The organism is Candidatus Melainabacteria bacterium (assembly GCA_003963305.1).
Lineage (GTDB): Bacteria > Cyanobacteriota > Vampirovibrionia > Obscuribacterales > Obscuribacteraceae > PALSA-1081.
Map to the genome: position 1 here is coordinate 57672 of RXJR01000034.1, position 41418 is coordinate 99089.

General features: G+C 49.2%; 42 protein-coding genes and 2 tRNA genes (1 of these 44 cut by a window edge). 21 read left to right on the top strand and 23 right to left on the bottom strand.

Features of this window, described 5'->3' with window-relative positions; all coding sequences use genetic code 11:
- From EKK48_29940 to EKK48_29955, 4 genes are all read right to left on the bottom strand, one after another.
- Nucleotides 1-340 carry the beginning of a hypothetical protein gene (locus EKK48_29940; GenBank protein ID RTL35115.1) on the bottom strand. It extends 527 nt beyond the left edge of the window, so 340 of the gene's 867 nt are visible here — the first part of the coding sequence; the start codon lies at nucleotides 338-340; the stop codon falls past the left edge of the window.
- A gap of 153 nt (nucleotides 341-493) precedes the next feature.
- On the bottom strand, nucleotides 494-1399 hold the full coding sequence (locus tag EKK48_29945) for a hypothetical protein (GenBank protein ID RTL35116.1): 906 nt from the start codon (nucleotides 1397-1399) through the stop codon (nucleotides 494-496).
- A gap of 64 nt (nucleotides 1400-1463) precedes the next feature.
- The gene (locus EKK48_29950) at nucleotides 1464-1853 is read right to left on the bottom strand and encodes a hypothetical protein (protein RTL35117.1); all 390 of its coding nucleotides are present in this window, start codon (nucleotides 1851-1853) and stop codon (nucleotides 1464-1466) included.
- Nucleotides 1850-3040, bottom strand: coding sequence for a hypothetical protein (locus EKK48_29955; protein RTL35118.1), 1191 nt, complete (start codon nucleotides 3038-3040; stop codon nucleotides 1850-1852). The genes EKK48_29950 and EKK48_29955 overlap by 4 nt, the downstream gene beginning before the upstream one ends.
- 397 nt (nucleotides 3041-3437) lie before the next feature.
- On the opposite strand from EKK48_29955, the gene EKK48_29960 reads away from it, so the two are divergent.
- Together EKK48_29960 and EKK48_29965 are read left to right on the top strand one after the other, a co-directional pair.
- The gene (locus tag EKK48_29960; protein ID RTL35119.1) at nucleotides 3438-3941 is read left to right on the top strand and encodes a DUF4065 domain-containing protein; all 504 of its coding nucleotides are present in this window, start codon (nucleotides 3438-3440) and stop codon (nucleotides 3939-3941) included.
- Nucleotides 3862-4569 carry a hypothetical protein gene (locus EKK48_29965; protein ID RTL35120.1) on the top strand — a complete coding sequence of 236 codons (708 nt, stop codon included), beginning with the start codon at nucleotides 3862-3864 and terminating at the stop codon, nucleotides 4567-4569. The genes EKK48_29960 and EKK48_29965 overlap by 80 nt, the downstream gene beginning before the upstream one ends.
- A 149-nt stretch (nucleotides 4570-4718) precedes the next feature.
- On the opposite strand, the gene EKK48_29970 is transcribed toward EKK48_29965, so the two are convergent.
- Nucleotides 4719-4904 (bottom strand): hypothetical protein, encoded by a 186-nt coding sequence (locus EKK48_29970; protein ID RTL35121.1) that lies wholly within the window; start codon nucleotides 4902-4904, stop codon nucleotides 4719-4721.
- Between the two features lie 415 nt (nucleotides 4905-5319).
- On the opposite strand from EKK48_29970, the gene EKK48_29975 reads away from it, so the two are divergent.
- From EKK48_29975 to EKK48_29995, 5 genes are read left to right on the top strand one after another with little or no spacing between them, the layout of a single operon-like run.
- Complete coding sequence (locus EKK48_29975; GenBank protein ID RTL35122.1) at nucleotides 5320-5541, top strand: hypothetical protein; 222 nt, start codon at nucleotides 5320-5322, stop codon at nucleotides 5539-5541.
- The gene (locus EKK48_29980) at nucleotides 5542-6132 is read left to right on the top strand and encodes a hypothetical protein (GenBank protein ID RTL35123.1); all 591 of its coding nucleotides are present in this window, start codon (nucleotides 5542-5544) and stop codon (nucleotides 6130-6132) included.
- A complete protein-coding gene (locus EKK48_29985) occupies nucleotides 6054-6986 on the top strand; it encodes a hypothetical protein (GenBank protein ID RTL35124.1) in 933 nt (310 codons plus the stop codon). Before EKK48_29980 ends, EKK48_29985 begins: the two co-directional genes overlap by 79 nt.
- A 19-nt stretch (nucleotides 6987-7005) precedes the next feature.
- A complete protein-coding gene (locus tag EKK48_29990) occupies nucleotides 7006-8289 on the top strand; it encodes a hypothetical protein (GenBank protein RTL35125.1) in 1284 nt (427 codons plus the stop codon).
- Nucleotides 8286-8945, top strand: a complete 660-nt coding sequence (locus EKK48_29995; GenBank protein RTL35126.1) for a hypothetical protein — start codon at nucleotides 8286-8288, stop codon at nucleotides 8943-8945. The genes EKK48_29990 and EKK48_29995 overlap by 4 nt, the downstream gene beginning before the upstream one ends.
- Before the next feature lie 14 nt (nucleotides 8946-8959).
- On the opposite strand, the gene EKK48_30000 is transcribed toward EKK48_29995, so the two are convergent.
- From EKK48_30000 to EKK48_30025, 6 genes are all read right to left on the bottom strand, one after another.
- Complete coding sequence (locus EKK48_30000; GenBank protein ID RTL35127.1) at nucleotides 8960-10168, bottom strand: ATP-binding protein; 1209 nt, start codon at nucleotides 10166-10168, stop codon at nucleotides 8960-8962.
- Nucleotides 10169-10284: 116 nt separating this feature from the next.
- Nucleotides 10285-11607 carry a hypothetical protein gene (locus EKK48_30005; protein ID RTL35128.1) on the bottom strand — a complete coding sequence of 441 codons (1323 nt, stop codon included), beginning with the start codon at nucleotides 11605-11607 and terminating at the stop codon, nucleotides 10285-10287.
- Nucleotides 11604-11996 (bottom strand): hypothetical protein, encoded by a 393-nt coding sequence (locus EKK48_30010; GenBank protein RTL35129.1) that lies wholly within the window; start codon nucleotides 11994-11996, stop codon nucleotides 11604-11606. The genes EKK48_30005 and EKK48_30010 overlap by 4 nt, the downstream gene beginning before the upstream one ends.
- A gap of 190 nt (nucleotides 11997-12186) precedes the next feature.
- Nucleotides 12187-12258 (bottom strand) — tRNA-Lys (locus EKK48_30015).
- 26 nt (nucleotides 12259-12284) lie between these two features.
- Nucleotides 12285-12357 (bottom strand) — tRNA-Arg (locus EKK48_30020).
- A gap of 91 nt (nucleotides 12358-12448) precedes the next feature.
- Nucleotides 12449-13315 (bottom strand): DUF429 domain-containing protein, encoded by an 867-nt coding sequence (locus tag EKK48_30025; GenBank protein ID RTL35130.1) that lies wholly within the window; start codon nucleotides 13313-13315, stop codon nucleotides 12449-12451.
- A gap of 91 nt (nucleotides 13316-13406) precedes the next feature.
- Here EKK48_30025 and EKK48_30030 point away from each other — a divergent pair, with 91 nt between their 5' ends.
- Complete coding sequence (locus EKK48_30030; protein ID RTL35131.1) at nucleotides 13407-15914, top strand: DUF4388 domain-containing protein; 2508 nt, start codon at nucleotides 13407-13409, stop codon at nucleotides 15912-15914.
- A gap of 15 nt (nucleotides 15915-15929) precedes the next feature.
- Nucleotides 15930-16826: a DUF4384 domain-containing protein gene (locus tag EKK48_30035; protein ID RTL35132.1), complete on the top strand. Its 897-nt coding sequence runs from the start codon at nucleotides 15930-15932 to the stop codon at nucleotides 16824-16826.
- Between the two features lie 813 nt (nucleotides 16827-17639).
- Here the strand turns inward: EKK48_30035 and EKK48_30040 are convergent.
- Entirely contained in the window at nucleotides 17640-18083 is a 444-nt protein-coding gene (locus EKK48_30040; protein ID RTL35133.1) for a hypothetical protein, read from the bottom strand.
- 204 nt (nucleotides 18084-18287) lie between these two features.
- Between EKK48_30040 and EKK48_30045 the strand changes: the two genes are divergently transcribed.
- From EKK48_30045 to EKK48_30065, 5 genes are all read left to right on the top strand, one after another.
- On the top strand, nucleotides 18288-19469 hold the full coding sequence (locus EKK48_30045; protein RTL35134.1) for an aminotransferase class V-fold PLP-dependent enzyme: 1182 nt from the start codon (nucleotides 18288-18290) through the stop codon (nucleotides 19467-19469).
- A 163-nt stretch (nucleotides 19470-19632) separates the two neighbouring features.
- The gene (locus tag EKK48_30050; GenBank protein RTL35135.1) at nucleotides 19633-20634 is read left to right on the top strand and encodes an alpha/beta fold hydrolase; all 1002 of its coding nucleotides are present in this window, start codon (nucleotides 19633-19635) and stop codon (nucleotides 20632-20634) included.
- A gap of 189 nt (nucleotides 20635-20823) precedes the next feature.
- Complete coding sequence (locus tag EKK48_30055) at nucleotides 20824-21267, top strand: STAS/SEC14 domain-containing protein (protein RTL35136.1); 444 nt, start codon at nucleotides 20824-20826, stop codon at nucleotides 21265-21267.
- A gap of 214 nt (nucleotides 21268-21481) precedes the next feature.
- Nucleotides 21482-21886, top strand: a complete 405-nt coding sequence (locus EKK48_30060) for a hypothetical protein (protein RTL35137.1) — start codon at nucleotides 21482-21484, stop codon at nucleotides 21884-21886.
- Between the two features lie 87 nt (nucleotides 21887-21973).
- Nucleotides 21974-22246, top strand: a complete 273-nt coding sequence (locus EKK48_30065; protein RTL35138.1) for a hypothetical protein — start codon at nucleotides 21974-21976, stop codon at nucleotides 22244-22246.
- A 26-nt stretch (nucleotides 22247-22272) separates the two neighbouring features.
- Here the strand turns inward: EKK48_30065 and EKK48_30070 are convergent, their stop codons facing one another.
- On the bottom strand, nucleotides 22273-22920 hold the full coding sequence (locus tag EKK48_30070; GenBank protein ID RTL35139.1) for a GntR family transcriptional regulator: 648 nt from the start codon (nucleotides 22918-22920) through the stop codon (nucleotides 22273-22275).
- A gap of 149 nt (nucleotides 22921-23069) precedes the next feature.
- On the opposite strand from EKK48_30070, the gene EKK48_30075 reads away from it, so the two are divergent.
- From EKK48_30075 to EKK48_30085, 3 genes are all read left to right on the top strand, one after another.
- Entirely contained in the window at nucleotides 23070-23690 is a 621-nt protein-coding gene (locus EKK48_30075; GenBank protein RTL35140.1) for a hypothetical protein, read from the top strand.
- A 209-nt stretch (nucleotides 23691-23899) separates the two neighbouring features.
- A complete protein-coding gene (locus EKK48_30080; protein ID RTL35141.1) occupies nucleotides 23900-25084 on the top strand; it encodes an FAD-binding oxidoreductase in 1185 nt (394 codons plus the stop codon).
- A gap of 52 nt (nucleotides 25085-25136) precedes the next feature.
- The gene (locus EKK48_30085; GenBank protein RTL35142.1) at nucleotides 25137-26507 is read left to right on the top strand and encodes a putrescine aminotransferase; all 1371 of its coding nucleotides are present in this window, start codon (nucleotides 25137-25139) and stop codon (nucleotides 26505-26507) included.
- A gap of 49 nt (nucleotides 26508-26556) precedes the next feature.
- On the opposite strand, the gene EKK48_30090 is transcribed toward EKK48_30085, so the two are convergent.
- Nucleotides 26557-28176, bottom strand: a complete 1620-nt coding sequence (locus EKK48_30090; protein ID RTL35143.1) for a trehalose-6-phosphate synthase — start codon at nucleotides 28174-28176, stop codon at nucleotides 26557-26559.
- A 222-nt stretch (nucleotides 28177-28398) separates the two neighbouring features.
- A complete protein-coding gene (locus EKK48_30095; GenBank protein ID RTL35144.1) occupies nucleotides 28399-29559 on the bottom strand; it encodes a hypothetical protein in 1161 nt (386 codons plus the stop codon).
- 258 nt (nucleotides 29560-29817) lie between these two features.
- On the opposite strand from EKK48_30095, the gene EKK48_30100 reads away from it, so the two are divergent.
- Complete coding sequence (locus EKK48_30100; GenBank protein ID RTL35145.1) at nucleotides 29818-30018, top strand: hypothetical protein; 201 nt, start codon at nucleotides 29818-29820, stop codon at nucleotides 30016-30018.
- A 111-nt stretch (nucleotides 30019-30129) separates the two neighbouring features.
- Here EKK48_30100 and EKK48_30105 read toward each other — a convergent pair whose 3' ends face one another.
- The 7 genes from EKK48_30105 to EKK48_30135 form a co-directional block, all read right to left on the bottom strand.
- A complete protein-coding gene (locus EKK48_30105; protein RTL35146.1) occupies nucleotides 30130-30759 on the bottom strand; it encodes a hypothetical protein in 630 nt (209 codons plus the stop codon).
- A 223-nt stretch (nucleotides 30760-30982) separates the two neighbouring features.
- Entirely contained in the window at nucleotides 30983-31609 is a 627-nt protein-coding gene (locus tag EKK48_30110) for a hypothetical protein (protein ID RTL35147.1), read from the bottom strand.
- Nucleotides 31610-31817: 208 nt separating this feature from the next.
- Nucleotides 31818-32444, bottom strand: a complete 627-nt coding sequence (locus EKK48_30115) for a hypothetical protein (GenBank protein RTL35148.1) — start codon at nucleotides 32442-32444, stop codon at nucleotides 31818-31820.
- A 295-nt stretch (nucleotides 32445-32739) separates the two neighbouring features.
- The gene (locus EKK48_30120) at nucleotides 32740-33366 is read right to left on the bottom strand and encodes a hypothetical protein (GenBank protein ID RTL35149.1); all 627 of its coding nucleotides are present in this window, start codon (nucleotides 33364-33366) and stop codon (nucleotides 32740-32742) included.
- Between the two features lie 216 nt (nucleotides 33367-33582).
- A complete protein-coding gene (locus EKK48_30125) occupies nucleotides 33583-34029 on the bottom strand; it encodes a hypothetical protein (GenBank protein ID RTL35150.1) in 447 nt (148 codons plus the stop codon).
- Nucleotides 34030-34042: 13 nt separating this feature from the next.
- The gene (locus EKK48_30130; GenBank protein RTL35151.1) at nucleotides 34043-34366 is read right to left on the bottom strand and encodes a hypothetical protein; all 324 of its coding nucleotides are present in this window, start codon (nucleotides 34364-34366) and stop codon (nucleotides 34043-34045) included.
- A 186-nt stretch (nucleotides 34367-34552) separates the two neighbouring features.
- Nucleotides 34553-35638, bottom strand: coding sequence for a glycosyltransferase family 4 protein (locus tag EKK48_30135; GenBank protein ID RTL35152.1), 1086 nt, complete (start codon nucleotides 35636-35638; stop codon nucleotides 34553-34555).
- 289 nt (nucleotides 35639-35927) lie between these two features.
- Between EKK48_30135 and EKK48_30140 the strand changes: the two genes are divergently transcribed.
- Nucleotides 35928-36398, top strand: coding sequence for a hypothetical protein (locus tag EKK48_30140; protein RTL35153.1), 471 nt, complete (start codon nucleotides 35928-35930; stop codon nucleotides 36396-36398).
- 259 nt (nucleotides 36399-36657) lie between these two features.
- On the top strand, nucleotides 36658-38004 hold the full coding sequence (locus tag EKK48_30145) for an MFS transporter (protein ID RTL35154.1): 1347 nt from the start codon (nucleotides 36658-36660) through the stop codon (nucleotides 38002-38004).
- 81 nt (nucleotides 38005-38085) lie between these two features.
- Here the strand turns inward: EKK48_30145 and EKK48_30150 are convergent, their stop codons facing one another.
- Nucleotides 38086-40206, bottom strand: coding sequence for a serine/threonine protein kinase (locus tag EKK48_30150; GenBank protein ID RTL35155.1), 2121 nt, complete (start codon nucleotides 40204-40206; stop codon nucleotides 38086-38088).
- Between the two features lie 117 nt (nucleotides 40207-40323).
- Between EKK48_30150 and EKK48_30155 the strand changes: the two genes are divergently transcribed.
- A complete protein-coding gene (locus EKK48_30155) occupies nucleotides 40324-41190 on the top strand; it encodes a hypothetical protein (protein RTL35156.1) in 867 nt (288 codons plus the stop codon).
- Nucleotides 41191-41418: the final 228 nt, after the last annotated feature.

Sequence of the window (41418 nt, forward strand, 5' to 3'; positions counted from 1 at the left end):
AGATTCGTTTCGCGTTCAGTTCTTGAGTTGGATCGTTCCAGGCTGCCTTGCAAGCATCGAAAAGCCGAGCATTCCGAACCCAAGCTTCCTTCCGCGGTGCGTCGTCTTCGAGCAACATCGATCCAACTGTTATAGCGAGCGCGGGCAGAACAACTTCAGGAGCAGCCGTACACACTGCGGCTGTTGCTGTAGTCATCAGCATGTCTTTGGCCACAGTCCCGGCAAGACTGGCTGGATCTTGGGCACGTCGCCAGATTTCATTAAATACACCTTCTCCTGTGCCATTACATACGATGCTAACTTCACGTCCTACTTTATCTACGAATGTGTCCTGACTCACTTGGTTTACCTCGTGTTTGTCTGTACGCGGCAATGGCGCTCGACAGACATCAATTCCTGTGCAATGCAGAGACTCTACAGGCTAGATTTGGCAAAATCCGGGCATCAGACCACTGCCTTTTGAGCTAAGCAATCACGCCAATCCGTGTCATGATCATTGCCGCCAACGCCAATCGTAAAGCATGGCCTCAAGGGCTCGCTCCACGTCTTCAGGTTGTTTTTCTCGAAGTAGTTTTTCAAAGGACTCATTGACTTTAGTTTGCTGCTTTGCAGAAAGAGGTAATGAGAACGCTTCTTCAGCTCTTTTAATAGTCCATGGTCCCCAAACAGGATCTTGAACGTGTTGACCCACTTTGAAGCAGCCTTTTTCAAAAACGTGACTGCCCTTCGGCCAACCAGTTGCAATTGGAGGACTAATAGGTGACCAGATACAAATACCAGCCAAGAGAGAATAAACATAGACTTTGTGTCCGCTGTACACCAACGTTCCATCAACAGATCGGAGTAAATAACTGTGATATCTAGATGGAAGTTTTAAATCATTTGGTTTGTCAGTCAGACTAGTGAAAAAGAACAATTGGTGATGATACGGTCTAATTCGGTTTGAGATTCCCAGCAGGTATAAACGCCACTCCTCAAATGCATTGGCTACCGGCACATAAGCTGTAGGTTCTCGCTCCTCTAAGCCATCGATTGTGGCAGCTAGAACCCTCCAAGAAATAGAAATCACAAAATTGGCAAACCAATTGCTGTAGTCAAATTTGAGAAAGCTACTTTTATCTTCTTGGAATGGTCTAAATACTCGTTCAGCAAATTTCGATTCCCAGCCACTGAAAAGTGATTCGCAGTCACTGCAAAGCATCGGCAATCTCGTCGTGTCTTCCTCACGGCGGTTTGGAGTAGTAGCTGCTCGAAAGTATGCTGTTCCAGTGTCTTTTAGCCACCGTCCGACAAACTTTGGAAACAGATGGCTGTTCTTAATCGGAGGTTTCTTCTGACAGAGCATACAAATCGAGCCCAATTTGGGAATTTCAATTTGCGTATTTCGCTCAGTTCGCATAATCACCGAAGTTCCAACCAGCCAAAAACGGATTCAAATGACAGCGAACCCTTTTTGTGAACAACTATGCATCAACCCAGTTTACTGATGGACTATTTTTGCCAGTGGTCAGAAAATGACTTGCAATCGTTTCAAACAGATCGAATGGAAGACAGGCTTTACCGTCAATCTCAGTTGCCTCGCCGCTCACAATAAAGTCATGCGTTTCTTCTACGGTAGGTTTCTCTGCCTGCGCGACTAAATATGGCGGCTCGCCGTCCGTGCTGCTGTACTGAGCGAACGCGAGTGAACCATCGATCCCGAATGTCAATTTAAAGCCGTTTTCACCAACTAGTTCACCGGAAGCTGGCTCGGCTTTTTGAAGTTGATGGAGAAATGCAATCAACTCGCTGCTCGTTTGGAAATGACGTTCAGAATGTGGCGAACGAGAGAAATCAACAAATTGAACTTTCATCGTGGCTCTCCAACAAAATTTCTAACAGCGCCGCTTGGCATGTGGACTTCTAGCTTACTTCCGGGAGGAAGCATTCTAGGTATTAGTTTTTCACATGAACTGCAAATCTCGTTGTTATTTATGTAAATCTTCGCTTCCTTAATGCCGTGCTGAATCATGTGCGCAATCGCATGCCCCTCTGCATGTGTTTTCGTAATCAAATCGAACCCCCGGCTTTGCGCAGGCATTGATTGAGCCGGCCCTTTTCTGCCACTCAGAACATCTAGCTCTTGCCCATCAGCTACGAGTATGCCAGCGGTTTTATCGCTGTCACGCATTCGTTGCGGAAGTCTCTCGAAATACGAACGGTCAACGGAATTGCAGCTTTCCGAGATTTTATCAGCGGGTCGGCTTAAGCCGTCTTGGTCACCAGCTTTCGACAAGCGAATATAGTCTGAGGACTGCACTTTCTTTCCACTGGCAATACAATGTTCTAGCTGAGTACCAAAAGCTTGCTTGGTTTCTTCCATCTTTGAAAACAATGCATCAAATTTGGCAGCTATCTCCTCCAATCTGCAAGAACCTGAGGCTAGAGCCGCCGCTTTACCAAGTGCGGCTGCTACTGCAATTTGAGTTCCCTGATCGAATATGTCTTTTACTTGTTCTGCCGGTGTTTGACCAGTGAACTTATCGATTGCTTTTACGATGCTTTGAGCCGGGTCTGTGACAAGGCGAGCATAAGCCGCGCTGTCATTGTTCGATTGGGCGCCTATGTCATTCAGGTCATGCTGCACGCCCTCATAACCCTGTTTAACCGACTGCGTAAGCGGCTCATACTTCGTCTGCAATTCGCGAAGCTTATGGGCGAGCCTATCGCTGTTTCCTTCAGCCAAAGACGGATATGTAATCGCCTCGTAGCCGATTTGAAGATCTGCGACTACTACCGATGCGACATCAGCGGCTACTCCGACTCCAACTTCACCAATTGCGGATAACTTTTTGAGCCCTTCGCCAATTCCAGCAATAGCGCATTGAGGCAGCCCGTCATATTGAGTCGACAGCGATTGGTTGAATGTGTCATTGCAGACGGCTCCGAGCCTGAAATAATTGGAGCCAGGCGCCCAAGCGCTTTGCGCCGCTTGAGACATACCGCTTTCCGCCTGTGCTGGTGGTGCTGGCTGGCTCTTTTCAGTAACTTCTGCTGGCATGTCTGAATCCAATCCCTGGAGCTTGAATCAGACATTACGCATTTGATTTGGCATGCTGTTGGCAGAACTCGACGAGCCGAAGGAGTTAATCTAGGACCGATTAAGGTTGAACCTGTCTTCCACTACCATTTATCGTTAGGCGCTATTTCAATCATCAGCGCTGAGCTAAGTGCGACGGGGACTGGGAACTCTGGGAACTTATAGACACTATGAATGTCCCGTCATTACAATTGAGCGTCCGATATTGAATCTAATCTGTGTAAATTAACCATTCTTGTGGCTAATTTTGGCTGATTCTTATCCACCAAGGCTAGAATTCCTATCATAAATCTCATAAAATGCAAGGGTAGCCGCGATATTTTAATTCTCTGTTCCAATCTGTTTAGGCCGACTTGCCATGCAAAGAGCGATTGACATAGCTAATGCCATCATTCTTCTGGGCGTGAAGAATCAGCTTCCCGTTTCACAGACGAAACTTCAGAAGCTTCTCTACTATGCTCAAGGGTACTACCTTGCCTTTGAGGACGAGCCCTTACTTGACGGTGAGTTTAAAAAATGGCCTTTTGGTCCTGTCCACATTCCTGTTTATGAACAATTCAAACTGTATCCCGGCAGTTGTTTGACACAACCTAGCCCTAAAGGTGGATTGTGTGTTGATGATACAATAAGCCAGTTTCTCCAGGCAATTTGGAAGAAATATGGCAGCTTTAGCGCTTCTAGATTGTCGGATATGTCTCATCGTGAGGCGCCGTGGATTGAAGCTCAAATGTATGATGTGATTCCAAACACGTCTATTCATAACTACTTTAAGTGGGTTGTTAGTGAAGGACAAAGAAGAAAAAGTCAGCAAAGTGGACGGCAACTCGCTGAAAAAGCAGTTGCCGGCGGAACCACAGGCTAGGAGTCAACGAAAAGCGGAGTTGATTGAAGATGCCGCTGATGGTAACGCAGCGGATGATACATCTTCGTCGGGAGATGAAAAAGTAGGTTTAGCGCCGGCTCCAAAGACGTACGATCCTGATCTGCAGCGTTATGAATACTTAGATGTTCACATCTCTGCTTTGCGAGAAGACACTCAAACAAGAAAAGATCTGTTGAGGCAATTATCAACTTTGCTCAAAGTCTGGCTTTGTTTCGTGGCAGTTATCGTGATACTGGATGGGTGCAATGCAAGCACAGCAAACTGGAATTGGGCTGGCAAAATTCTTGATCAATCGTTCAACTGGCATTTTGTGTGGGGCGGCTTTAAACTCTCTGATAACAAACTCATTGCGGTTTGTGGTACGACCACGCTTGCTGTGGTAGCGATCATGCATACGGTTGCAAAATATTTCTTTGCTGTTCATCAAAAGCAGCCAGGAGCAGGTATCGATAGTGTTCTTATCGGTGCAAAGAAGAAAAAGGAAAAAGAAGAAACAAAGGATAAGAAAGAGGATACTGATACTGATTCACCAGAATTAGTAAAGTTTGGAAAGATCATCGCAAACGAAATTCTTGATGCTATACAGGAAAAGAACTCCGGCAAATAAGCATAAGCAGGTGAAAGCACAACTCGTGCCGTCTCATCTTCTCGCTTACAGCCGAAATTTTCGATGCAGCGTGTTCGTAGACATTTGCAGCCTTGCCGAGTAACTCTGAATCTTTTGCTATAGTCCCGATGTTTGATGGGCGGATGCGGCTAAGGCAACGCTTTCGCCCGCAAGTTCGGCGCCGCGACTGCGACAATTGCGCCCGGCAACACATCATGTCCGACAAACTTGCCTAGGTCATGCGCATCCATTCTGCTTCCATGATCAATTCCGGCAGTAAGAATGTGCTCGATATCGTGGCTCGTCTTCTGCGCGTCACGAACGACGCCGCTCATATCGCCGCGCGCGGCATGGTCGCCTATGTATTCACCAGCGGCTTCTGTCGCTGACAGAACACTTTTGACGGTTCTGCCGGTCTCATCTACAGCCCTATGGAGAGTCTCGCCGGGACTCGATACAGCCTGAGCAACGGCTTTTGCGCCTTCATTGACCGCATTGCCAAATCCCTCGCCGACTCCAGCGGTGAAATCCTGAGCGTGCTTGATGAATGCAGACGGTGGACCTCAGATCCCGTGAAGTTCGGCATGGAGGCGAGGCTGATTGACTGATGAGCTATGTTCTGGTCTGACTGGCTCGACTGCCCGCATATCGCGTTCCTCTGGGATATGCAGTCAATTTAGCCTTCAAATTTGGCAGAGTCTGGGCAAATCAGGGGGTGTAAAATAGCTGGACTTATCGAGGGAGTTCGCCATGAAAAATTTACTGCTGCTGTTCGTGATTTTAGCTGTCACCACCGGTAGTGCTTTCGCCAAAGAAGTGAAAGTCAGCGGCTATACCAAAAAGGACGGCACAAAAGTCGAAGGCTACACCAAAACCGTCAAAGATAAGGACGCTGACACGGTCGAGGTAAAGGGATACACAAAGAAGGATGGAACAGACGTAAAAGGGTATACGCGAAAAAAGGTGAAGTAATTGGCGGTCGATTCATTAGGAATTCCTGTTCTCGGTTGGTTATGGGGATGGCTTAAGAGTTACTGGCCAAGCCCAGTAGACATTATTTGTCGCGAGAGGCTCGAACAGGATGGTATTCAGCTAAACTTCGCTCTAAAGAATCTGGGCAACGTACCCATAAAAGACTACGCATTGACTGTCACCATACCCGAGGAAATGTATCAACTTTACCGCTCGAAGAATAGGCGAGGTGAGACAAGCAGCGGGTATGTATCCGTGTCATTTGCGGGACCGTATGCTTCACCATGGCTCGTCGGCGGCGAACAAAAACCTTCAACCTCTGAAGATAAACCGTTATTGCCTGCGGGTCCGTCCATTGTGGTCGCAGCTATGGAGTTTCACACAAGAATAAAGTCGAGAGGCGACGTAGTCGAAGTTCTGTGCAAGCATCCGATTAAGCTTGAGTTTTGGGGCGGATTTGGACGAAGGCAAACAACCACCTTTTTCTTTAGACAAACTGATAATGGCCTCAAATGCTTGCAATCATCGAAGCCCTTTACCTACGAACAGAAGCAGATCACACTGAAGCCCAAAGAACCAAAGGGGGGTTAGACATGCGTTCCAATTTAAGTCTGCTTGTGGTAATCATTTGTATAGGGTCCTTTACTGGCATACCGGCTCTTTCTTGGTACGACTTCGGTCACGAGGCGGTTGCAACTATTGCATGGAACAAGCTGAATCCAACAACCAAAGAGCGAGTGATGACGCTTCTTTCGAAAAATCCGTACTACTTGAAGTGGGTCGCTGCGGTTCCGGCAGGAACACCAGAATCAGAGAAAAATCTTTTGATCTTTGCGCAATCTGCGACATGGGCTGATGCGATCAAGAAAGACCCAGCCTATCATGCGGACGGAGCTGAAGGCGGTAACAAGCCTGACGGACCAGCCTGTGCTGAAAACATCGGGTATTCCGACAAACGAATGCACAAGTACTGGCACTACGATGACACGCCATTTTCGCCGGACCATACTCCGCTGCCACCACATGCAACACCTAATGCGCAAACGCAGATCGCTGAATTCAGAAGAGTGCTCGCCTCGGATGCTCCAGATGAACTGAAATCATATGATCTGGTTTGGCTAATCCATTTGATCGGCGACGTACATCAACCGCTGCATTGTGTCACTCGTGTCATTCATGATGATCCGCACGGCGACAAAGGCGGCAACGACTGCAAACTAGTCGGCAAGCCCGATAACATCCATTCCGTTTGGGATGGAATTGTGGGTGATGCGCGTGAGCTTCAACCCGCCGTCGAGTTCGGAAAGAGCCTTCCAGATGCGCCTAACAATGGTCCCTTCGGGATGACCGAAAAGTACAAGCAGCAAGCTCGAAAAATCGGCGAAGAAAGAGTTGAGCTTGCTGGCACAAGATTGGCTAGTCTGTTGAACACGGAACTAAGATAATTTCAATTCTCCTACTGGAATGCAAGAGACGATGCAAAATATGCAACCAACGAAACTAAAATCATTGAAGCTGGAGCAATGGCGTCAGTTCGAAAACATAGAATTGGAATTCTCTGACAGAGTTACCATCATCACTGGCAAAAATGGAAGCGGTAAAACATCGATTGGATCTGTGCTTGCAAAAACGTTTTCGCTAGAATGGCCACTTAAATTTGTATCTTCTCCGGAACTGAATCAGGATGGCGGAGTTATTTACAAGACATCTGCTAACAGCTCAGTAGAAGAGATCAGTAACTCGCGCTCGTACATAGGAGAATTGGCTTATATCGGTGGATTCACTCGCCGGATCACAACGGACATCAAGGTTGATGGAGAATATTCGATTCTAATTGAGCATGCTTCTCCTATACACGGGTTATACGTTCCCGCTCACCGTCCGCAGTTTAGGTACATGAAGATAGGCACCACGCGTCTTGGACTTCAACTACCTGAAGGCATCTATGCGAACTATCAGAATTCATACAGAGCAGAGTATATTCCGACCAACACACCTAAAGTACCGTCGAATTCAATCATCAAGGAGACGCTGTTGTCGTGGGCGATCTTCGGCTACGGCAATAAGGTGATGCGTCCTAATGTACAACTTTCTGAATTGTACGAAGGTTTCGAAGCTGTTTTACGGCACCTTCTTCCAGAGCATTTAAGATTCGAAAAATTGGAGATTAGGTCTCCTGAAGTAGTTTTAAAAACAGAGTTTGGCGAATTTTCGCTCGATGCTGTTTCTGGAGGGATCGGAAGTACCATTGAACTTGGCTGGCAGATATTTATAAACAGATTTTTTGATAAAGTCTCTGTTGTTGTTATCGATGAGCCAGAAAATCATTTGCATCCAGAGATGCAGCAGCAGTTGTTGCCAAAACTTTTGCAAGCTTTTCCTGAAATACAGTTTGTGATAGCAACACATAGTCCATTAATAGTTACTTCTATCGAAGGTGCGCGGATCTATGTGCTTGACTTTGGTTTCAACGGAAGAGTGAGAAGCAAACTTGTGGACAGTAGTAATGCTGGAACGGTAAACGAGACACTTCGCGATATTCTCGGACTGCCCTTTACGATGCCGATCTGGGCTGCAGCGAAAATCCAAGCAATTGTAGATAGAAGGAGCACCGAAGGATTTTCCGAGGAAATATTTGAATCTTTGAGGAACGAATTAGTTGAAGTAGGACTTGAGGAATATGCTCCAACAGCTATTTCAGACCTTCTTGAAGAATTCCACAAATCTCGGTCGTCGGGTGACAAGTGATCAAAATTATAAAAATTCAAGAGCCTGAGATCTTAGTGAGGCACAAGGCAAGATGGACCGAGCAGGTTGTAAGAGCCACCAATAACAAAGCAGCTCGGCGATATGTGACCTCGATTTTTACTCGACACTCTGAAATTAAGGAAGCTATTGTCGCCGAAGCTTTCAAAAAGTGCGTATATTGCGAAATTAAAATGAGAGGGGCGCATCGGGGGGAGATTGACCATATAGTGCCTCTGAGCGTCAACAGAGAATTGGCGTTTGAGTGGACCAATTTGGTTCTTGCTTGCACCTTTTGTAATGGCAATAAAGGCTCTACCGTGTCGCCTCTTCTCATCAATCCCACAGTGGATGACCCGCCTGACCACCTTGCTTTCGACGGGCATTATATCCGTCCACGGTTTGGCAGTTTAAAAGGCGAATTTACTCGGAATGAGCTGGACCTGAATAGAACCGATCTAATCGAGAAACGTCAAGAAAGGTTAGATTCTATAATTCAGACATGCCTCAAAATATCCAAGGAAACAGAGCAAGATCTTCGCAACTCTGGTCTGAAATGCCTGAGGAGAGAAGTTGAGAGACACCAAGAATATTGTCTGATGACCACGCAATTCATGGACCGGCTCTGGACAGAGCTGACACGTCAATCCGTTCCTTAAACAGAAACGGCTATTTAGTCTTGGCAGTATATCCAATCTTTCGGAACACGTTCATTGCCTTCGTAGCTAGCCGCTGTTGACCAGCCGCAGGAGTTCCAAATCCCTTCAATTAGCGGTTTGACGAATTTCGCGATTGGTTCAGTTTCCTGCCAATCCCGAATAAGTATTTCAGGAAGTTGCAATATCTGCCTGTCGATGTATTTGTCCAATTTGTCTTCAATTACGGTATTCGATCGGAAGTGCAGTGAATAGCCCTGCGCATTTATAATAGTGGCTGATAATAGTACTGGTAGCTGTACGTTCTGCTTCTTCAGCAAATTGACGTAATCGTCCAGAGACCTGATCAAGCCTTCTTCTAGTGGGTCTATCCGCCAAAATCTCTCATTATGAGGGTTGCGAAAGATATACGTACTTACTGCTTCTATGACGCCGGAACGTCCGAGGTGAAGATATCCAAGCGAAGTATAATCACGCTTTTTGAACGTCATAATTCCGTCGACTGTGTACCGATGGTCGACACCTGTAAGTCCTGGTGGGCCTGCTAATTCTAGATATTCGGACCACTCAGTTAAACTTCGGTTGCGCTCAGGATTATCAAAGCCGATTGGTATTAAATGCAGTGCTAGAATCGGCCCTTGATGTAAGATTTGGTAACCGGAGTTGTTAGCCAAAGTGCTCACTCTCTCATCTCTTAGTTGTCTAGCACGTTTCAGATTTGCATCTGCAAACAACAGCGCAGTTTGTATTTCTAGATAAGTCATTACGTGCCTACTTGCTTGAACCCTCTTGTAGAATCGGTAGTCATCAAATGCAACAACTTGGTGGGCTCCGTAAATGCTTTGAGGCAATCTTAATACGAGAGCGACTCTACCGCAGGTTAGCTCAATCGTCCGGCAATCCCATCCGTGAATTCGAGGTTCAATACCATTATCAATTAATTGTTTCCAGTGTCTGCTCTCGCTGTCCCAATTTTTTAATTCAATTCCAAAAACGCTCGTCGGCTTGCCGCTTTTTCGATCTTCACCGATTCCGTATACAATGTCACCGCCACCGCCATTCACCATTGCACAAATGTCTTTCAAAAATTCGTGCTTTGCGTCGTTATGTTTTTCTGGAAGCTGCTGCTTGTATTCGATTTTTGAATTTTCTGAGATACTCAGAGATATGAGCAGTTGCAAATCTGCTTCAGACAATGTTTGTAATGATTTTCCTACTAAATCCATTGTCCGATGCCTTTAACTGCAGTTCTCTGAGTTCAATTGTCTATTTTGATTTGAGTGGAGTCAATTTCCTGTCTATCGGCGGCACCAGCATAACTAAGACATCATTTGTTAGCGATTTACTCCTCTTCGTCATCTGGTTCGTCTTCTTCGCTTTCGTAGGGCTCCGGCGGGGGTTCTAACTCATTTAAGAGAGGAGTGTCCAGGGTATGCTGCTCGAAGATACGATCGTCAAAAGCGCTCATAATCCATAGTCCGTTGTCCGTTGTCACCAAAATGATGTTCCTGTATTGATGTGACTGCGGGAACGTGCGTATTGAGATCGCAGGCTCTCGAAGTAAATTCACAATGCCTTGTGGGGTGAGCACATCAACGGCATCGAAAGTCTGAATGGTCAATGCTTCAAGCGTGGGTAGCGGTTGACTGCTAACGATATCCTGAAAATCGTTAAAGTCGTTGCTTTCTTTTGCAACTTTGCTAACTCTCATGATTTCTGGTCGGCCGATAATCGGCTTCGGGTCAGATCCCTTCGTATAACTGACCCTTGTTCGTGTAATTTCGCCATTATCCATCACGCCGTAAAACAGCTGACCTGCGTTGAAAGAGTATCTTAAACGTGCGGTATCAACCTTCGGCACGGTAATATTTTTTTCGAGCTTCCGTTGAAGATCCCATATTGAGCCAACATAAGGGTTGTCTTGAATCTCGGCCATTACGGTTGTCTCGCGTTCAATCGATAGTTTCTTTGGTGTTCCTTTTACGCCTCTGAACATATTTGGCTGTTCGAAACTTTCGTAATTAACCAAATCGAATTTGCACCAAGTCGTCGCATAGGATTTGCTCACGTTAGGATGTTGCCTGAATGCCTTTCTAGTAGCGGAGTCGAAGTCTTCGTAGGCTGTGTGTAAGCCATCACTACCGCAGGACAGGTTGACCGTAGCATACTGAGCGCTGGTGTGTATTATTTTAAGGTCGTGCCGTTTCTTCGATGATGAGAACTCGATTGTTTTGCCTTTCCAGCTTCCACGCGCATGGAATAGCCCTTTATCAGTTCCCACATAGATCTCACCATTGTAGACGGCGCAATCCAGCATTGCGTTAAATGTATTGTTTCGCAATGACACAATCAATTCTGGTGTTAGGGATTCAAGTTCAAATTCAATCGGCGTATCGCTGCAGTCTCCGATTGCCGTTTTCATCAAGGCGTTGTATCCCTCATTCCACAGCAGTGATCGCGTTTGTTTGTTTGCAAGCCAATCTGAGCGAATGAATAACCACTCGTAAAACGGAATTCTATTTTTAAATCGAGAGCGTAGATTTTTTGATATTTGGCTCAAGTTGATGAAACGAATTTGTTTGTTTTGCTCAAAGATGATTAATCGGCCCATATACATGTAAGCCTGTTCAAATTCACCTTTGATGAACAACTTCGCTATTTTCATATTCGTTCTTTGACGATTTTGTGGTAGAACGACCTTGCGATTCGATTTACCCACTTGTCGGTTACATCAGACGGAGGCATAGCGGCTCTCGATTTTATCGGAAATCCATGCCACGGATCGGCGCTGTTGGACGGCTTCTGAAAACAAGCTAAACGCTCTTTATTGGTGCCTAAAACGTGTTTGCCTTCTATGTCGTCACCAAAGCTCCAAAGATAGCCATTAGAACAATACCAACTGTTGCTCTCGGCTTTCTGAAATATGCCGAACTCAGCTTCCAAAGACACATCTTTATGCCAGAGTGTTTTGTTTGGAATGATCGCACGCCGATGATAATTCATCGAGTCGTAAGTATATTTGTTCCGTCTGTTCTGCGGGCTTGGAGTCGGCACGAATCTAACTCGATCTTGCAGATTTTGACGTCGAAAAGCTGGTTGACCTTGTGTCACTAGATGTGGTGCCGCCTGAGAATTAACGTTTTACAAAAGGTGCTTACTTTTTGCTTACTTTAACTGGGCTGCCTGCCCCACTAATTTAGGTGCTTGGGGGCTGAAACGCACTCTGTGACTTGGTCTTAAAACTTGGGCCATGGTGGACTCGAACCACCAACCAATTGCTTAAGAGGCAACTGCTCTGCCATTGAGCTAATGACCCATAAATGGCTTGTTCAAAAATTATATCGCGCCCGGTTGGATTCGAACCAACGGCCGTCCGCTTAGAAGGCGGATGCTCTATCCACTGAGCTACGGGCGCCCATATTTGGCGCAATCGAGGCGCCGTCTTGTGTTTACAAATTTTCAGGGTTCAACAGCAAATTCGCTCCTGTCAGGAGCGCGGATTGAAATTATAGTACCTTGGGAGAATAAATCCAGCCTTCCGTCAAAACCTCGACGTGGTCAAGGTCGAGCGGGTCATCAAAAAGTTGCTTGGCTGTGTGCCACATGGCAATCGTGTAGCAAGCCACGAGCGCGTCCAGCGCGTGGTCTGAATCCATTGCCGCGCTGCGCGCAGCGGGTCCGATTGACAAGCGCGGGCAGTCTTTATGCGAAATGCCTTTGCGCTCTCTAATCTGCACAAGATTCTCAACAATCGAACGCCGAACCGCATGGGCAGCGTCTTTATCCTTCTTGTCTTTGCTCTTGTAGCCGGAATCAGGCAGCCCGAGCGACGTCAGCGTCTGTCTGGGATAAACTTCCAGAATCGCCGTACCGTTTTTGACCCGGTCTTGAAAAGGTAAAACAGCGCACCGTTTCGGGTCAAGAGTGGCGAGCAGGCGAATTCCCTGATATGTCATCTGCACCATCGACGGGTTGCCGCGATGCAGCGGGCTCTGCGCCGCTTTCGAAATCGCTTTGTCGCAAACGCGCTTGGGCTCTTTCTTGAATTCGACGACCAGCTCCAGAAACTGCTCGAAGCTCATGAAAACCAGCTGCTCAGCGACTTCTTGCCACGATTGAAACTCAGGTTTGCCCAATTTTTCGGACATGAACGCCAGGAACTCTGAAGGCAAAGAAAAAGGCACGTCGATGCCGACCGCGCTATAACAGATATCGGGCTTGGTCAATTCCGCTGCCACTTTGTGCGAGCCGACTTTGCGAATCTCGTCGACCTCCAGCCCCATATTTGTCAGGCTGCCCGCCGCGATCCAGGTGTCATTGGGCACAGTCTTGGCGCCGCTGAAATCGATTCCCGCAACTAGCACTCCGGACATGGCGACATATCTCCTAAAATACACAGAAGTTTCTGTGATTGCTCAATGGACACTTATACTTGAGAGAACCCAGATTTGTTGAGACTTGACAATGACCTCTTCTGAGCTCAAAAACGATTTAGCGACCAGGGCTGGCGCCATTGGTCTGCTCATCGATCGTTCGGGCGACGAAGAGCAGATTCTCGGAAGCGTCTGGCTCATCGATTCGAACAAAGTCGCCACTTGCGCCCACTTGATTACCCTGTACGGCGACAAGTTGAATGCGCTCAAGGTTTTCTTTCCTGCCGTAAATCAGAGTCACGGAATTTCGCAGGCGCTTTTCCATCCAAAATTCAATCGCAAATATTCTGCCAAGCTCGCCTCGGATGGGCTGTGGGATTCACTTTCCAACATGCATCTGCAAAATTTCAATGCAGTGGTGCTGACTTTGACCCCCCAACTGGCTCCGCTTTCTGACCGCGAAAAGCAACTCGCTAATCAGAGTTTGACCGTTGCCGCGCCTCAAATTGAGCAGGGCTTGGGCGGAAATCTCGCAGACATCGATTTTTATCTGGTGCTGCAAACCATTACCAACGCCAGAAAAGAGGGTGTTGTAATCATCTCGGATACGCGCAATCGCCCTGTGGCACGCTTGTTCTGTCAGAACGGGCGCATCGCCCATGCCATATTCAAGAATTTGAACAACGAGCTTGCCGTATATCAGATGGTGCAGTCGCATCTCAAGGGCAACTTCTTCTTCCAGGTGAAGAGCGAGCCTGATTGGCCGGTTGAGCGACCGATTGCGCGTCCGCCCGAAATGTTGTTGCTGGAAGCGCACCGTCGCATGGATGAAATGGAAAGATTCCTCGGCGCGCTGGGCGGACCTGACTCGTTCTATGTGCGCGCTGTGCCATGGATGAACGACGGAATTCTTCCGGCCGAAGTGGCGGAAACGGCGCGAAATCTCTGGCCGCATCTGGACGGCACTTTGCCGATTGCTTCTTTGTGGCAGGTCGTGAACGTCGATAACTATGCTGTCTACAATGCTCTGATTGAATTGTTCAAGACGCGTCAGATTGAAAACGTTGATGATACGACCGAATTCAGCCCTCCATCGCCTGGACCGCTGAAAGTTGAGCCACTGGATCTGGTGCCCCAGATCGAGCTGATTCCCGGAGATCCAATCGAGAACCTCAGCGTCGATCACAGGCGCGGTCATCCGCGTATTCGCTCAGGATTCTTGTTGGGAAGCCTGCTTTCAGATGATCCATATCATCTTTTGCATAACATTCCTTTGTTGCCGGAATCATGCGGCAGCCCGATGTTCAAAAAGGGTGTCGTGATAGGTCTGCACTGCGGGGCTCTTCCTCCTGCGCCTGAACTGGACGAAAACGAAGGCGCCATGCAGCAGATGCTCTGGTCTGAATTGATTATCGAGTGCCTGGAAGATGGCGGCGAAGTGGAACTGGCAAAACGCTTGAGTTCGACGGGTGTAGAGATCGCCAAAAACCTTTCTTTGTCTGGCGTCTATGTTTCAGGCGGCTATTCACTGGAAACCGGCGAGCGAATTAGTGACGGAAAAGACTCCAAAACTCTTCTTGGCTTTGGTGCCAGTGTAACGGGCGACTTCGATAGCGCTGATGCTGGTGCTACGACAGACATTCCCTCGCTCACAGCTTCGAGTGCTTCAACAGGCGCGACTGCGGCGACCGGCACCGCTGCTGTTCACCGTCCGACCCAAGCGGGATGCCGCGAAGTGGCTCGCGTGCACTGTTCAAAGTGCGGCAAGACCAGTCTTGATGCTGCCCGTTTCTGCAAGTCTTGTGGTCAGCGCTTGTTCCAGGACGTTCAATACAAGCCGCCCAAACGTGTCTTCACTCAGGCACCACTTGTGGTGACGACGATGTGTTTCTTTGCAGCGGTAATCATCGCTTTGATTTTGATTTCTCCTGTGAAGCCGCAATATATCACCACTCATCTCTCCTATATTCCAGATGAGCCGTGGGTGCGCGTGAATATCTTTGGCGTCAACAAATTGGCGCACGAGGCGCCGCAGTGGCGTCCTATTCCTGACGGTGCTGAGCTGAACGATAACGTGCAGGTTTATCTCGACATGAAAGCGAATCAGGACTGTTATATGTATGTCCTCAGCGATTTGCCGAAAGGCAAAGCCGGCGGCGATCAGGCTAAAGGCGATCAGGCTAACGCACAGGCTAATGCACCGGATGCACAGGCTAACGCTGCCATTGAGTTTCCGGAGCCTAAAACCCCCGAAAAAATGCTGAAGAAGGGCGAGCATTTTACTGTTCCGAAAGAGACCATTAAAGAAGGAATGTTCAACGGGGTCAAAGGTCTCTTCCTGAACGGGCTAACAACCGGCGCAGGTGATACAACTATACTTATCGCCAGCAGCAAACCCTTGCCGCTGCCGGGCAACCAGGAGAACGCCAACGTGTTCTTCGAAAACGCCAACCGGATTTTGAGCCTGGACCGGTTCTCCCGTGGCATCGAGGTACCAATTTCCCAGGTCGCTCCTAATTTGTTTCCGCCTGATGTAAACGATAGACCGGGAGATCTGATTTATTTGAAACGGTTGATGGAAAAGATCCCGACGGATTAATGAGAGGTAAAGGACATGACAGGTCGTCGTCACATAGTTGCATCGATGGTTGCTTTGCTGAGTTTGGCTGCGCCACTTTGCGTTTGCGCTGCAGATGATGCCGCTAAGTCCGATTCTGACAAGTGGCAGTTTGCAAAAGGTTTGTTCCGTAAGCAGCTCGATCAGCCTAAAGAGGCGCTCAATATCGGCTTGAATTACTGGGTGGAATTGACCCGCAAGGGCGGTTCGCAGCGCGTTTCCAACAAACATGCGTTCCGCAGCGGCGACCAGATTCAGTTCCACATTCGCCCGAACATCGACGGTTACGCCTATGTCGTGTTGCGCAGTGGCAGCCGCGGCGAAAGCTCTGTGCTTTTCCCTGACCCTGCTCATGGCGACGACAATCGCGTAGAGCACGGTGTTGACTACGCTTTGCCGTCAGGCAGCGAGTCGTTCGAATTCGACCAGAACCCGGGCACGGAAAAAATTACTCTGCTCCTTTCCCGCCACCCAATAAACGCTCAGGCTTATCTGTCGAAACCAGCCGATTCTCCGACCGTCATTGCATCTGCCGCGACGGGTTCGAAAGACTTAGTTCCGTCTCAGGTTTTCGTTGCTTATGCTACTCCGCATGATGCTGCGCCACCGCCTTCAACGCCGCGCACGCCGGAGAAGAAGAAGGTCGAGAAGAAGCCGGTTATTGCTTCCAGCACACCAGCGACGCCGGATGATTCCAGCGAAAGCAAAGCAGCTAAGAAGCACAAGCCGACCACGCCTGCGAATCACACAGGTTCGACTTCTTCAACAAGCACGACCAAGCAATCGACTCGCTTAACATCAAATGTGAATGATGATGCCGGCGTGACAAGCGTTATCAAGAAGACTCCAGACGGCGTGTTGTACGTCAATATCGACCTCGACCACCGTAGCTAACGACTTCAATCTGTGGATTTGCGGTCTTTGATCGGCTCGCTGCGTCCAGTCCTGTCCGTTATGGCCCGTTATGACCTGATTTCCGCAGTTAACGTTAAATCGTTTAGTTATAGTCGAGTTCTTAACCACTCCTTAAACACCGGGGTACGAACATTATGCGTCGTACCCCGGTGTCTATTTTAGGAAGAGGTTATGGTCGTATTACTGTCACTCATACTTTGCTGCTTGCTTGGCATAGGTATTTTGTTTGTGATTAATCCGAGTCTTTTTCCCCATTTCATTATCAAGCGTTGGGAGCAGCACTTTCACTATTTCCGTTAGTCAGCTCTGCAGTGCAGGCTAGCCACTGAGCCATTCCGGCTTTGAGAGTGGTGGCAAAATTCAAAAGTTAGTTGCGGTTTATCGGACGTCAGTCGAAAAACCGCATGGGCTGCTAGTTAACACACAACTAATCGTTACAAAGCGGAAGGTTTTCACCGCTTCTTAACCTATCGCGCCTATAATTTGCTCACATTGTCAATAGAGCAAATTCCCATGCCCGCAGCCGCAGCCGGTCTTTTTATAATCGATTTCGTCTTCCGTCCCTTCGCGAAGATTCTCGAGAAGTGGCCGATGGTGATGTTGTTGCTTGTACTGTTGTTGTACACAATCATTGGCTATATCGTTGTGAAGTCGGTCTACTTCACACCGGATCAGCAAAAGCCGTACTAGTCTCAGCCGCCGCCGCGATCTTTCCTACCGCCGAAGCGCTCGTTAGAATCCCGCGGTCATCGTCCCTTCCCGAATGCCTATTCCCGCCAGCCGATGCGCTGGTTAGTGTCCGCCGCCACCGCCGCCGCCTGAATCGGCTTTAACGGACAACAGGCGCGTACTCAACTTGTCGCTGTGCAGGTTGACGAGTCCCACGTACAGCTCTGGAAAGTTCTTCACCGACAACGCCGGCACCGAGCCCTCGATCGTGTAGGTGCCCTGGTCGAGCGGGGTTCCGTCATAATCGTATGTGTTGTACTGAAACGTTATGTCTTTGATGGCTACGTTGTTGAAGTTCTTGATGCGTACCCACGCGACCGGGCAGTTGATTACCCAGAAGCCGGAAATATGCCAGTCAACGAGCTCGAAGTAGGTTTGACTTGTCAGCTGTGCGTCAGAGCCCGCGCCCTCGCCGCAGCCGGCCAGGAAAAACATGGCAAAAAGGCACACGGCAAAAACGCCTGTGCATGTCAGTCTTGCATTGGCTAATTTCCCAGTGGCTGCCATTTAGTTCAAACCGGAAACCACCCGAAGTACCCAGCTAATATTCCCAGAAAAACTAAAAGGGCGAATCCCGCTAAGATTCCGAAAAATACCGGTTCTCCTTCAGCCATAATTAGCTCACATCCCGGCGAAACCGCATACACAGACAATTATATAGAAGATCCTATAACATGAACGTGACATTGTGCTGAACTTGAACGGAGAGCTATGGACGCAGCAATCGATGCTTCCTATGTCGAATTGAACGTGGAGCGAATTAAGAAAGAGTTTCCGATTCAAGAGGGATGTTTGTATCTCAACACCGGAAGCTGCGGACGCAAGCCCCAGTCGGTGTTACAGGCATTGTCGCAGGGATGGCAGGAACTCAACGTCAACCCCACCATCACCACGTTTTGGGATGAAAGCGCCTTAGGCGATGCTAAGGAAGCGGCGGCGCGCTTGTTCGATGTGCCCGGTGAAAATCTGTTGCTGGTTCAAAACACCACGCAGGGTTTGCATTTTTTGATGCATAACTTCTTGCTCGAGGCCGGCGATGAATTCATCACTACAACAAGCGAACACGGTTCGGTCGGAGCAATTGCCAGGTATCTTGCAGAAACGCGCGGAATCAAGATTCACCGAGTGGAGATAAATCCACACGACGGCAATGAAGTCTTCACCCAGCGGATGTCTGAGAAATTGTCGAGCCGCACCAGGCTGGTGTTGGTCAGCGAAATCAGTAGCTATACGGCCTGGCGCCCTGATTTGTCTGAACTGGAAAGAATCACCAGAGATCGAAACATTCCCTTGCTTGTCGATGGTGCGCATTGCGGCGGGCAAATCATTTGTCGCCCCGGGCAGTATCGGCTCTGGGTGGGTTCGGGGCACAAGTGGTTGGGTGGACCAAATGGCACCGGGTTTGTCTATGTGGCACCAGATTTAGTGCCGCGATTGCAGCCGTTGTGGTTGGGCGATGAATATTTCAAACTCGTAGAATCTCACGGAAATTCTCTGGCGCGCTTCGAATCGCAGGGTACTACCGATGTGGTTCGCTGGCGTGGATTGACCGCGGCAATCAACTTGCAATTGCAGATTGGACCGGACAAAATTTATCGCCGTGAATTGGAGCTGGCAAAATATTTGCGTAACGCGGTGCGCAAGTTGAATCCAAACTTCAGAACACCTGAGGGCGAGCGGAACTGCGCACTGCTCGTTATGTACTGGGATGCGGATCAGGTACCGGTGCCGCATCTCCGCGATCACCTCTGGAAAAATTACAAAATTTGGGTGCAACCAGACTTCATGAACGAGAACCCGGGGCTGGGCGTGCGTGTATCCTGTCACTATTCCAATTCTGAAAGTGATATAGATCGCTTTGTAGAAGCGCTGGCGGAGACTCTTCGGAAGTGATTGGTTGTTTTTCATGGAGCGCACCCGTCCCGGGTGCACGCGATTGTTTTCTATGGAGCGCACCCGTCCCGGGTGCACGCGAGACGCGTGCGCTCCATGGCCTTTATAAATGGCAAACGAATCTACGCTGGCAACCTGAATTAGATAATAAGCGACCCCAACAATGAACAACGGCAGCTCTACACCATTTACACCGCTACCGCTCCTGAAGAACGGACATCTTATGACGATTGTTCCGGCGCTCTGGAATCGTCGCTTGCCACCAATCAAGACACCATCTGTTGACCGCCTTTTCAAGGTTAAACCGCACGTACAGGTGCTCGCCAATTGTCATTTTGCCGAGGATGCAAAGGCTCGCCCGACTCTGATTATTCTTCACGGGCTGGAAGGTTCGAGTAACACACCGTATGTGCTGGGACTGACGCATAAAGCCCTGGAATACGGCATGAACGTCGTGCGCTTGAATCTGCGCAATTGCGGCAATACGCTTCACCTCACACCTACGCTCTACAATGCCGGACTCAGTGCGGATCTGATTGCTGTCGCAACCGAGTTGATAGAAGTCGATGGACTGAAAAACCTGTTCGCAGCTGGCTATTCGCTCGGTGGAAATATCGTGTTGAAAGCCGCAGCTGAGTTAGGCGCTGAAGGTCCAAGCATGTTCAAGGGCATTTGCGCGATTTCGCCCGCGCTCGACCTCGCTGCATGTGTAGACTCAATGGAGAAGGGCGTGAATCGCTTCTATGAGCAGCGTTTTCTGATCGGATTGAAAGACAAAATACGAATAAAGCATCGACTTTTCCCATCGCTGTACGATGTTTCGAAACTGAAATATGTAAAAACGCTGCGCGGATTTGATGACGTTTTTACCGCTCCTGATGCGGGTTGCAGTAATGCTGCTGAGTACTACCAGAAGAACAGCGCCATCAGAATTATCGAAAACGCTCAGATCCCAATTTTGATTATTACTGCCAAGGACGATCCGATTGTTCCCTTTCAATCGTTTGCCTCGCCCAAGTTGCAGGCTCCGAATATAACGATGCTGACTCCGCAGTATGGCGGGCACAGCGGCTTCCTAGCGCACGCCGCGGAGGACGCCAGGCGCGATCGCTTTTGGGCGGAGAATCGAATTATTGAGTTTTGCGTTTCACAGTTGGCTCAGTGATGCGCTCGTAGTTTGGTCAACGATTGGTCAGTAAATTGATGGACGATTTAACCAGGAATTGACGACGATTAGCCCGCAATTGCAGGCTGTGAACCGAACCTTATTCCGGCACAGCATGTGATTAATCTTCGAGTAAAACAATACACAACAAACGCAAGGATTAATCCTCAATACGCTAAATAAGTGGGCATGATAAAAGTATCGGCACCATCAAGGATTCAACATCAAATGCAAACTGCAGGGCTAACAATTATTCCAACTAACAAACCAGATGTGATGGCATTCGAAATCAACGGCGTCATCACAGAAAAGGAATTACCGGCAGAATTGGAAAAATTCGAGGCGTTTTTGAATGAGCGGGACACGGTGCGAATGCTCGCCCGCTTCAAGCACTTCGGCGGATTCGAACCGGCCGTCTTCACGCACAGCATGGAACTTATTTCGGTGAAGTTGGCGGCGGTGAAAAAACTTGAACGTTACGCGGCCGTAGGTGCGCCTGAATGGATGAATAAATTAATCGGTCTGGTTGGCGGACTATTTCCGACAATGGAAATACGGATGTATCCGCTTGAAGATGAAGCACAAGCTTGGGAATGGCTTGAAGCCAGAGAAGCCAAGACTGCCGCAAGGTAATCACTGATTGTAGTTATGCATTTTGTCAAGCGAAGTTGTGAGATCGACTCGTGCAATTTGGCTTGGCGATTCTCTGTGATGCTGATAATTTTTGACCGCCTTGTCAAGTTGATTGACGCATGTAAACCCTGTCTGTGACAGCGTCGGACTACTTATATGCGAAGTGATTTGTTGGGCTATACTTTGTTGAGCGCAGTCCCGTGGGAGGTACGTTGTGAAGAGTTCGAAAATAGCATTGGCTCTATCCGCCTTGTTGGCGATGGGCTCCTTGGCACCAGCATTTGCCGGTGATGATTCCGGCGTAGACAAAGCTGCAAACGCTTCGTTGATCGTTACTAGAATTGGTGGTTTGGGCGCTGGCATGGTTATCGGCGCACCAATTGCGGTTACTCGTGAAACAATCCGCAGCTACCGCGGTTTGACCGAAAGCGCCGCTGACAAAATTGGCGGAAAAGACTTTGGACCGTCTTGCCTGTTGGTGAGCCTTGTCACTTTGCCTGCCAGCCTTGTTGTGGGCGGAGCTAAGGGCACTTACATCGGCAGCCGTAACGCCTTCAAACATGGATTCAACGACCCGTTCAACTCTGAGTCATTCAGTGTTGGCAAATTGGAAGAGTAAATCCAAATAATCTACTTCGATAGCGCGGCTTCCTCAGGGGAGCCGCGTTATCATTTATGCGAGTGCGTTGAGTCTAAGTAGAAAAACATGTCATCTGCAGCAGCATCTTCATCAATCGACTTAAGTTCCTGGATCGAGAAACTGAAATCATCGCGTAATCGTTCTGAGCTCTTCGCAACGCTGGATAAATTCCGCGTCCTCGAATGGACAGACGAACAGCGTTCGACCGTCGCGAAACTCTATATGCGCTTGTTGGATGTTCTCCCTCATGAAGAGGGCAATTCGGACGACGATTCCGCGAAATCGAGCGGACCCGCTAAGCCAGCTGAACAAGAAGAAGTCTGGTACGAAAAGATGTAGGACGCGCACCAAATATAGTGCACGCCCTATTCACTTTGTAAGAAATGAAATTTATGGATCAAATCCCGAAGTAACTTGCCAGCTGTTGGTCCATCGCCCTGGCGAAGCGCCTCAATAACAGGCAGATGGGCATTTCCAAAGTCGCAAAGCTGGTCCTCGCCAACTCGTTTAACAGTTAGACGAAAGCGACTTTCCAATACCACCGACTCCCAAATTGACAGCAGAAGTGAGTTCCTGGAACCGGTCATTATGATGCGGTGAAATTCGATATCGTGCAGCGCGTAATTTTTAGCATCTTTCTCTTCAGCAGCTTTCATGAACCGAGCCGCCTCGGCCTCCAGATCCGCAACGTTGTCCTTGAAGTGTGGCGCGGCCAACTGCGCACCCAGTTCTTCCAGCGCAACTCGAACCTGGGATGATTCTTCGAGTTCTCGCGGCGAAATGCTTCGCACGCGTGTTCCTTTATAAGTCTCGGTCTCGACGACGCGTAGCGCCTCAAGATAGCGCAGCGCTTCCCTGACTGGCGATTGACTGGTATTCAGCTCATGAGCAATCTGTAGCTCTATTAGTCGATCGCCCGGCTTGTAAGTGCCGTCCAGGATGCGGTCGAGCAGAATTTGAACGATATGTTCGCGAGCCGATGAACGTTTGAGGATAGGGTTTGCTTCTGACACGGTTTCATTTTACGACCTCAGCAGCTTTGTTAAGTTTGGTTTGTTCGCATTTACAGATTATCGATAATCGATTATATTTACTATCACAAGCTTTCAGCAGACGCAGACGTTGTAGCCTGCGCCACTACGGCAAACGAGGTAAACCGCATATGTCTGACCAAACAAAACCTTATACGTCTGACCAGGATTACATTTACGGCGTTTTTCGCGACGTCGAAAACGTACCAAACGTTGTTTCACAGTTGCATAAGGCCGGTCTACAGACGTCCGAAATCTGCGTGCTGGGCAACAAGAGTGAACAGTTCGCAACTATGGCAGGAAAAATCGAAGATCCGACCTCCAGGCACTTTATCCAGTTTGGAATCGCCGGTGCGATCGGAGGTTTGATCGCCGGAATATTTGCTTCCTTACATATACCGGGCGTAAACGGATTTCAGTTGATTGTTCCGCTTATGGGCACTGTTGCAGGGGGCGCCTGTTTTCCATACTTCGTCTGCCAACTTGCTTGCTTCTTGACATCAAATAAGCCGCAGCACTGGGCGAATGTTTTTGAAGGTTCTGTGCAGGCTGGAGAGGTGATTGTGATGGCTGAGCCACAATCGCCGGAAGAGCGTAACGCGGCAATGAATATTTTTCTTGCCAGCAACCCTATCGAAATGATCTTTCGTCGGTCGCCCTGGGGTCTTGCAGGAATGGACGGAACCGACGATACGGCGCTGGTTTCGGACGTTGAAGCCGAACGCGAACGTCGCCTGATTGCGGTCGCTTAAGCCGACACAATTCACTCTGATTGCGCTCTCGTCCGTCGACCTGAAGTGGTCTGATTGCGTTGGATTACGCACTTTGTGGAAACCGCCTTTGCCCTCATGCAATCGGCTTGTTCGCAGTTTAAAACCAACAAGTCGTCCCTTATTCCGGGATGACTTGTTGTGCATCTACTTTCTTTTGTTCGAAGAACACGCGATAATTATCGCTCATCATGACTATGAAAGTGCCAATGAACGCGGCTCCGTGGCGTGACACATGCCCGGAAGTTGTTCTCAGCCATCTTCAATTACCGGCGATTGATAAAATGCCGGATCAATTATCTTATGACGTTGTCATCATTGGTGGTGGCTTCGCCGGTCTGAGCACAGCTGGTGCGGTAGCCCGAGCAGGCGCATCAGTAGTCGTTCTTGAAGCTGCGCCGGAGCTTGCATGCGGCGCGTCCGGGCGGAACGCTGGAATCCTTTGCGCGGGCATAAACATGCCGATTACCTACACACCAAAGGGTAGCCCGGCTGCGGCATTATGGTCTGCGACTCAAGAAATGCTCTATTCAGTGCTGGCGGAAGCGAAGGAAAGCGGCACTTTCTTAAACGTAATGCGTATTGGCGCAATGGCTCTTGCAACAAGTAAAACTGCGGCGAAGCGGCTTGAACGCGAAACAAAGGCGCGTATTGCTGCAGGAATGAGCGCCGAACTGATTTCGAAGCAAGATGTAGATAAGCTCGCGGCTGGATATCTTGATGTTACTCGCGTGCATCAAGCGATGTTGCTGCCTGATGAAGGCGCAATTCATCCCTGGACTTTGCTCGCAACTCTGGCTAACAAAGCAAGGAAAGCGGGGGCACAAATTTACGGAAACGCGCGTGTCGTATCGAAAGAAAAGTCGGCTGCAGGCTGGACTATCACAACGGAGAACGGCAAGCGCATTCAGTGTCGAGGCGTAATTTCTGCGGTTGGACCAACCGTCGATACAACAGGTAGAATTTTTGCACTCGCATTTAAAACTGAAGTGCCTGATACCTGCCCGGTCTGGTGGGATGCCAACCCATACATCTATTACGACTATCGACCCGGCAATGGCTGCTTAACAGTAAGTGGCGGACGCTACGGTGCGCCCGATACAGATAAGTTGGACAAGTCTTATCACGAGAAAATGGCGGCTGCGACCAGGCAGTGGGTACCTTCACTGGCGCATGTCGAGCCGGATTACTGTTGGGCGGTAGATCTGCACGTAGCTGCTGATCTGTTGCCGGAAATTGCGGAACGCGATGAAAACTCGCTATCTATTCAAGGTTTAGGGGCTCTGGGCGTGCTACCTGGCATCGTCCTCGGCCAGCAAGCTGGTGATCGAATAACCAGAGCCATATTGGCCAAAAGTTCGATGGTAAGTACATAACGCGACACCAAACCTGGTAGTCGCAACAACAACAAATTGGTGTAACAAAAAAATGCCTCAAGATTTCAAAGCTGCACAAGCTAAGTCCGATGCCGTTTTAGACCTGATCTCAAAGAAAAAATTGGATGGGTCGGAAATCAAAACGCTCATCGATGAGTCAGTCAAGTACTGGGCTGAGCATGTGAATGCAGGATTTTTGCAGTATCGTAAGTCAGTCAGCACTGACTATACAGCCGTAGAGTGGGATGACGAAGGTTCAGTTTTCCGCGATGTGAACGGAAAAGAATTTATCGATATGCTCGGTGGATTCGGCATCTACAATGTCGGCCACAGACATCCTAAGGTGCTGAAAGCAGTTCGAAATCAGTTGGAAAAACAGGCGATTCACTCCCAGGAATTGATCGATCCATTGCGTACCCAGCTCGCTTACCTGGTTTCGCTGATAACGCCAGGCGATTTGCAGTATTCGTTCTTCACGAATTCAGGCACTGAATCTGTCGAAGCTTGCTTGAAAATGGCAATGCTTGCGACTGGTCGCCGCCACTTTATCGGTGCAATCGGCGCGTTTCACGGAAAGACTCTCGGTTCGTTGGGTGGTACATCCAAGGCTGTTTTCCGCGAACCATTCTTGCCGTTGCTGCACTGGACACACGTTCCTTTCGGCGACATTGATGCGCTGAAAACAATGATGGCTGCGTTTGATTTTTCCGGAGACAAAGTCGGTGCCGTCGTTCTCGAACCTATCCAGGGCGAAGGCGGTATCAACGTTGCGCCACCAGGATATCTGGGTGCCGTGCGTGAATTGTGCGATAAGTATGGTTCCGTGCTCATTCTCGATGAAATTCAGAGTGGCATGGGTCGCAGTGGCGATATGTGGGCTTGCGACCATGAGGGCGTTGTGCCCGACTTGATGGCGCTCGGAAAAGGATTCGGTGGCGGTGTCATGCCGATTGGTGCGTGCGTCGGAACACCGAAAACCTGGGAGAAATACATCGAAAATCCATTCCTTCATACAACCACTTTTGGTGGCAACCCGCTCGCTTGCGCAGCGGCAATTGCAACGATTAATGTGTTGCTGGAAGAAGGATTGCCCCAGCAAGCCAAAGAGAAAGGCGAGTATTTGCTGCCTAAATTCGAAGAACTTGCTCGCAAGTATCCGAAAGTGCTTAAGGGTGGTCGCGGACGTGGGCTCATGCTCGGCATGGAATTCACATCCAACGAACTCGGCTACGAAATCGCCAAGAATCTGTTCGCAAGACAGATTCTCATCAGTGGCACCTACATCAACTCTCGAGTACTTAGAGTCGAGCCACCGCTGGTAATTTCATACGAGCAACTGGATAAGTTCCTGGAAGCGCTAGAAGACTCGCTTAAGGAAGTCTATAAAACGCACTCGTTGAATGAGGTAGCCGCGGTTAAGTAATCAAGGAAGTAGCAGCAGTGAACTGATAAGGCCGAGCAACTACGGATAGTTACGCTGTCTTCGCCTTCTTCTGTGCATCTGCTGCTGCTCCAACGGTTGTCTGCGCGACCTTACCGGTTGCGACTTTACCGGATGTTTGAGCGACTTTACCGGTTGGCTGCACCGACGTCTCAGTCGCCTGTGCGAGCCTGTTGTGATGCTGTGACGCATGAACGAATTGTTTCCACCACATGCTGACTGGATTACGTTCGATCTTATGCCTCATCATTGTCGTGCGCTCGAACTTTTCCGCCTGGGGCATGTTGAGCGCTCGAACGATGGCGTCGGCAGTTTCCTGATGCTTGTTTGGATCTGCAGCCAGAGCATGTTGTCCAATTTCGTACCACGCACCTGCACCTGGCGACAGGAGTAGCACGCCAGGGTGATGAACTCTGCATGCTATGAATTCTTTTGCTGTCAGGTTCAGTCCGTCACGTACGGGATTGACGAGCATTGCGTCTGCAATTGCATAAAGTGGCGCCAATTCGGCTGCGCTCAGTCCCTGGTCTACCCAACGGATAGGCGTCCAGCCGTTCTGTTCCCATCTGGCGTTTATAGCGTCAGCGAGCGCTCGGCATTCGTTCCAGTAGGAGTCGAACACTTCGACGCCTGCACGACTGCGTCCGCAGATTTGCACGAATGCCACTGTTCCGCGTAGGGTCTCATTTTGCTCCATCAATAGATCGATAATTCTCAGTCGATCGAGAACGGCTTTTGTGTAGTCGGCTCGGTCTATGGACAACACGAATCGTTCGCCTGGAATAACGCCGACTTTGTCTAGTGGCGCCTTGCCCTCGCGTGCTAGCTTTTTCCAACGCTCATTGTCAATTCCCAGCGGCTGTACCACGAGCTTGGTCGAAGGCGAGGCTGATGAGACGGAATGCATTAGTGGTCGCATCACATATGGTGTCAGTTCACTTCCTGCCGCCAGGTCAAGTTCACGAGGTGCGAGTCTGGCCTGTGCTCTGTAAACTGTTTGGTCCTTAGAATTGATGCGGAACTCGTTTAAATGACGGCGAACAAATGTCATAAAGTTTTGCGCGTACTCGACAGTATGAAAGCCGATGCTCTCGGCCGATAGCATTCCGCGTGCTATCTCTGCAATTGCTTCAACGTATTCTTCTTTGACATTCTTGGGCCACGGAATATGCCAGAAGATGTTGCTGCGACCTCCTTGGGCTCCAAGTAAACGAGGCAGTAGAGCCAATTGGTAGTCTTGAATGAAGTAGCGTTTTTTGCTGGTGCGTTCGAAACTTATATGTTCTGCGAAAGTGGTATTGAACCGCCTGTAGTGGGCTCGGTTCTCCGCGTTGTAGCTGGCGAACTGTGGAAGATCATGCATGAGAGGCCAGATCAGTTCGTTGCAATAGGCATAGTGTCCCGTTACTACCGTGTCAGTCAGCTGAGTTACAAACTCAGCTATTTCTTTTGCTGGCGTCAAAAATTTGAGCGCATTTTCTCCGAGAAACCACCATGACACATCAGCTGCTTGCTGATTTCGCCATGCTGTTTCAAGTCCGGACGACACTCCACCAGCCGCGCCTGGTCCACGATACGACACTACGTCCATGCGAGTCACCTGCATTTGGGATTCCAACCAATCTGGTAATCCAGATTTATCTGCAGTCATGACGTGAAGGAATGCAAAGTTGTTGCGCAAATTAACGTGTTTTCAGTTGTCTTCTAAAGAATGCAAATGTAGAGCTTTTGCTCTGCTTCCACGGCACACTTAGAACGGCACTAAGCACGGACTGAGCACGGCACTGCAGCCCGCACTGTAGCGCCGCGCGGTAGCCCGCACTGTAGCGCTGCGCGGTAGCACGCACTGTAGCAACGCTATAGTCGAGCTTTGCTAGCCCGTTTTGCGGTTGCGGGAGCCGTCACCAGTACCGAATTCGCGATCCACGACCTTTCCAGCTGAGTTTTGGAGTCGCATCAGAGTCCTTTTGGCTCTATGTGCGACATAAGGGTTCTCGTCCTCAGACAGAGCTTTCAAAATGTTCTGGTCGATATTGTAATTTTCTGCCAGGCAGAAGCGCACATCAGGATTCTCGTCTTCCACAAGCAACCACAGAATGTCGTCTGATGCTGATGCATCTTCAGCTACGCTGAGCAGCCATCGATTGTATGAGTCGCGATTTTCGTTTTCCGCATCTCTTTTGTTATGCTCGAAGATTTCTTCGAAATGTTCCAACAGTTGGTCGACATCGGCGGTTGTCATAACGCCTTCTGCCTCCCAGGCACTGAACATGTCTCGCAATGTGCGTTGGTGCATGTCTCGCTCTAGCGCACCGTTGGTGGTGTCGTTGAACCACTCGGGTGAAACGCCTGATTCTTCTTGTTGTCGAATTAACTTCAAGCTTCGCAAGACGAATTCGCTGACCATTTTTCCCTTCATCGACTCATGAACGAATTTGTTCAAGTTCAGCTGTTCAATGGGCATGCCCGGGTGATGTAATTCCACCTGCCGCAACATAGGCTCATCCCGGAGGACATCGAAGTAGTTGATTGATTCTCCCGTTGTGCCGTTCGCCTTGCGTTGATTCCTACGGACACGGTATTTCTGGAGTCCTTTCGACCAATATTGAAGTGCCGCTTTTCTAGTTTGATTCGCTCGCTGCTTGCGGGCACTTGCGAGGTCTCCCAGCAGATAATTGTCCGCGTCGATCTCACTGATTGTTTCTGCATTTGATGTCGAATCGGTGCTTGAAGAGTTTGAGATTGTATTTTGCGTAGGCTCATCAAGTTCGTACGTTGGGAGATCTAGTTGCGCTGTCGGCAATTCGCGCTCGCTAGGCAGTGTTAAATCTGCAGCCGGTAAATTGAGTTCCGCCGGCGGCATCTCTTGTTCTGCTACCAGCTGCTCGATCGCGGCTGCCTGGGCTCCTTCGTTATAGTCTGATGTTTTTAGAACCTCTATATAGTTCTCCGTGATTGAATTCGGTTTTGCTTCTTTTCGCTCTCGATTCTGACTCCTGGTGCCCGAAAACATCGCTTTTATAAAATCGAACATAATTCTTCTCTCTCTCTAACGTAGTGGAGTTAGACGTGCTCTTCCGAGTAGCGACGCGCTTGATTTCTCTTTGTTCCGGAAATTAAGCTGATTCGACGGATGCGAAGTCGCTCCCCATGCAGCTATAACAGCTCTATGAACAGTGGGTCGCGTTGATGTTACTAGCGGAGAGCTTCAGACCTGATCCGGAACAATTTCGCGGACCAATTCGCCTATTGCCTGGTTGGTGCATTGGAAGCGTAAATGAGGAGTCTCGTCGTGTCTGCACAGAGCGCAATTCAGCAGGTGCTTGCTTATCCTGCCTATTCAAATGGTATGGAGGACGCAGTTGTTGACCTGGTTGTGATCCAGTGGATTATGCAAAAGCTGCGTGTTGATCGGATACGTAGTCTGTCAGAGCACAGCATAAATCCCACTCGCAACTGTCGAGCCGAGCAAGATTCAGGTACTGACCACTGAGGCGTTGATCTTGCTTCGTTTCGGATTTCGAGGATTTTGGCTATACGAAAGAAAAGCATGGGAACTAATCCCATGCTTTCTTCAATTGGTTAACGCTAACTCTAGAATCTTCTACTGATTGTTGAAACGTGGGTCAGGAAGAGTTTTGTAGTTAAAGCTTGCATAGTTTAGGTCGCTGTTCTGCCCATAAATTACTGGATAGAGCAGGTAAATGGGTCCGATTCCACCGTTGTAGCGTATCGAGACAGTTCTGAGAACGGTTTGATTCGGGCTGAAAGAAGGAGAGAAGCTACTTGGAAAGAGATAAGTACCCCAGCCATTGTATCCATTCCCTGTTGAATTAAGGAAAGACGAGATTCCCGCGATTCGGCTAAAGCCATCAGATGTCTGTATAACAACTGCTATATTGCCATCTGCATTTGGACCGAAGTTGGGGACATCGTAATAGAAGTCCATTCCGTAGAAATTGCCAATGTTCGGCAAGATGTTGTCGCCGTTGTCTATTGCGGGAAGATTCCAGCCTGAGCCAAGTCTGCCAGGCTTAAGTGTATTGACCAGGTACGATGGATATCCCTGGTACAAAGGATCGCTTGACACGTACACGCTGGTGCCTTTGTAGCTTCCGCCAAGTGCAACACCACTCAGCAGATTGGAAGCTTGCGCACCACTGGCAGTGCTGATCATGCAGCCGACTGCTGTCGCTGCACTAAGCATTAGAGAGACGAACTTTTTGAGCTGCATTGCGTACTCCTTATGTTGACCGCTTGACAAGTGGTTGTCTATTTACATAGATCTCGTGGGGCTAACTATAACACGCATGAGCTATGTGGCGAATAGGCACATGTGACCACCCTTGCCATCCCAAGTCGAACCATGGTTTGAACAAGTAGAGATGTACCAGAGGCACATCTCCAGTGCTTTGACATCCTGCCGACTGAGACCTTTTAGTTGTTGTTGAAACAGGCTATTTGCTGCCAGCTGTTTTCGACTCAGCAATCGCCTTATCGTAGCTTTTCTTGGCGATGTCGAATCGCTCGTATGACTTCTGGCACAACAAAGTGTCCTTAGGAACAAGTCGACGATTGACCTGGGCCATTTTCTCAAGAACCGATACTTGTTCTTCTCGACGTTTCGCGATGTCTTCTGCTGGTGCGGTTTCTTTGCTCCAGTCTGACGGATACGAATATGTGAGGGCTTGCTCAAGGGCGGACAATTTAACGCTCATGAGGTCATCTTCTGGATTCGGTTTTACTTTCTCCAATTCGTTCAGGCTGGCTATCCAGTATTTGTGAGCGAGCGCTTTGTTTCCGCTGAAAGAAGCCGATTCGCCTGCTTTGTAATAGCGAAACCATAAAGAGTTGTCGGGGACTGGCAGTACCAGTTCACCAACTCGATGTTTAGGTCCTACATGAGTGTTCATGGGCCGCGGTACGGGCAAAATTTTGCCCGGTACGTACATCATGCCTGGTGGAAGTTTCCTGGTCGGCGTTGGCTGTGATGGTTGCGATGAAGTCGCATTCTGCGCTGAGACTGAAGAAACATTCAAAGCTGCTGTCAGACCAATCAAGAAAAAAACGTGCGCCGTTTTCATAGCTTCCTCCGACTAAACATGAAAAATCCCAGAGCAAGCAATATACCATGCATGACTGCGCCCGTGCGTTGCTATTGCATCGCACTGCGTTGCAATAGCAACGGGCTCTACGCCTACAGACCGTCAAAGCAGCAGAATACTTCCCTATAAAACAAAAGCACACGATATCTCTATCGTATGCCTTTGCTCACAGGCTATTTGTATTGAATTATTGATTGTTGAAACGTGGGTCCGGCAGCGCTTTTGAAGTGAAATCGCTCCAGAAGAGGTCGGAATTTTGTCCCACAATGCCGGGAGCAAGTAAGTAGATTGGTCCGACTGCGCCGTTATAGCGGACCGACGCGGTTCGAACAATCCTTTCATCAGTGTTGAAGGCCGGCACGAAGTTTTGAGGAGTCAGATCGACGGCGTATGAGGTGTAACCATTTTGTGAGATGGCTTTAGTCGAAGTGACATTAGCTGCGCGGCTAAAGCCGTCATCTGTTTGAATAACAACAACTAAACCTGAATCTGCGTTGGGCCTAAAATTTGGCACTTCGTAAAAGAATTCGAATTTCTCGAGACCGCCAATATCTTTCAAAACGCTGTTGCCGTTACCGATTTCTGGAAGGTTCCAACCGCAATCGAATCTTCTCTTGAAAGTGTTCACAAGATATGCTGGGTAGTACGCATAGAGGGGATCAGGCGTTATCAGTGTGCTGGTTGCTCTGGAACTCCCGCCGAAGGCAACGCCACTCAAGACTTTGGAGGTTGATTGCGCATTGCCGGCGGTGGCAGTCATGCAAACTACCGTTGTTGCGCTTAGCAAAATGGATGCGAGTTTTTTGAGAGACATTGTGTGTATTCCTTGTTGTGACAGCTTCAAAGCGTTCCCACCGGGGGATATTCCGTGAAAATATACCACGGATGAGCTGTGTGTCTAACAGGCACATAGCGGATTTCATGTGCCAACAAGCTGCGCGCAAAGTCGCCCCCCTGAGGGATTTCAGGTGTGAATAAACTGCCTGCCTGGAAGGCACATGGCAGGTTCCAGGTGTGACCTTCTTTTGCAAAGCAGCAATAATCCAAATAAACAAAAGCAAACGATATCGCTTATCGTTTGCTTTGTTGCCAGCTAGTGTTTGTTCGAGCTATCGATTAACGAAAGTTGGGTCCGGCAGCGCTTTTGCGCTGAAATCGGTCCAGCTGAGAACCGAATTCTGTCCCCAAATAAGCGGATAAGTCAAATAGATTGGACCGATTGCGCCGTTGTAGCGGACCGTTGCAGTTCGAACAACTTTTTCATCAGGGTTGAAAGCAGGTGTGAAGTTCTGAGGAGTCAGAGTTACATGGTAGGCGTTGTAACCATTTTGGGCGAAGGGTGTAGTGGCAGTGATGCCAGCCACGCGGCTGAAGCCCTCTGCTGTTTGAATTACAACAACTATGCCCCGCTCAGCGCTTGGACCAAGATTTGGCACTTCGTAATAGAACTCGAAATACTCCAGACCGCCAACATCTGGCAGTGCATTGTTGCCTTTACCGATTTCTGGAAGGTTCCAACCGCAATCGAATCTTAACTTGTAAGTGTTCACAAGAAATGACTGGTAGAGACGATAGACAGGATCCGGGGTTATCAGAGTACTGGTTGCTTTTGAGCTCCCGCCGAAGGCAACGCCACTCATGGTTGTTGAGGCTGATTGCGCATTGCTGGCGGTGGCAGTCATGCAAACTGCAGATGCTGCGCTAAGCAAAAGTGATGCGAGTTTTTTGAATGACATTGTGTGTTCCTTGTTGTGACTGCTTGAAAGCGACTTCCGCAGTGGGACATTCCGTCAAAATATACCACGGATGAGCTGAGTGCCTACCAGACACATGGCAGATTTATGTTTGAAGAAGGTAAGTGCCCAAGAACCACATTCTAATTGTCAGGTGTGACTGCTAGTAAGAGAGGATGGACCTCCACCCTCTCGGTCATTTTTGTTTGCTGTGCTGTATTACTGTGCTGCTTCTGTTCTTGTTTCGGTGGTCGACGTCGAGGATGACTCAGTCGTCGAAGATGCAGGCGTCTGAGGTGTTGACGATCTCGAAGACGCTGACGGAGCCGTAGAAGCACCTTGTGAAGCAGACGGCGCAGCCGGGCTTGGCACTGGCATCGGTACCATTACCTGAGTCGGAGGTGTCGATGGTGCCGGTTGCGGGGCCATCGGTACTTCTGGCACCGAAGCAGGCGCTGCTGGAGGCGCTTGATTGATGATCGTCGTAGATGTCGGTGTGGCTTGTGGTTGATACGTCGTCGTTGTAACACTGCTGCTCGAACTGAAGTACCAAATAGCGAAACCAACTATCGACAGAAGTACGACAGCGAGAACTACATATGCCGCGGTGGAATCTGTCTGCGGTGAGGTCACGACAACATCCGGATCTCTTTCTCTAATGATCATTGTTCTGCCCCCGTTAGTGTGACAATTTTTCTGCGGCCCGCTCTGATCCCAATCGCAGCTCTTCCATAGCCGCTTTCAGTTCATCGAACGCTTTGTCCATGCCTCCGCGAAATTCTGTCCAGGCTTCTCCGCTTGCGTCTTTCATCTCGTTGAATTTCTTGCCGGCGGCTTCGCGCTTTTCATTCAATTCTTTCAACTTGCATGCAGCTTGCTCTTTAGCTTCGCCAGCCTTTGCGCTCAGCTCGCCCGCTTTAGAAGTCATCTCGTCGATCTTGGCGCCAAGTTCTCTGAGCTTGCATTCCATATTGCCTTCGTAATCGCTCTTACTGCATTCCATGGGAATTCTCCTTTGTACTTCTTGTGCTGGTTGCTCGCCTTATGACTGGGCGTGCCTGAGTAAAGTTCCGCCGCTCGCAACGTGCCGGACACCGCAGTTTCAGATCGCGATGTCGCTATGAGGCGGTCGCACTCACTTGCAGTTGTCGTTATGACGCGGCGCGCTCAGTTGCAGAGCATGATGGCGTTATGACGCGGTCGCGCTCAGTTCGCAATTCCGCTTATTGAGAAGCTGTTCATATATTGCTTCATAGGCATCAACCATTTTTTCGACACTGAAAAGTTTTTGCACGCGTTCGACGCAGTCGTTCCTATTTATATTCTTCAACTCAGGAAACCTGCGCACCAGTTGTTCCACCGAAGAGCCGATGATGGCTGTTTTCGGATCGTCCAGGATCTCCCTGACAGAGCCGCGGTCGAAAGCCATTACAGGAGTGCCGGCGGCTAACGCTTCCGCCATTACCAGACCAAAAGGCTCATTGAAATTGATTGGATAAACGACAGCCATGGCTTTGCCATAAAGCTCGACTTTTTGCTCGTGATTCACTTCACCAATAAAGTTTGCGTCACCGTTCGCCAAACGCGGTTTTACTTCCTGTTCGAAGTAAGACTCGTCATTTTTGTCGACTTTTCCCGCGACCGTGATTGGCAAGTTGAGCTGCTTCGCTATGTCTAGCGCCTCTGCTGTGCCTTTGTCTTTGCAGAGTCGTCCTATGAAGAGCAAGCTATCGCGCTGGTCGTTTTTATATTTGCTGTGAAAGTCTTCTACTTTGATGCCATTATATACGGTGCCAACATAATTAAGCTGATCCGGTTTGTTTAGCGACCGGAACGAGTCACTAATCGCCACATAAGGAAGATGTTTGTAGCGAAGATAAATATCTTCGCAGTAGCCTTTTACCTGATTGTGCATCGTCGTAAGCCTCGCACATTTCAGTCTGTCGAGAAAAGGAAGCGCTGTCCAGCTCATATGTGAGTGAACGATATCAAACTGATCTTGCCTGTTTTCGAGTTCGATCAGAGTCTGCATGTCGAACGCCGGCCACTGCAACATGTTGTATCTATCGCCCGCCCGCAACGGCTGGTCGACGACGGTCACCAATTTCGCTTTCGTGATGGAAGTTCCTGCCGCGAATAGCGTTACCTCATGCCCACGCTTTACCAATTCTTCAGTTAAAAGGCTGACGACCAATTCAGTACCGCCGTAGCCTTGTGGCGGTACCGGTTCCGTATTAGCTGCGACTTGAGCAATTCTCAATGTGTGCTTCCTCACTACGAGTTTCGTATTTGCAAATTTGTTTTTGACAAGTGTGGCAGATTTTCAGGCTTTGAGGGGTATTTGATGCAGACTCTTGTATACAATTCCCCTAATTTTTTCCAGATACTGGTAGGTCATCTATCGAAAGAAGGCGATCGGTCCTCAGGCGGATAAATTCTCTTTGTAAGAAGCTTGTAAAAGCCTGTAAAAACCTGATTGACGTTGAAATTTCGAGGTTCCGAAGTGGAACAATCCACTAGTGAATCTGGTCTTGATTTCCCCGAGAGAGAATGAGGTGGTTCCCGTGTTGAGGAACGAAAGTGTTAATTCATCAGCTTTGAAAACACTTAACGAGCACGAAGTTTCGGCAGCCGTTGAAGCTCTGCTCCATGTAGATTCACTCCTGGCGCCACTCCATCGCAAAGTGGTTGATTATATTGCTCGTTGCGAGGATAGCGCTCTGTTGGCGAAGCTCGCTGCTCATGCGAATCATGAAGTTCGGAGCGCAGTGGCTATGAATCATCAACTGCCTGAAGAATTGGTCTGGAAGTTGGCTGAGGACCCAGTTTTGAGCGTTAGAGCAAGTTTGGCGGATAATCGCCATTTGCCGTCGTTTCTTTTGGAAACTCTGGCTGAAGATGAAGACGAGCGTATCGCGCAGCGTGCCAATCGCACTTTAGATAAGTTGAGCGCCGCAGCCGCCGAAGCCGGCACTTTTTCACGGAAAGTCTTTCATTGGATGCATTTGGCGCTGCCGGTTGCCAAACACGGTTAAAACGGTCTGCTGGCGAACAAGCTGCAGGGCGAAAAGCTACTTGGCGAAGCTGCGGGTAAGCAAGCTGCGGCGAAAAGCTATGCGGCCAACAAGGTGCGGGGCGAAAAGCTACGGGACGACTCCCCTGTGAACACTGTGCCTTGTAACGCAGCAGTTCGTTAAGTGATGCTGTGTTGAATGTATCGCTTAAACATGGGCGATGATTAGCGCATTCCAACCCCCAGATAAACTAAAATTCGAGTGGCACATGCGGAGTCTTATGGAACACCAAACACTTAGCAGCCTCGAACCCGAGAAGGCGGCTAAAAACGCTCCTCGCAAAGAAATTTTGGCGTGGGCATCCTATGACATTGCCAATGCCACATATGCGACCGTCGTTGCCACAGCTGTTTACAACGCCTATTTCGCCAATGTCATAGCGGGTCCTGCATCGCACCTGGAGAAGGGTGTCGGCACGCTACTGCTGACTTTAGTCATTTGCATCGCCAGTCTGTTAATCGTCGTAACCGCTCCCATTCTTGGCACCATATCTGATGCAACTGCTTCGAAGAAATTGATTCTGTTCGTTTCCACGTTCATTTGCATTATTGCCACTGCTCTTCTATCTCTTTGCGGTGCTGGTGCTGTGCTGCCCGCGATGTTATTGCTCATCGTTGCAAACACATCGTTTGGAACGGGGGAGGATCTTATCGCCGCGTTCCTTCCGGAACTCGCGACCAGAGATGACATGGGCAGAATTTCTTCACTTGGCTGGGCTGCCGGTTATGTGGGTGGATTGCTTTCGCTGGGACTGTGCCTGGCTTACGTTTCCTGGGCAATGCATCAAAACATGGCGTCAACAGAATATGTGCCTATCGTTATGTTGTTCTGTGCGATCTTCTTCGGCGTCGCTTCATTGCCAACATTCATTTATCTAAAGGAGCGGGCTGTTCCAGACCCTGATGCAATGGGTAAGAATCCTGTCACAACCGGATTTCAGCGGTTGAAAGTGACTATTACTCATGCGCGTCACTACAGAGATCTTTTCCGGTTTTTGATAACTCTATTCCTTTATAGCTGCGGCACCACGACAATTGTTCATCTGGCTTCTGTCTATGCTCAAGAGGTCGTAAAATTCACGACCCAGGACTCCATCATCATGATTTTGGTCGTGAATTTGACGGCGGCTATAGGCGCTACAATTTTTGGTTACGTGCAGGATCGCATTGGATCAGTTAAAACACTGATGATTACGCTGTCTATCTGGATGGTTGCGATCACTGTTGCGGCAGCGGCCAGAGATAAGCCGCAACTGTGGATCGCAGCCAATCTCGTCGGAATTGCTATGGGTTCGACTGGTTCGGTCGGACGCGCACTGGTGGGGCAGTTTGCGCCGAGGGGACGATCGGGCGAGTTCCTCGGATTGTGGGGCGTTGCTGTAAAGTTGGCCACCGCAGTTGGTGCACTTAGTTTTGGCGCAATGCTCTGGTTGACTCACAATAATTATCGAGTGGCAATTCTGTTTACGCTTTTGTTTTTTATCGGCGGAATGCTCATGCTATCCAGAGTTAACGAAGAACGTGGAATATTGGCTGCCTCCACAGATATTCAGGATCCGTTGGATTAGTTGGCTGCATCCTGCGATGGCTGCATGCACACTGCGTTGGCTACATGCACCTTTCGTTGGCTACAATTTGATCGTGGTATTTCAAGATTGGCATTCGATAGAGCGCTGATGCATTTGAATCGCTTTGAGAACATCGTTGTGCTGCCATAAGTAGTGCGCGTAAGCTTGATAAGCATCCGAGAAGAATTGATTGCGAAGCAGCTTAGGGTCTTCTTTTCGGATTTTTTCTGCCAGCGCTTCGAAGTCTAGAAAGCGCGTATCGTGCTCGGTGTTATTTTGAATCGCGTCGATTTCAGCTATCCGTGCCATTACTTTGGCTTGCTCCTCAATGCAGTTGGAGCCATCTTTTTGCCATTCGTCGAGGGCAGTCTTGTAGGATTCTCGTGCGTCGTTTAGTTTTTTAAGCCTGAATTCTTCTTCTGCAATCTTGCTCTGCGTCAGTGCTACATAGGTGCCATCCTTCAATTCTCTCTCCTCTGAGCGCAGAAGCTTCGGAATTATCAATCTCACCGATGCCGCTTCCTGGTAACGTCCCAGCATGCCCAGAGCATCAGCATACCGCAGCAGAAGGTAGAGCTGAGCACTGCCTTGCAGCTGTGTCCAGGCGAAATTGTTTTTGGTTTGACGTAGTGTTTGTACGGCGTTAGCATATGAATGTGCAGCTGCAGAGAGATTTGCGGGCGATTGGAAGTATTCACAATCACCTTTTCCCATATAAGCAACGGTTAGCTTATCCAGCGCATTTGCGCGCTCCAGGTCTGTGCTGTCAATATATTTTTTCACGTCGCTGATGGCATCTGCGTAACTGCTCGCCGCTAACTCATACTCATGGTGACGGCGTTCAGAATGTGCTTTGGTTATTTTGGAGGATGCTAGGTCACTGTACCTTTTGACGACTTCTTTGCGGTTGCCATCACTTTTACCTTTAGTATGCTTGTCAATTGCTTGGTTGACGCCTAGTTCTGCGCCTTCAAGGAACAGTCCTTGTCCATCGCTCAGCAGTGCGTGTTTCTCTTCGTCAGCTTCGGTGATCGCTGGTTTGTCTTTGTATGGCTGCCAGATTGCGCCTTCGCTCCACAGATCGGGCTGCACCGAGAGCGCTTGCATCGAGTTCAGCGCATAGGTTGCCGCAAATAAAATTGCTCCACCAATCAAAACTGAAATTGTCACTAGAAAATTGATGGACTTAGTTGTTTGCCGCAGTCCAGTCAATTCGAATTTTTGTTTGATCCTCTCCGCAAAACCCTTTTGTTCATTGAGGCTGTTCAGGTCTGCTAAAAGGTCGTCCATTTTTTGATAGCGCTTCGCTGGATCTTTTGTGAAAGCTTTGAAGACAATTCGCTCCATATCGCCGCAGTCACTTAAATCAGGTCGTGCTTCTTTGAATGATGGTGGCACATCGTGAATGTGTTTCATCATTATTTTGAAGACGCTATCCGCATCTAGCGGCGGAACACCGGTTATCGCTTCGTACATTACGCAGCCAAATGAATAAATATCCGATCGGATATCCAGAGGCTGACCCTGGCACTGTTCCGGACTCATATATAGCGGGCTACCGAGCGCTTCTCCCGTTTGCGTTAGCTTCGCATTGTCTTCGTCTTCGACGAACTTTGCCACTCCGAAATCTACGATTTTGACGCATAGCGCATTATCGTCGTCGTAATTAAGCATGATATTGCTGGGTTTGAGATCTCTGTGAACGATTCCACGATGGTGCGCGTGAGCAATCGCCGCAGCCGTCTGTTTGAAAATATCGAGGGCGAGCTCCCGGTCGAGCGATTTTGTTTTGTTCAGCAGGTCTGCCAGCGATTCGCCCGGCACATAATCCATAACGAGATAGGGGATGCCGTTTTCGGTCACTCCATAGTCGTGCATAGCAACAATGCCGGGATGCTGCAGCCGGCTGGCCGCTTGCGCCTCTTGTTTGAATCGAAGCAGACTCGTTGCCTTTGCCGTCAGATGGGTGTGGAGCGTTTTGATGGCAAACTTTTTGTTTAGAGCCTCGTGGCGGGCTAGATAGACGACGCTCATCCCGCCCGCGCCCAGTCGCTGTTCGATCACATATTTTTCTGCAAAAAGTTTGTTGAGGAGCGGATCGCCTTTGCCAGCTGCGCCCTGCTCGATCGCTTCGGGGTTGGCAGTGACGTTTTCCGCATTCTGATTGAAACCACCAGAATCTCGTTCTTTCGATTCGATCATAAATGGAGCCTCTGTGGATTTCTTTCCCGCGCTCTTGGTTTAATAATCGGTATGCGCCGGGGCTCCGTGTCGTTTAATGAAGCGATGTCTGTGGCAAGATGCGCATGGGGGCAGCCGATGTCATCGAAATACTTGTTGAAGTTCGCCTTGATGGCTGTTTGTGGCGCCTTTGTTGCGTCTTTTGTCGCAATTTTTTCCGCTTCTTCGGCAGGGGCTAAAGATATCCCAGCCTGGCACATCAAGCAGGTTTCCTACAACCTTGGAAACGTGGAAATCATCATCGCCAAGGATTCGATGCGCTGGCACAACGAAAAGGTCGGGCTTACCTTTCTCGTCAAAGGTCCGGATTGGAAGTTGTACGCGCTAAATGAAACAAACAAGAAGTATCTGGCCATGGACAAGAGTGAGGCGCTTGAGGTGTTCCAGCATCAACGGCGTCGAGACAATTCGGGAATCGATGCGCCTGTCAGGATTGACAAAAGCATGGTTATTGCCGGGATGCCAACCGTTTGTTACTTGTACGCTCATAGCACGGAAGGTGTGACCACAAAGTTTGCTGCTAAAGTGACCCATGACCTGGAGCACGGGGTCAAGCTCAATGCTGCTCAAAAGAAGTATGTGGACAATGTGCTCAAGCATGAGCGGCGAGAGTACTGGTTGAGTCGCGATATAGCGGTCTCTCCGCAGATCAGTGGAATTTTCCTGGAGAACATCGTGGCAACCAATTATGGTGACAGTCTGCCGTTGCGTTTGGTACAGATTGGACGAGATGGTGCCCGAACGACTATGCTTGACACTAGAGAGGTGAAGAAGGTTTCCGTCAATCCTGATATTTTCAGATTGCCCAGGGGTTACACAAAGGCGGAAAACAAGATCGCACTGCTCGTCAACGACAGTGAATTCGATGGACTGGACGGTGAGCCCTCGCCAGGTTCTGCTACATCGAAACTTAAATCAGGGAAGCATGACGAAGTACACCGGTAAATTTGTAAAATTGGTAACTGTCACCGGATGTAGTGTCATACTCTTGTCTTCGTCGAACCTGAGCGTAGCTTTCGCGGAGGAGCTGGAGAACCCATCACCGCCAGCAGATGCGGCTCAAGCGGCTCCAGCGGCGACCGCGAAGCCCCCGACCAATGACCCAGCGACTGCTCCGACGACCTCAGAGCCCCCGACGACCGCCCCCGCGACCGTTCCGACGACTGCCCCCGC

Bases quoted from the DNA above. Each gene is read 5' to 3' on its own strand.
- EKK48_29960 (RTL35119.1), top strand. From the start codon at position 3,438: ATGCAAAGAGCGATTGACATAGCTAATGCCATCATTCTTCTGGGCGTG.
- EKK48_30150 (RTL35155.1), bottom strand. From the start codon at position 40,206: ATGATCGAATCGAAAGAACGAGATTCTGGTGGTTTCAATCAGAATGCG.
- EKK48_29950 (RTL35117.1), bottom strand. From the start codon at position 1,853: ATGAAAGTTCAATTTGTTGATTTCTCTCGTTCGCCACATTCTGAACGT.
- EKK48_30045 (RTL35134.1), top strand. From the start codon at position 18,288: ATGGACGCAGCAATCGATGCTTCCTATGTCGAATTGAACGTGGAGCGA.
- EKK48_29970 (RTL35121.1), bottom strand. From the start codon at position 4,904: ATGAGCGGCGTCGTTCGTGACGCGCAGAAGACGAGCCACGATATCGAG.
- EKK48_29985 (RTL35124.1), top strand. From the start codon at position 6,054: ATGCTTGCAATCATCGAAGCCCTTTACCTACGAACAGAAGCAGATCAC.
- EKK48_29945 (RTL35116.1), bottom strand. From the start codon at position 1,399: ATGCGAACTGAGCGAAATACGCAAATTGAAATTCCCAAATTGGGCTCG.
- EKK48_30025 (RTL35130.1), bottom strand. From the start codon at position 13,315: ATGTCCGGAGTGCTAGTTGCGGGAATCGATTTCAGCGGCGCCAAGACT.
- EKK48_30120 (RTL35149.1), bottom strand. From the start codon at position 33,366: ATGTCATTCAAAAAACTCGCATCACTTTTGCTTAGCGCAGCATCTGCA.
- EKK48_30130 (RTL35151.1), bottom strand. From the start codon at position 34,366: ATGGAATGCAGTAAGAGCGATTACGAAGGCAATATGGAATGCAAGCTC.
- EKK48_30075 (RTL35140.1), top strand. From the start codon at position 23,070: ATGTCTGACCAAACAAAACCTTATACGTCTGACCAGGATTACATTTAC.
- EKK48_30040 (RTL35133.1), bottom strand. From the start codon at position 18,083: ATGGCAGCCACTGGGAAATTAGCCAATGCAAGACTGACATGCACAGGC.
- EKK48_30155 (RTL35156.1), top strand. From the start codon at position 40,324: ATGTCATCGAAATACTTGTTGAAGTTCGCCTTGATGGCTGTTTGTGGC.
- EKK48_30030 (RTL35131.1), top strand. From the start codon at position 13,407: ATGACCTCTTCTGAGCTCAAAAACGATTTAGCGACCAGGGCTGGCGCC.
- EKK48_29975 (RTL35122.1), top strand. From the start codon at position 5,320: ATGAAAAATTTACTGCTGCTGTTCGTGATTTTAGCTGTCACCACCGGT.
- EKK48_30035 (RTL35132.1), top strand. From the start codon at position 15,930: ATGACAGGTCGTCGTCACATAGTTGCATCGATGGTTGCTTTGCTGAGT.
- EKK48_30000 (RTL35127.1), bottom strand. From the start codon at position 10,168: ATGGATTTAGTAGGAAAATCATTACAAACATTGTCTGAAGCAGATTTG.
- EKK48_30055 (RTL35136.1), top strand. From the start codon at position 20,824: ATGATAAAAGTATCGGCACCATCAAGGATTCAACATCAAATGCAAACT.
- EKK48_30095 (RTL35144.1), bottom strand. From the start codon at position 29,559: ATGTTCGATTTTATAAAAGCGATGTTTTCGGGCACCAGGAGTCAGAAT.
- EKK48_30005 (RTL35128.1), bottom strand. From the start codon at position 11,607: ATGAAAATAGCGAAGTTGTTCATCAAAGGTGAATTTGAACAGGCTTAC.
- EKK48_30085 (RTL35142.1), top strand. From the start codon at position 25,137: ATGCCTCAAGATTTCAAAGCTGCACAAGCTAAGTCCGATGCCGTTTTA.
- EKK48_30050 (RTL35135.1), top strand. From the start codon at position 19,633: ATGAACAACGGCAGCTCTACACCATTTACACCGCTACCGCTCCTGAAG.
- EKK48_29955 (RTL35118.1), bottom strand. From the start codon at position 3,040: ATGCCAGCAGAAGTTACTGAAAAGAGCCAGCCAGCACCACCAGCACAG.
- EKK48_29990 (RTL35125.1), top strand. From the start codon at position 7,006: ATGCAAGAGACGATGCAAAATATGCAACCAACGAAACTAAAATCATTG.
- EKK48_30080 (RTL35141.1), top strand. From the start codon at position 23,900: ATGACTATGAAAGTGCCAATGAACGCGGCTCCGTGGCGTGACACATGC.
- EKK48_30145 (RTL35154.1), top strand. From the start codon at position 36,658: ATGGAACACCAAACACTTAGCAGCCTCGAACCCGAGAAGGCGGCTAAA.
- EKK48_30125 (RTL35150.1), bottom strand. From the start codon at position 34,029: ATGATCATTAGAGAAAGAGATCCGGATGTTGTCGTGACCTCACCGCAG.
- EKK48_30090 (RTL35143.1), bottom strand. From the start codon at position 28,176: ATGACTGCAGATAAATCTGGATTACCAGATTGGTTGGAATCCCAAATG.
- EKK48_30115 (RTL35148.1), bottom strand. From the start codon at position 32,444: ATGTCTCTCAAAAAACTCGCATCCATTTTGCTAAGCGCAACAACGGTA.
- EKK48_30105 (RTL35146.1), bottom strand. From the start codon at position 30,759: ATGCAGCTCAAAAAGTTCGTCTCTCTAATGCTTAGTGCAGCGACAGCA.
- EKK48_30065 (RTL35138.1), top strand. From the start codon at position 21,974: ATGTCATCTGCAGCAGCATCTTCATCAATCGACTTAAGTTCCTGGATC.
- EKK48_30110 (RTL35147.1), bottom strand. From the start codon at position 31,609: ATGAAAACGGCGCACGTTTTTTTCTTGATTGGTCTGACAGCAGCTTTG.